A 54,630-nucleotide genomic window follows, 5' to 3' on the forward strand; every position below is an offset into this window, starting at 1 on the left:
ACCCTGGCCGACGGCAGCGACGTCGCCTACCGCTACGATGCCTTCGGCCGACGCATCGCCAAAGACATGGACGGCAAAACCACCCAATTCATCTGGCAGGGCGACCGGCTGATCGCCGAAAACATCTCCCAAAAAGGTGTTAAGGGCTGGCCGCTTTACCGCAGCTACGTCTACGAACCCGGCACCTTCAAACCGATGGCCCTGCTAAAAGGCCACGGCACAACCAACGAGGTCTACTACTACCAGCTCGACCACCTGGGCACCCCGCAAGAACTCACCGACGAAGCAGGCAAAATCGTCTGGTCAGCACATTACCGGGCGTACGGCAACGTCATCAAATTCGACATCAACGAAATCAGCAACCCGTTGCGTTTTCAGGGCCAGTATTACGACGAAGAAAGCGGACTACACTACAACCGCCATCGCTACTACAATCCCAACACCGGCCGCTACCTGACCCCCGACCCGATCAAACTGGCGGGCGGACTCAACAGCTACCAGTACGTGCCCAACCCAACGGGGTGGGTGGATCCGTTGGGATTGATGAGTGTTGAGGGGGATTGTCCGGGCGGAGAAATAACAGCACCTAGGATTGATGCTAGCAATCTTAAATTGACTAAAACCGTTGAAAATCATTTGAGCGACGTCAATAAGACAGGTGATAGGGTAAGGCCGTATGGCGATTCAAGGATATTAATGCAGGAAATAATGGAATCAAAACCCCCAGTGCCAGATCCGCGCGGAGTTCCCGACATTTTACGATGGGATGTAGATGGAACCATGAACGGCAGTTTTGGAACTTATGAACTTGTGATAAATCCAAAAACTAATACGGTACTGCATCTTTTATTCAAGAGCACAAAAAAATGAAATTCCAATGGCGCAAGAATAACAAGCCTTTAGCTGGAAAATTAATTTATAGAAGTGACGAGTACTCGATTGATTTCATATGCGCATCTTCAGAACAGCTAATTTCAAAATCCGGATCAAATGGCTGCATGCCTCTTACTGCAGGTACTTTGCAAATTGAAGTTGGCATTGAAACCAAAACACTACTTTATCCATGGGGTTTTCTACCTTTAATAAACCTTGATACTGAAGCCATGGAAGTCCCCAACCCCACACTTGGCAGCGTTTACGTCCACACACATGAAATATATCTAATGAAAGGTGTTGCTCTAGAAATCCCAGGATCCAATATTTGGAAAACTATAAAAATCAGAAACAGCGATTATATTTATATAGGACCTGACAATTACAACCACAAAGGAAAAACACATATTGAGTTTTCTACCAATACCATAATAGGACTCGAAAACGGCAACATGGCCTGCATATTTCTAAAGCCAGAAAATCAAGAAAAATAGATATACCTACATTCATCGACACACTCCTAAACCAAAAAATATACGATCTTTAACAAAGAAGCCAGCCTGCAAAAAACACCAAAGTAAACGACAAAATCGTCTGGTCGGCGTATTACCGGACGTACGGCAACGTCGTCAAATTCGACATCAACGAATTCAGCAACCCGCTGCGATTTCAGGGCCAGTATTACGACGAAGAAAGCGGACTACACTACAACCGCCATCGCTACTACAATCCCAACACCGGCCGCTACTTGACCCCCGACCCGATCAAATTGGCGGGTGGACTCAACAGCTACCAGTACGTGCCCAACCCCTCGGGGTGGGTGGATCCGTTGGGGTTGAGTTCTTGTCCGGGGGATTTAGGGCGCGAAATCACCGAGCAAAATGGTGAAACGCCGGAACAAAAACTAAATTATATTGGCGAAGACCCAGAAGCGCCTGCGCATAACGTGATCCATTGGACAGCTCACGGATACAATCATAGCCCGTCAAAAAACATGTCTTGGAAAGCAATTATTGAATCCACTAAAACTGGCCCGGCAAAATACAAGCCAGGAACTGACATAGAAAGCTTAGAAAGAGGGGTTTTTAAGGATGGAAAATCAAGCACCAATGGTAAGCCGTGGAAAGTTAAGGATTTTGAAAGCGATATCGGTGCCAGCGGTGGCAAAACTAGTAGGTGGATACGTATTGAACTGAGTGCCAAAACCATTCACGGGCATCCGATAACTGAGCAAGAATTCAGGAAGCTTACAAAATGATTGCATTAGACTTTTTAGATGGAAAAATCACCTGCGACGAACTTTCAAATATTGACAGCGAAAACTTTAAAAGCGATCTCTTTGTATTAAAAGAAGACATGCTGCAAGTTGAATATGGTAATGAGTTGTTAATAGATGCGGGTTGGTATCCTTCTTTCGATATAAATGGACGATTTCAAGTTCGCGTAATCGAAGGCCACCAATGGGAGTCACCATTAATTTTGCTCGCCGCGAATACGATCACAGAGCTTCTAAGCAAGCTTCGCGCAGCACAAAACATAGTTAAGAGCAGATTTAATATTGAAGAATCAAAATAATTTCACAGTTAAAAATTTTCCCATGCGGGAATACTCCAAGCCAAATTAGACCCCTACTAAAACAGTGGCATGTCAACAAATTAATGAATCACAGCAAAGATCAACGCTACCAAGTACCGCCATTATTGATAGCTAAAAATATGTTTGAATAGCACTAAAAACGCCCATGCTTTCTGAAACATATCTTTGATCCTAGCCGCTCCCCCTCGGCTAAATTCATGGGGTGGCTGGATCCGTAGGAGTTGATGAGTGCTTGGGGGGGATTGTCCGGGTATAAAAGCTCCAGGATAAGTTGCCTATATAGGCGGAAAAACCTGTGTTTATAACTGCATTGTTGATGGCATGGCTCGTTATATTGCAATAGCCTACGATATAGCTAAGCGTGGTCAATCTCACCTCAGACAAAAAGGGATAGTGGTTTCAAAAATCAGAGGGCTGGACAATATATCTCGTGCTGACGCTCGGGCAGTTGAGCAGGCACTGACGACTACCATGGCCTTGGTAAAGATGGCGGCACGTTAATCAATAAGATCAACTCTATATCGTCTGTCAGAAACCCGACTAAGTATGAGCTGGGCTTGATACGCGGCGCCGAGCTGCTGAAAAAAGCTGGATATGAAGGATTTTAAATGGCTAAGAAGGTAAAGCTGGGCGACATTTTGCAAGTATTAACCTCGCAGGGTGTCGCATATGCGCAAGTTACTCATAAACATCCGGAGTTCGGTTTTTTAATTCGCGTTTTCCCCGGATTTCACAATAAGCAACCAAAAGATTTTTCAATGCTAGTTGAGGGTGAGCCACAATTTTCTGCGTTCCTAGTTGTTCAAAGTACGGTAAATCAAGGCCTGCTATCCGTCGTGGAAAATATTTCAGTGCCCGATAGGCTAAAAATATTTCCTACATTTCGCTCCAGGAATGGCGGAGCGGGTGGTTCCCTTTGGCTGTGGGATGGTAAAGAGTCTTTTCGACTCGAAAGAGAACTTAGACCTAATGAATTGGAGTATCCGACAGAAGGAATTATCAGTGCGCCATTGCTTGTTGAGCGTATTGAAAATAATTACAGAACCGAGACTCATGAGGTCTGGTGAGTTGTCAACCCGGCGACGGCCCCTAGTAATTTTATAAGTACTTCTACATCTGCTGATGTAGCCATAGATTTCGGAACTGCCTACCGAACAAAACCAAGGCAATTCTATATTCTTAAATTAATACAGGGCCGTAACGTAAATCATGAGCTTGGTACCAAAGTACCGTTTCCAGAAGAAATGGAAATTGCGATCCCCAATCAAATTCTCAAAGAAGATATATTAGGGGTTACACCAGTCAATGCCGATGGTAGTTACGTTGGTTACTCAATCCCTAATCCTGCAGGAAAGTAAAAGTGGACTTTCGAGAAATCATATTAAAAATAGATAATACATTGGTAAAAGCTGATCTCTCGTATACAACAGATCCACCCTGCATTCATTTGAAAATAAAAAACTCAGATTTCATCTCGACTGGAGACGATCTATACACCTGCTTGGCAAAGCTGCGTGAACAGATGCCGGAGATTGACTTCCTTTGTAAAGGATCGAAAATAAATGTTCATCCATCCAGAAGCACAAGACAAATGACTGCCGGGCTCATGGCGTATGAATTAAAAATGGGCGAACAAGCCAGACGTTCAGATTTGGTAAATATTTTTGATTTCGACGACGACAACCTCACAAACAATCCGAGTAAACAAAATATTTTTTTTAAAGAATGGATTGCATCTTTGAGGTAAAAGCACACTCATCACAATAAATTCCAAGACCCAATTTTTCTTTCTAACAATGTGGAAGCCTATAAACTTCACCGGTCACTACCTGACCCCCGACCCGATCAAACTGGCGGGCGAACTCAACAACTACCAGTACCTGCCCAATCCCACGGAGTGGGTGGAGCCTTTGGGGTTGAATCCGACACGCCCGGGCGGCACCTTACTGGAGGGTGGGTTTTGCACTCATTTTTCGCGGCCGCCTAGTGAACAACGTGAGTGCAGCAACTTCGTGTGGTTGATACCACAGAGCCGCTGCCCCACGGCGCGCGCGGGTTACCCCAGCGCGTAATTGAGTACGATGCCGATAAAGATCGCCAATCCCGCCCAATGATTGTGCAAGAAGGCTTTAAAGCACCGTTGGGGATCGCGGTCTCGCGTGTACCAGAATTCCCACACAAAGCAGGCCGCTGCGGCCAATAAGCCCAGATGACACCAGCCGCCCAACTTAAAGTGCGAGCCCGCCAACAACAAGCAAACCAATGCCAAACATTGCAGTGTGAGGATGATGACGCGGTCTGCATCGCCAAACAGGATGGCGGTGGATTTAACCCCGACTTTCAGGTCGTCTTCGCGGTCGGTCATGGCGTAGTACGTGTCATACCCCACCGTCCACAGCAAGTTGGCGATGTAGAGCAGCCACGCTGCCGCCGGCACGCTTCCGGTTTCGGCGGTAAACGCCATCGGCATGCCCCACGAAAATGCCGCGCCTAGTACCACTTGTGGGTAGTAGGTGTAGCGCTTCATGAACGGGTAAGTGGCGGCCAATGCCAGCCCGCCAAATGAGAGCAAGATGGTCGGGGTATTGGTGCACAGCACCAGCAGGAAGCTGGCACCCATGAGCAGGGCAAAAAACACCAGCGCTTCTTTGCTGCTGATTTTTCCACTGACCAAAGGTCGTTGTTCGGTGCGTTTGACGTGACCGTCCACCTTGCGATCAGCAAAGTCGTTGATCACACAGCCACCGGCTCGGGTCAGGATCACACCCAGCACAAAGATCAGCAGGTTGCTCAGCGACGGTACGCCCTTGGCGGCCACCCACAGCGCCCACAGCGTTGGCCACAGCAGCAGGTAGATACCGATGGGTTTATCCATGCGGGTCAGTTGAATAAAGTCCCAGGCCCGAGGGTTCAGGCGGTTGAGCGATTTGAGCAGGCGTACGTACATCAGCTGTTCTCCGGCCGGGCACTCAGGGTGGCCCACAAGGGGGGTAAGAAGATTTCGGCCACCAGTACGCTTAATGTGCCGCGTACAAAGCGTGAGCGGCGTGCCCACAGGTGGTCGGCCCGATCAGCCACCGGCAGCCAGTCGCGTGGGTAGTGGCATACCTGCAACGGGCCGCGTTCAAAGGCGTGGTCGCAAAAAAGCAGCTCCCCCAGTGACCGGGTTCCCAGGTCTTCCAGATTTAGCCCGCCTTGCTTCAGGGCGCTGTGTGCCGCGACGCTGCGGGCAAACACCCACGGTTGCTGGTGCCCGCGCAAATACACTTCGCGCACCCAGCCCCGGCTGCCCTCAGGCAGGTCGAGCGCAGTGCACTCGTCCTGGCGCAGCGTCTGCCAGCCCTCAAGCAGCGGCAGCACGCTAAAGGCGCCGTCTGAAAGCGCGGTAAGCCGGCGAGTCAATGAGCCCTGGTCGAACAACCAATCGAGTGTTTGTTCATCAGGGGTGGTGTGTAGGTGGCTTTGTTCAAGCCAGACAGGGGAGATCAGTGGAGACGTCATGTGCGACACGGTAGGTCATAATTGGCAGCCATTGAGGCCCGCGAGCTTAGCACGCTGCCTATTGAATGAGCGCTTGAGCGGTTAGTGGCAGCAATCGTGCTTGCATATCACAGTGGTCATCAGTACAAAACGCCCTGAAAATGACGAGCAACGCAGCAGGTTTCGACAAGTCTGTGGCCTCGTGCGGCCTGAACCCTAGGAAATAACTTCATGAAAAAGTGGCAATGCATCGTATGTGGACTGATTTACAACGAAGCCGACGGCTGGCCGGATGACGGCATTGCGCCCGGTACGTTGTGGCAGGACGTTCCTGAAGACTGGCTGTGCCCGGACTGTGGTGTCGGCAAAATGGATTTCGAGATGATCGAAATCAACTGATTGATCCCTTAACAACCTGATTCAACCCTGGAGTATGGAATGAACGCACCTGTCGTGATCGTGGGTACTGGGCTGGCTGGCTATAACCTGGCCCGGGAGTTTCGCAAGCTGGACAGCGAGACCCCGTTATTGCTGATCACGGCAGATGATGGGCGCTCCTATTCCAAGCCCATGCTGTCCACCGGCTTTGGCAAAAATAAAGAGGCTGACGGTCTGAGCATGGCGACGCCGGAGGCCATGGCCGCGCAGCTTAACGCCCAAGTGCGCATCCACACCCGTATCAGCGGTATTGATGCGGGCCACAAACAACTGTGGATTGGCGAAGAGGCGGTGCCTTACCGCGATCTGGTTCTGGCGTGGGGTGCGCAAACCGTACAGGTGCCGGTAGAAGGCGATGCGCAGGACGCCATCTTCCCGATCAACGACCTGGAAGACTATGCGCGTTTTCGCACTGCTGCAGCGGGCAAGCGCCGTGTGCTGATCCTGGGCGCTGGACTGATTGGCTGTGAATTTGCCAATGACCTGATTGCCGGTGGCTTCGAAGTCGATATGGTGGCCCCGTGTGAGCAAGTCATGCCAACCCTGTTGCATCCTGCTGCTGCGGCGGCCGTGCAAGCAGGTCTGGAAAGCCTTGGGGCGCGTTTGCATCTGGGTCCGGTATTGACCCGCCTGCAACGCACCGCCGATGGGCTGCAAGCACATTTGTCAGACGCCAGCGTGATTGCCTGTGATGTGGTGGTCTCTGCGATTGGTTTGCGTCCGCGCATTGATATGGCTGCGGCGGCCGGCCTACAGGTCAATCGCGGCATCGAGGTTGATCGTCATCTCAAAACCTCTCATGCCAATATTTACGCGCTGGGTGATTGCGCCGAAGTGGAAGGCTTGAGCCTGCTCTACGTCATGCCCCTGATGAACTGTGCACGGGCGTTGGCGCAAACCCTGGCAGGCAACCCGACAGCGGTGAGCTACGGCGCAATGCCCATTACGGTCAAAACCCCGGTTTGCCCTCTGGTGGTGTCGCCTGTGCCTCGCGGCTACGAAGGGGTGTGGACTGTGGAAGGCCAGGGTGCTGACATTAAAGCCTTGTGCCGCGACGCGGAGGGCAACTTGCTCGGTTATGCGCTGACGGGTGAGGCGGTTCGCGAAAAACTGGCACTCAATAAAGAGCTACCTGCGCTTTTGGCGTAAATACCGCTGTTTATGTCGCTTATGACATTGCCTTGTCTCAACAAAGCCTCGCCAGAGGCTGGCGCAGGATTTGGCCGCGTGCCATTCTCACACCGGTCTGCCGCAGAGTAGAGCCTGCGGCGCCCTGAGCGCGGCTCCATTAGAGAGCAGCACGGACATAACAACAAAAAACCGTCAAAGAGGCTTCATCATGCGTAAACCAGATCTCGCCGCCGCTATCGCTGACAAGGCTGACCTCACTAAAGAGCAAGCCAGCCGCGTACTCAATGCAGTACTCGAAGAAATCACCAATGCCCTGCACCGCAAAGACAGCGTCACGCTGGTCGGCTTCGGTACGTTTATTCAACGTCATCGCGGTGCTCGCACCGGTAAAAACCCGCAAACCGGCGAGCCGGTAAAAATCAAGGCCAGCAACACCGTGGCTTTCAAGCCGGGCAAGTTTCTTAAAGACAGTGTTAACCCATAAGTCTGGCAATTGCCGCGATTGAAGGTGGCTTAAGGAATGGGCGAGCTGGTATGACAGCGCCCATTTTTGACAATGATTGAGCCGATTATGCGGCTATAAGTGGCAAAATCTGCTTATTCTGCGTCTAACACTGCAGAAAAGTGGTGTTCTTTGTTCAAATCGCTACACTGCGCCGGCTAGTTATTACTTCCCGAGGCGCGCACATGAAATTTCGTTTTTTGCTCTGGATGCTGGGCTTGCTGATGGGCAGAGCCAGCCGTAAAAACCCTGCTTTCCAACAGCAACTGGTTGATAAAGACCTGGTTTTCCAGCTGCAAACCCTCGATGGCAAAGTGGCCCGTCACTTCAAAGTCAAAAACCTTCGCATCACCAGCCATTCGGGTATGTACCCGGAGCCTGCTTTCGCCATTGCCTTCAAAGACGCTGATTATGGCTTTGCCACGATGCAAGCCAAGAACAAGCAATTGGCTTTCATGACCGGCATTCAAGACAAGTCGATTCAGATTAAAGGCAACCCGGCGTTGGTCATCTGGTTTCAGGGCTTGACCAAGTACCTTAAGCCGCGCAAAAAGCCCAAGGCGTGATATCGGATGGTGGAGGGTGGTCAGGCTTTGGCGCCCACTCTCACCCTGCACATTCAGGTTTTTGGCTTATCGAGCTTCTTCAAGAACACGGCCATTTCTTTTTCTGCCTGCTTATCGCCGTGGGCCTGCGCTGCCGCTATTCCCTGCAGCCACACCGTGCGTGCGGCGTCCCTGTTTCCCGCCGCCAATTGCGCCTTGCCCAATAACTTCCACGCTGCGGAATATTTGGGGTCAAACGTGACGCAAGCCTGCAAATGCTCAACGGCTTTGAGGTTATCCCCAAGGTCGAGATAGCCCTTGCCCAGGCCAAAGCGCAGTAACGCGTTATCCACACCCTTGGCCAGCATCTTTTCCAGTGATTCCAGCACGCCAAACTCCTTAGAAGAAACTCAACCCAACGTGGAACAGCTTTTCGACGTCGCGAATATGCTTTTTATCCACAAGGAACAAGATCACATGGTCGCCTGCATTGACCACGGTAGCGTCGTGGGCAATCAGCACTTCTTCGTCGCGAATGATCGCGCCAATGATCGTGCCCGGGGGCAAGTGAATCTCGCCAATGCGACGGCCAATCACCTTGCTCGATTTCGAGTCGCCGTGGGCAATGGCTTCGATGGCCTCGGCTGCGCCTCGACGCAAGGAGTGAACGCTGACAATATCACCACGGCGTACGTGGGCCAGCAGTGTGCCGATAGTGGCCAGCTGCGGGCTGATGGCGATATCGATCTCGCCGCCCTGTATCAAGTCCACGTAGGCGGGATTGTTGATGATGGTCATCACCTTTTTCGCGCCCAGACGCTTGGCTAGCAGCGACGACATAATGTTGGCTTCGTCATCGTTGGTCAGGGCCAGAAACAGGTCGGCATCGGCAATGTTTTCTTCGAGCATCAAATCGCGGTCCGAGGCGCTGCCTTGCAACACCACGGTGCTGTCGAGCGTGTCGGACAAGTAGCGACAACGCGCAGGGTTCATCTCGATGATCTTGACCTGATAGCGGCTTTCAATGGCTTCGGCCAGCCGTTCGCCAATCTGCCCGCCGCCCGCAATCACGATCCGCTTGTAGCTTTCATCCAGGCGGCGCATTTCACTCATCACCGCGCGGATATTGGCTTTGGCAGCGATGAAAAACACTTCGTCATCCGCCTCGATCACGGTATCGCCACGGGGTGTAATCGGACGATCACGGCGGAAAATGGCGGCAACCCGCGTGTCGACATTGGGCATGTGTTCGCGCAACTGGCGTAGCTGCTGACCAATCAGCGGCCCGCCGTAGTAGGCCTTGACCGCCACCAATTGGGCTTTGCCGTCGGCAAAGTCGATCACCTGCAAGGCGCCGGGGTGCTCAATCAGGCGTTTGATGTAGTTGGTCACCACTTGTTCGGGGCTGATCAACACGTCCACTGGAATGGCGTCGTTGTCGAACAGCTCTTCACCGCGGGTCAAGTAGGCCGACTCACGTACGCGCGCGATTTTGGTGGGGGTGTGAAACAACGAGTACGCCACTTGGCACGCGACCATGTTGGTCTCGTCGCTGTTGGTCACCGCCACCAGCATGTCAGCGTCATCGGCACCCGCCTGACGCAGCACATTGGGCAGCGAAGCGCGGCCTTGCACCGTACGAATATCGAGCCGGTCGCCGAGGTCGCGCAGGCGTTCGCCATCGGTATCGACCACGGTGATGTCGTTTGCTTCGCTGGCCAAATGTTCGGCCAGTGTGCCGCCGACCTGACCTGCGCCGAGAATGATGATTTTCATGCCGTCAGTCCCTGTTTAGCCGCGAACGGCAGCGATCTTGATCAACTTGGCGTAATAAAACCCGTCGTGTCCGCCTTCTTGAGCCAGCAATTGACGGCCATGCGGCTGCTTGATGCCGAACGAACCGGCAATATCCAGCTCCCGCGCACCGGGGGTTCGGGCCAGAAAGGCTTCGATCACTTCGGTGTTTTCGGTCGGCAACGTCGAACAGGTGGCATACAGCAAGATGCCACCGACCTCCAGCGTAGGCCACATTGCGTCAAGCAACTCGCCTTGCAAGGCGGCGAGGGCGGCAATGTCGTCGGGCTGGCGCGTCAGCTTGATGTCGGGGTGGCGACGGATCACGCCGGTTGCCGAGCAAGGGGCGTCCAGCAAAATGCGCTGGAACGGTTTGCCGTCCCACCATGTGGCGGTGTCGCGGCCATCAGCGGCAATCAACTCGGCACTCAGGCCCAGACGCTCAAGGTTTTCGCGAACCCGCACCAGACGCTTGGCTTCCAGATCCACTGCGACCACGCCGGCCAATTGCGGCTCGACTTCGAGAATGTGGCAGGTCTTGCCTCCGGGTGCACAGCAGGCGTCAAGCACGCGCTGGCCGGGAGCCAGATCCAGCAGGTCAGCCGCCAATTGCGCGGCCTCGTCCTGGACGCTGATCCAGCCTTCGGCAAAGCCCGGCAAGGTGCGCACATCGCACGCTTCGGCCAGCACGATGCCGTCCTGGCTGAAGGTGCAAGGCTGGGCTTCGATACCCGCCTCGATCAGCAGTTGCAGATAGGCATCACGGCTGTGATGACGACGATTGACCCGCAAAATCATCGGTGGATGCGCGTTATTGGCCGCGCAAATGGCTTCCCACTGCTGTGGCCAGAAGGCTTTCAGCGATTTTTGCAGCCAGCGCGGATGCGCGGTACGCACCACTGGGTCATGTTCCAGTTCGGCGAGCAAGGCTTCGCTCTCGCGCTGCGCATTGCGCAAGACGGCATTGAGCAGGCCTTTGGCCCACGGTTTTTTCAGTTTGTCTGCGCAGCCGACGGTTTCGCCGATGGCTGCGTGGGCCGGAATGCGCGTGTAGAGCAGTTGGTACAAGCCCACTAGCAACAGCGCTTCTACGTCTGCATCGGCGGCTTTGAACGGCTTTTGCAGCAGTTTGTTGGCCAGCGCCGACAGACGTGGCTGCCAGCGGGCTGTACCGAAGGCCAGATCCTGAGTCAGGCCGCGATCACGCACCTCGACCTTATCCAGTTGTAACGGCAGCGAACTGTTGAGCGATGCCTTGCCATTCAGGACGGCGGTCAGGGCTTTGGCAGCAGCCAGACGCGGGTTCATTGGGCGGCACCCAGTACTGTACCGACGGCGAATTTCTCACGACGGCTGTTGAAAAAATCGCTGAACGCCAGCGCCTTGCCTCCGGGCAATTGCAGGCGTGTCAGGCACAGCGCGCCTTCGCCACATCCCACAATCAGGCCGTCCTTGCTGGCGGCGAGAATCTGCCCCGGTTCGCCTTGAGCGTCAGCCAGAGTGGCGGCCAACACTTTCAGGGCTTCACCGTTGAGTGTGCTGTGGCAGATGGGCCAAGGATTGAAGGCGCGAATCACTCGCTCCAGCTCCACTGCCGGGCGGGCCCAGTCAATTCGAGCTTCGTCTTTGTTGAGTTTATGGGCGTAGGTCGCCAGGCTGTCGTCCTGCGCTTCACCTTGCAACGTACCGGCTGCCAGACCGGCAATCGCTTCGATCACTGCTGGCGGCCCGAGCTTGGCCAAACGGTCGTGCAAGCTGCCGCCCGTATCGTCGGCGCTGATCGGGGTCACGGACTTGAGCAGCATGGGGCCGGTGTCCAGACCCGCCTCCATGCGCATGACGGTCACACCGCTCTCGCTGTCGCCTGCCTCGATGGCGCGCTGGATCGGCGCCGCACCGCGCCAGCGTGGCAGCAACGAAGCATGGCTGTTGATGCAGCCCAGGCGCGGAATATCGAGCACAACTTGGGGCAGGATCAGGCCGTACGCCACCACCACCAGCAAATCGGGCTTCAAGGCCGCGAGTTCGGCTTGGGCTTCGGGGGCACGCAGCGTGGGCGGTTGCAAGACAGGGATGTGATGCTCAAGGGCCAACTGCTTGACCGGGCTTGGCATCAGCTTTTGCCCGCGCCCTGCCGGACGATCCGGTTGGGTGTAGACCGCGACAATCTCGTAAGGGCTGTCTAGCAGGGCCTTGAGGTGTTCAGCGGCGAATTCTGGGGTGCCAGCAAAGACGATGCGCAATGGCTCAGTCATGAATTACTCACTTGGAATGGGGGGGAGCGCTGGAGTAATCCTTCGAAATACCTGTAGCCGATGACGAGGTACGAAGGCTGCGAACGGCTGCATAGCAGTTGCAAAACCCGGCGATAGAGTACATCAGGCATATCCGTAGAGCGTGGATGAAGGCCGCTTCGCGCCCGATCGCAGCCTTCGTGCCTCGACAGCGGCTACAGGAGCCGCGTCAATAGTTGGGTGTTGGGATCAAGCGTTCTGGCGGTGCAGTTTTTCCAGCTTCTTCTTGATCCGGTCACGCTTGAGGTTAGACAGGTAATCCACAAACAGCTTGCCGTTGAGGTGGTCGCATTCGTGCTGAATGCACACGGCCAACAGGCCTTCGGCAATCATTTCAAAGGGCTTGCCGTCACGGTCCAGCGCGTTGATTTTGACGCGTTGCGGTCGATCGACGTTTTCATAGAAACCCGGAACAGACAGGCAGCCTTCCTGATACTGATCCGTCTCGTCGGTCAGGGCCTCGAACTCAGGGTTGATAAACACCAGAGGTTCGCTGCGGTCTTCGCTCAGGTCCATGACCACGATGCGTTTATGCACGTTGACTTGCGTGGCGGCCAGGCCAATACCCGGCGCCTCGTACATGGTTTCAAACATGTCATCGATCAACTGGCGCACTTCGTCGTCCACAACCGCCACGGGCTTGGCGATGGTGCGCAGTCGCGAGTCTGGGAATTCGAGGATGTTTAAAATAGCCATAAGTTTGATTGATGCACTGTGTGAAAGATTCAAAAACGGTTGTCAGGTGGTCCTGAGGACTTCGGGCAACCTGTGCAAAACGTCCCCTTCAGAAGACAGCCCGCTCGGGCTCTAGCGTTTCACGCGAACGCACATAATAAAGGGATTCCCCGGCGGATGAAACGACTAGCTGCCGGACTGCATCGGGCATGAGCTCAGCGCGGTCTGTCGCAGTTTGAAACCAACGCGCGATGGTTGCCTGAAACCCTCAACTAAAGTTGGGTTTCCATGCGCGATTTCAAATGCAAGCCGGGTGCTCAAGCTGGGGTTTTTCATTGCTTGGCAAACAACTTGTTCACAGACTTATCCACAGCTTGTTCCGGTCTTGATAGCGCTCTGAACGATCAAGGATGATCACATGCCGTTGCCCGATATTTCCCCTTGCGAGCTTGAGGCCCGTTTGCGTTTGCACCTGTTACCCGACATGGGGCCAAAGCGTTATTACACGCTGTTCAGTGCCTTTGGTTGCGCCAGTTCGGCGCTGGGCGCGCCTGCCAGCGCGTGGTCGGCGCTGGGTCTGCCCGCCACGTGTGCTCAGGCCCGGCGCAGCCCGCAGATTCGCGACGGTGCCAGCGCTGCACTGCGCTGGCTTGAGCGCTCAAGCCAGCATCTCTTGTTACATGATCAGGCGAACTACCCAGCGTTATTGAGCGAGTTGTGCGATGCCCCGCCCCTGTTATTCGTGGCCGGCGATCCTTCAATACTGGAGAAACCCCAGCTGGCAATCGTCGGCAGCCGCCGCGCCTCCCGGCCCGGGTTGGATACCGCCGGTGCATTTTCACGCAGCCTGGCCAGCGCCGGATTTGTCATCACCAGTGGGTTGGCATTGGGCGTCGACGGTGCGGCCCACCGGGCAGCCCTTGATGTCGGCGGCCTCACCGTGGGGGTGCTCGGCACAGGGCTCGAAAAACTTTATCCACAGCGCCATCGCGCCTTGGCTGACGCGATGATTAACGGCGCCAGCGCAGTGGTTTCCGAGTTCCCGTTAGAGACTGGGCCGCTGCCCGGCAACTTTCCTCGACGCAATCGAATCATCAGTGGCCTGTCGCTCGGCGTACTGGTGGTCGAAGCCAGCGTGGCGAGTGGTTCGCTGATCACGGCCCGGCTGGCCGCCGAACAAGGGCGTGAGGTCTACGCCATTCCCGGCTCCATCCATCATCCGGGAGCACGCGGGTGCCACCAGTTGATTCGCGACGGCGCAACGCTGGTTGAAACCGTCGAGCATATTCTCGAAGGCCTGCGTGGCTGGCGCTCTTTACCGTTAGCCACAGCGGACCTGTTCACCCCCAGCTATCATCCGCTCGTGCAATTGTTGCAAGCGGCGCCTTACACCAGTGAAGGTCTGGTCAGCGCCAGTGGTTGGGAGCTGCCCCGGTTATTGGCCGCCTTGACCGAACTTGAGTTGGAGGGGCGCGTGGTGCTGGAGGGCGGGCGTTGGTTTGCTTGCGCCAGCTAAGTACACTGCGCACAGCACCTATTTTGGAGACATTTGATGATCAGCACCTGGCGCGTCCAGCAAGCAGCAAGAGCAATTCGTGCGGGCGCGGTGATTGCCTACCCGACCGAGGCTGTGTGGGGACTGGGTTGCGACCCGTGGGATGAAGAGGCGGTGGAGCGTTTGCTGGCGATCAAATCACGACCTGTGGATAAAGGCCTGATTCTGATAGCCGACAACATTCGCCAGTTCGACTTTCTGTTCGAAGACTTTCCTCAAGAGTGGCTCGACCGCATGGCCAGCACTTGGCCCGGGCCCAATACTTGGCTGGTGCCGCATCAAGGATTACTGCCAGAGTGGATCACTGGCGTGCATGACACGGTGGCTTTGCGTGTGAGTGACCACCCGTTGGTGCGTGAGTTGTGTTCGCTGGTGGGACCGATTGTATCGACCTCCGCGAACCCGGCCGGTTTGCCGGCGGCACGGACGCGGCTCAAGGTTGAGCAGTATTTTCGTGGGCAGATCGACCACGTATTGGGCGGCAATCTGGGGGGACGTAAAAACCCGAGTCTGATTCGTGATCTGGCAACGGGCAAGGTTGTACGCCCGGCGTAAAGGTGATCGTAACCCCGTAACCCCCGTAGCAGCTGCCGCAGGCTGCGTCCGGCGGCGAAGCCGTCGTGAAATCAGAAGTCGCGGTCTTTCAGGACGACCGTGGTTTCAGGGTTTACGACGGCTACGCCGCCGATCGCAGCCTTCGGCAGCTGCTACGAAGAGCTGAATCAAGGCAACAAGATGGTCGAACCGGTGGTCCGTCGTGCCGACAGCTCGGTCTGGGCCTGGGCCGCATCCTTGAGTGCAAAGCGCTGATTGATATCGACCGTCACTTTGCCGCTGCGAATCATCTCAAACAGTTCGTCCGCCATGGCTTGCAGGTTCTCGGCGTTATTGGCGTAGCTGGCCAATGTTGGCCGGGTCACGTACAGCGATCCCTTCTGCGACAAAATACCCAGGTTCACCCCGCTCACGGCCCCGGATGCATTGCCGAAACTGACGACCAAACCACGCGGTGCGGTGCAGTCCAGGGAGGTCAGCCACGTGTCTTTGCCGACCCCGTCATAGACCACGGGGCATTTTTTACCGTCGGTCAATTCCAGCACCCGCTTGGCCACGTCTTCATGGCTGTAGTCGATGGTTTCCCATGCCCCCAGCTTTTTCGCCAACGCCGCCTTCTCAGGCGAGCTGACTGTGCCAATCAACTTCACGCCCAGCGCTTTGGCCCATTGGCAGGCAATTGAACCGACACCGCCCGCAGCCGCATGGAACAAGATGGTTTCGCCACCCTTGAGTTCATAGGTCTGACGCAACAAGTACTGCACCGTCAGCCCTTTGAGCATCACCGCGGCGGCTTGCTCAAACGAAATATCGTCGGGAAGCTTCACCACATTCGCGGCTGGCAATACGTGCAACTCGCTGTACGCACCCAGCGGCCCGGTGCCGTAAGCCACACGGTCGCCGACTTTGACGTTGTGCACATCACTGCCCACCGCATCGACGATGCCTGCGGCTTCATTGCCCAGCCCGGACGGCAGCTCTGGCAGTGGGTACAAACCGCCACGGAAATAGGTGTCGATAAAATTCAGACCGATGGCCTTGTTGCTCACGCGGACTTGCTGCGGACCCGGCTCTGCGGGTGTGAAGTCGACATACTCAAGTACTTCGGGCCCGCCGTGGGTCCGAAACTGGATACGCTTAGCCATCTGCACTGTCCTCGTTGATTTGACGAAGCCCCTATCCAACGCTCTGGCGTGATCTTCGTCAACTGCGGCGAAGCTTTATGCGGTGATATGCTAGGGTCTGTTCCCGTTTCTTCGCCGCCGGCCCCGCTCTGAGCGGCGTGCCGCGTCGCTTTGCCCGATTTAAGGTGATGTCATGACTACTCGCACCGAGGCCGTTAAAGCCTACCTGCTCGACCTTCAGGACCGCATTTGCAACGCGATGCAGACTGAAGACGGCGGCGCCCATTTCATAGAAGACGCCTGGGAACGCCCGGCAGGCGGCGGTGGCCGTACCCGCGTGATCGCAGACGGCAACGTGATTGAAAAAGGCGGCGTGAATTTTTCCCACGTGTTTGGCAGCGGCTTGCCGCCCTCTGCCAGCGCCCACCGCCCTGAGCTGGCAGGCCGCGGGTTTGAGGCTTTGGGCGTGTCACTGGTGATTCACCCGCACAATCCGCACGTGCCGACCTCTCACGCCAACGTGCGTTTTTTCATCGCAGAAAAAGAGGGCGAAGAACCGGTCTGGTGGTTTGGCGGCGGCTTTGACCTGACGCCTTACTACGCCGTCGAAGAAGACTGTGTGCACTGGCACCGCGTGGCCGAGCAAGCCTGTGCGCCGTTTGGCGCTGACGTGTACCCGCGCTACAAGGCTTGGTGCGACAGCTACTTCCACATCAAACACCGCAACGAGCCGCGCGGTATTGGCGGCTTGTTCTTTGATGACCTGAACGAATGGGATTTCGACACCTGCTTCGCTTTTATTCGCGCCATTGGTAACGCATACATCGATGCCTACTTGCCGATTGTTCAGCGCCGCAAAGCCACCGAATTTACCGCGCAGCAGCGTGAGTTTCAGGAATACCGCCGTGGCCGCTACGTCGAATTCAACCTGGTGTACGACCGTGGCACCCTGTTTGGTCTGCAATCGGGCGGCCGTACCGAATCGATCCTGATGTCATTGCCGCCGCAAGTGCGTTGGGGTTATGACTGGAAAGCGTTGCCGGGCAGCGAAGAGGCGCGTCTGACCGATTACTTTCTGCAAGACCGCGACTGGTTGGCTGAGGAGCGAGCGTGATGGACCGTTACGTCGTTTTCGGCAACCCGATTGCCCACAGCAAATCTCCCGTGCTCCACCGTTTGTTTGCCGAACAAACGGCACAAGCCATGCAGTACGACACCCAGCTGGCGCCTCTGGACGATTTTGCCGGTTGCGCCAAGGTTTTTTTTGAAACAGGGCGCGGCGCCAACGTCACCGTGCCTTTCAAAGAAGACGCTTACCGTATGGCGGATGAGCTGACCGCACGGGCACTGCGGGCAGGGGCGGTCAATACGTTGAGCAAGTTGGCAGACGGCCGCTTGCTGGGCGATAACACCGACGGTGCTGGCCTGGTGCGTGATTTAACCGTGAACGCCGGTTTCAGCCTCAAGGGCAAACGTATTCTGATTCTGGGGGCGGGTGGTGCTGTGCGCGGGGCGTTGGAGCCGATTCTGGCCGAAAGCCCTGCGGCGGTCACCATTGCCAACCGTACCGTAGAAAAAGCCGAATTGCTGGCCGAACTGTTCAGTGATCTGGGCTCGGTGGCTGCCAGTGGTTTTGACTGGCTGCATGAGCCTGTTGACCTGATCATCAATGCCACCTCCGCCAGCCTGGCCGGTGAAGTGCCACCGATTGCCAGCAGCTTGATCGAGCCGGGTAAAACCCTGTGCTACGACATGATGTATGGCAGCGCACCTACGCCGTTTTGTGTTTGGGCTGGCGAGCAGGGCGCGGGCAAGGTCATGGATGGTTTGGGGATGCTGGCTGAACAAGCCGCCGAAGCGTTCACCCTATGGCGCGGTGTGCGCCCTGATACGGCGCCTGCGCTGGCTGAATTGCGTCGGTTGCTGGCGCTTTAGAGGCCAACCCTCTCCCAGAGGGAGAGGGGGCTATTTGGTGTGATTTTATGACCGCGTGCGGTCAGTGCCCTCTCCCTGCGGGAGAGGGCAAGGCGTTTAGGCGTGGGCCAAATCGCCGTGATCGTCTTCTGCCAATACAGCTTTGTCAGTCTCGTGCATGATCTGGCTGGTCACGGTGCCGGCTACCATTGCACCGCTAACGTTCAGCGCTGTGCGGCCCATGTCGATCAACGGTTCGACCGAAATCAACAGCGCCACCAACGACACCGGCAAGCCCATCGCCGGCAGTACGATCAAGGCTGCGAAGGTTGCACCGCCACCCACGCCCGCCACACCGGCCGAGCTCAAGGTCACAATGGCCACCAAGGTGGCGATCCACACCGGATCCAGCGGGTTGATACCCACGGTCGGAGCAACCATCACCGCCAACATGGCCGGGTACAGACCGGCGCAACCGTTTTGGCCAATGGTGGCGCCAAACGAGGCGGCAAAGCTGGCGATCGAGGACGGGATCCCCAAGCGACGGGTTTGAGCTTCGATACTCAGCGGAATACTTGCCGCACTTGAACGGCTAGTGAAAGCAAACGTCAGCACCGGCCATACTTTGCGGAAGAAGCGCAGCGGGTTCACGCCGGCGAACGACAGAATCACGCCGTGAATCACAAACATCACGGCCAGGCCGATGTAAGACACCACCACAAAACTGCCGAGTTTGATGATGTCTTGCAGGTTGGACATGGCCACCACTTTGGTCATCAATGCCAGCACGCCGTATGGGGTCAGCTTCATGACCAGACGTACAAGGCGCATCACCCAGGCTTGCAGGGTGTCGATGGCATTCAGCACTTTGCTGCCTTTTTCAGGCTCGTCCTTGAACAATTGCAACGCGGCGACGCCCAGGAAAGCGGCGAATATCACCACGCTGATGATCGAGGTCGGCTTGGCGCGAGCCAGGTCTGCAAATGGGTTTTGCGGGATAAATGAGAGCAACAATTGCGGCACATTCAGATCCGCCACTTTACCGGCGTACTCATTCTGGATGATGTGCAGGCGGCTCATTTCCGCAGCCCCGGCCACCAGGCCTTCGGCGGTCAGGCCGAACAGGTTGGTCAGACCGATACCGACCAGCGCTGCAATCATGGTGGTGAACAGCAGGGTGCCAATGGTCAGAAAGCTGATCTTGCCCAGCGAAGAGGCATTGTGCAGGCGGGCGACCGCACTGAGGATCGAGGCAAACACCAAGGGGATTACGATCATTTGCAGCAGTTGCACGTAGCCACTGCCGACCAGATCGAACCAGCCGATGGAGGTTTTCAGGGTCGGGTTATCGCCCCCGTAAATCAGGTGCAGGCCCAGGCCGAACAATACGCCGAGCACCAGCGCCAGCAGGACTTTTTTGGCCAGGCTCCACGCGGTGTGGCGGGTCAGCGACAAGCCGAACAGCAACGCGAGGAACACCAGCAGATTGAGGATCAGCGGGAAATTCATGAAAGCTCCGAGGGGCGACTTGTACCAGTCTTTGGATGCAACAATTGCGAACCAGAAAGCCTAACAGGTTGAAATATCGGCAAATATACCGATGTGGAATGGGGAGCTAGGTTTTGGGAATAAGTGATTAATACGCCCATAAAAAATCCCGGCACGGGGCCGGGATTCTGTTGCTGCGTGAGGTCTTAAGGCACCAGCTTGTCCAGCAAGGCTTTGTCACGTACAGCGCCCTTGTCAGCGCTGGTCGCCAACAAGGCGTAGGCCTTCAGTGCCGTGGTGACTTTGCGCGGACGCACTTCCACCGGCTTCCAGCCTTTCTTGTCTTGCTCTGCACGGCGCGCCGCCATTTCTTCGTCGCTGATCAGCAGGTTGATCGAACGGTTAGGAATGTCGATCAGCACTTTGTCACCGTCCTGCACCAGCCCGATCGCACCGCCCGCAGCGGCTTCCGGTGAAGCATGGCCTATAGACAGGCCTGAGGTGCCGCCGGAGAAACGACCATCGGTGAGCAAGGCACACGCTTTGCCCAGACCTTTGGATTTCAGGTACGAGGTCGGGTAGAGCATTTCTTGCATGCCCGGGCCGCCTTTCGGGCCTTCGTAACGAATGATCACGATGTCACCGGCCTGCACTTCGTCAGCCAGAATGCCGCGAACGGCGCTGTCCTGGCTTTCGAAAATTTTGGCGTTGCCTTCAAACACGTGGATCGACTCGTCGACACCTGCGGTTTTAACGACGCAGCCATCCAGCGCGATGTTGCCGTACAGCACGGCCAGGCCGCCTTCTTGTGAGTAGGCGTGCTCAACACTGCGGATGCAGCCGTTTTCACGGTCGTCGTCCAGGGTTTCCCAGCGGGTCGACTGGCTGAACGCGGTCTGCGTCGGGATGCCGGCCGGGCCTGCCTTGAAGAAGGTGTGCACGGCTTCATCGTCAGTCTGGGTGATGTCCCACTTGGCGATGCCTTCGGCCATGGTCTTGCTGTGAACAGTCGGCAGTTCGGTGTGCAGCAAGCCGCCACGGGCCAGCGAACCCAGAATAGAGAAGATGCCACCTGCACGGTGCACGTCTTCCATGTGGTACTTCTGGATGTTTGGCGCCACTTTGCACAGCTGCGGTACATGACGTGACAGGCGGTCGATGTCTTTGAGGTCGAAGTCGATTTCGGCTTCTTGGGCGGCGGCCAGCAAGTGCAGGATGGTGTTGGTGGAACCGCCCATGGCGATGTCCAGCGTCATGGCGTTTTCAAACGCCTTGAAGTTGGCGATGTTGCGGGGCAATACCGATTCGTCATTCTCGACGTAGTACTGGCGGCACAGGTCGACGATGGTGCGCCCGGCTTGCAGGAACAATTGTTCACGGTCGCTGTGGGTAGCCAGTGCCGAACCGTTGCCGGGCAAGGCCAGGCCAAGGGCTTCGGTCAGGCAGTTCATCGAGTTGGCGGTGAACATGCCGGAACATGAGCCACAGGTCGGGCATGCGCTGCGCTCGTACTCGGCAACCTTCTCGTCAGAAGCGCTGGAGTCGGCGGCGATGACCATGGCGTCTACCAAATCGAGGCCGTGGCTGGCGAGCTTGGTTTTGCCCGCTTCCATCGGCCCGCCCGACACGAAAATCACCGGAATGTTGAGGCGCAACGAGGCCATCAGCATGCCAGGGGTGATTTTGTCGCAGTTGGAGATGCACACAATGGCGTCAGCGCAGTGGGCGTTGACCATGTACTCCACGGAGTCGGCGATGATTTCGCGGCTCGGCAGCGAGTACAACATGCCGTCATGGCCCATTGCGATGCCATCGTCGACGGCAATGGTGTTGAATTCTTTGGCAACGCCGCCGGCGCGTTCGATCTCGCGGGCCACCAGTTGGCCCATGTCTTTGAGGTGGACATGGCCGGGTACGAACTGGGTAAAGGAGTTGGCAATGGCGATGATCGGCTTCTTGAAGTCGGCATCTTTCATCCCCGTGGCGCGCCACAAAGCGCGGGCACCGGCCATGTTGCGGCCGTGGGTGGAGGTTTTCGAACGATAGTCAGGCATGGAACAACTCCGGGCGGCTAATCAGGTAACAAACAGGGAAGTGAGCTTCTAATGACAGGCGGATCACACAGAAAATGACCACGTATCCGCGAGTTGCCGTAAACACTGCGGGATCGCCGCGTGCTTGGGCTTGAGCTCATAAACCCGCCGGGGATGATTGGCGATGAATGCGTCGATTCTACACGGCTGATAGCTGGAGGGAATGGGGGTAGAGTGCGCAGGTGCTGTTCTTCGAAAAGGATTCACCATGCTGACACTCAACCGTTCTGCCAAAACCTCGCTATCGATAGGTCTGGCACAAGGTTTGTTGCTATGGATGGCCAGTGTTATCGCTGAGCCGGGTATGAAGTTCGCCTTGGTCACGGCCGTGCTGGTGGGCGGCATTAACCTGCTGCTGTTGGGCGACCACATTCGGCGGCGTGGCACGGGCTGGCTGGTGCTAGGGCTGACCGTGGTGATGACGGCGATCAGTGCCTGGGTGTTTTGGGAAGGAGACGATACCGGCCGCCCCGGTAATTGGCTGCCCGGTAGCTGGACCTGTTTTGCAGTGGTGATTGCCTACATTTGCACCGCTTTCATATTGAGCTGGCCCACCCGTGAAGGGCTCGCCCCCCGCTACGAAGATCTGTTCCGCCATGCGTGGGACACCGTTTTTATCGTGTTGCTGGGCTTGCTGCTGAACGCGGTGTTTTGGGCGCTGCTGCTGTTATGGGGCAGTTTGTTCAAGATGCTCGGCATTGTTGCGCTCAATAATCTGTTTTCAAGCGACGGCTTCATATACATCGCATCGGCGATGGTGTTTGCGCTGGGCGTGAACATGGGTCGCGACAATGATCGGGTAATTGGCATGCTGCGCGGCATTTTGCTAACGCTGTGTCGCGTATTACTGCCACTGAGTGCGTTGATCGTCATCGTGTTCACCTTCACTTTGCCCTTTACCGGGCTGGCGCCGATTTGGGCCACGGGTTACTCGACGACGATCTTGCTATGCCTGGTGGCCGCCAATCTGTTTCTGTTGAACGGAGTCTTTCAAGACGGCGCACAGAGCAGTGGTTATCCGGTCTGGCTGCTGCGCTTGGTCGACCTGTGCCTGTTGTGCTTGCCAGTGCTCGTCGGGTTGGCCGGGTATTCCACGTGGCTGCGCATCGAACAATATGGCCTCACTCCGAGCCGCTTGCTGGCGATGCTGCTGGTGGGCGTGATGTTCGCTCATGGTCTGGCGGCGGTGTGGGCGGTGGTTGCGCCACGGCGCCCATGGCTGGAACCTTTACGTGCCAGTAACCCGGCGATTGCGTTGATGACGGTGTTGCTGTTGCTGGTGATTCATACGCCTTGGTTCAGCCCATTACAGTTCAGCGCGAAGAATCAGGTGCAGAGGCTGCTTGAGGGCAAAACCCCGGTTGAAAGCTTTGATGCAGATACCTTGCGAAATCGTATGGGAGCGCCCGGAAGGCTGGCGTATGAGACTTTGCTGGCTCAGGCCGAGCAGGGGCAGGTGCTGACACCGGAGGCGCGGCAGGTATTGCTGAAGCGCCTCAAAGAAGCTGAAACCGGCACCCGCCGCTCGGGTGAACGTGTCGTCGAGTGGATCGGCCCGAAGGTTGAAGGCAGCGAACAATTCGACAGCCCGAAGCTCAGCAACCCTGCGTGTCGCGTTGAAGGCTGTGTGTTGTGGGCGGTGGATCTGGATCAGGATGGGCGGGACGAAGTGTTGCAGGTATCCAAACGTACAGGCTATGCCGTGCCTGAGTTTTTCAAGCGTGACGCACAAGGCTCATGGCAGCGAGCCGGGAGCTATGACAGTGTCGAGAACGCGCAGGCGTTGATCGAGAAGATTCGTCAGGGGGACGTGAAGGTGGTCAAACCACGCTATCAATCGTTGCAGGTGGAAGACGAGATACTCGACCCGAGAAAACCGTAGCAGCTGCCGCAGGCTGCGTCCGGCGGCGCAGCCGTCGAAAAGTCGGAGCCTTTGGTTTATCAGGAAAACCGGGAACTCAGACTTTACGATTGCTGCGTAATCGCACGCCCCCTGCGGCAGCTGCTACGGGTTCGAGTTTGCTTTAGCTGTTAGGCAGCAAACGGCAGGTGATGCTCTTGATGTAACGGGTTTCTGCAATGGCCGGGTGCACCGGGTGGTCCGGGCCTTGGCCGCCGCGCTCCAGCAACTGCATGTTGCGATCCAGATGGCGAGCGCTGGTCAGCAGGATGTTTTGCAGGTCATCCTCAGGCAAATGCATCGAGCACGAAGCACTGACCAGAATCCCGTCCTTGTTGAGCAGACGCATGGCTTGCTCGTTCAGGCGGCGATAAGCACCTTCGCCGTTTTTGATGTCTTTCTTGCGCTTAATGAAGGCAGGCGGATCGGCCACGATCACGTCGAAACGCTCTTCGTTGGCTTTCAACTCTTTGAGGGCTTCAAACACGTCACCTTCCATGCAAGTCACTTTCTCGGCAAAGCCGTTCAGTGCAGCATTGCGTTCAACACCGTCCAGTGCAAACGACGAAGCGTCTACACAGAAGACTTCGCTGGCGCCGAAGGCCGCAGCTTGAATACCCCAGCCGCCGATGTAGCTGTACAAGTCCAGAACACGTTTGCCTTTAACGTACGGGGCCAGACGCGCGCGGTTCATGCGGTGGTCGTAGAACCAGCCGGTTTTCTGGCCGGCGATCACCGGTGCTTCGAACTTCACGCCGTTCTCTTCCAGCGCCACCCACTCCGGCACCAGACCGAAGACGGTTTCAACATAACGCTCCAGGCCTTCCGCATCACGGGCGGCTGAGTCGTTCTTGAACAGGATGCCGCTTGGCTTGAGCACTTGAACCAGCGCTGCGATCACGTCAGCTTTGTGCTGCTCCATCGCGGCAGAAGCCAGTTGCACCACCAGAATGTCGCCGAAACGATCAACCACCAGACCCGGCAGCAAATCGGAATCGCCGTACACCAGGCGGTAGAAAGGCTTGTCGAACAGACGCTCGCGCAGGGACAAGGCCACGTTCAGGCGGTGCACCAACAGCGACTTGTCCAAAGGCAGTTTGGCGTCACGCGACAACAAGCGCGCACAGATCAAGTTGTTCGGGCTCATGGCCACGATGCCCAGCGGCTTGCCGCCGGCTGCTTCGAGCACAGCCTGATCACCGGCCTTGAAACCGTGAAGTGGGGTGGCGGCTACATCAATTTCGTTGCTGTAGACCCACAAGTGGCCGGCGCGCAGGCGTCGATCGGCATTGGCTTTAAGGCGCAGGCTTGGCAGGGACATGACGTCGCTCCGGGTATTGAAAAGGGCGCGATTATAGCCTTAGACACGGCCTTCAAGCTCAGTTGATTCGCGGTATTGCGTCGGATTACCTGCCCTCGGGGTCAGAGAATTCCGCTAGAATCGCCCGCTATTCCAGAGTGAGTCCCCATGCCTCCCGAGCTTTCATCCGAACAGATCAGCGTTGCCCTGCAAGGCATCAGCGTACCGCCTCAGCCGCAAATCATGGTGGACTTGCAGATGGAGCAATACATGCCCGACCCTGATCTGGAGGTGATCGCCGGTTTGATCGCTCAAGACCCGGGGTTGTCCGGTGCGCTGATGAAAATCGTCAACTCGCCGTATTACGGCCTGACCAATAAAATTGCCTCCATTCGTCGGGCCGTGACGTTGCTGGGCAGCCGTACCGTGATCAATTTGATCAATGCGCAGTCGATCAAGGGCGAGATGAGTGATGACACCATCGTGACCCTCAACCGTTTTTGGGACTCCGCGCAGGATGTAGCCATGACCAGCATGACGCTGGCCAAGCGCACGGGCACTCAGGCGGTGGATGAAGCCTATGCATTAGGCTTGTTCCACGATTGCGGCATCCCGTTGATGCTCAAGCGCTTCCCCGATTACATGCGTGTGCTGGAACAGGGCTATGCCGATGCCGGGCCCGATAGCCGCGTGGTGGACATTGAAAACAGGCACTTCAACACCAATCATGCCGTGGTGGGTTACTACACGGCCAAGTCCTGGCGCTTGCCTGAACACCTGACGCACGCCATTGCCAATCACCACAATGCGCTGGCAATTTTCAGTGATGATTCGTCACGCCAAAGCCAGCTAAAAAACCTGCTGGCTACGTTGAAGATGGCCGAGCATATTTGTGCCTCGCACCATGTGCTGGGTAATCAGCGTGATGATCATGAGTGGAACAGCATCAGCCACTTGGTACTGGATTACGTGGGGTTGTCCGAGTATGACTTTGACAACCTGAAAGAAAGTATTCGCGACTTGGGGGTGCATTAAATGCCTGAACTGCCAGAAGTCGAAACAACCCGGCGTGGCATTGCTCCGCATCTTGAGGGGCAGCGGGTCAGTCGGGTGGTCGTGCGTGAAAGACGCCTGCGTTGGCCAATTCCGGAAGATCTGGATGTACGTTTGTCGGGGCAGAAGATCATCAAGGTCGAGCGCCGTGCCAAGTACCTGCTGATCAACGCTGAGGTGGGCACGCTGATCAGTCATTTGGGCATGTCTGGCAATTTGCGTCTGGTGGAGGCCGGTTTACCGGCGGCCAAGCACGAGCATGTGGACATTGAACTGGAGTCTGGGCTGGCTTTGCGCTACACCGATCCGCGGCGCTTTGGGGCGATGCTCTGGAGTCTTGACCCGCTCAACCACGCATTGCTGGCGAAGCTGGGGCCGGAACCGCTGACCGATCTGTTTGAGGGTGACCGGCTGTTTCAGATGTCGCGCAAGCGTTCAATGGCAGTCAAACCGTTCATCATGGACAACGCAGTGGTGGTAGGTGTGGGCAATATCTACGCGACTGAAGCGCTGTTTGCGGCAGGCATCGACCCGCGTCGCGAGGCGGGGAGCATTTCCAGGGCGCGCTATGTGAAGTTGGCGATTGAGATTAAGCGAATTCTGGCCGCGGCCATTGAGCGCGGTGGTACCACCTTGCGCGACTTCATTGGCGGTGACGGCCAGCCGGGATACTTCCAGCAAGAGCTGTTTGTGTACGGCCGAGGCTACGAGCCGTGCAAGGTCTGCGGCACTGAGTTGCGCGAAGTCAAACTGGGTCAGCGCGCCAGCGTATTCTGCCCGCGTTGCCAAAAGTAACCGCGTTAGCATTCCACCCCGTAGCAGCTGCCGCAGGCTGCGTCCGATTGCGAAGCGATCGTAAAACCCCAGCTCTCGGTGTGCCTGATAAATCGAAGTCTGCGAATTTACGACGACTTCGTCGCCGGACGCAGCCTTCGGCAGCTGCTACGAAAGCAGGCTGCTTCAGGCTTTACCGGTAATTGCCCGGTATTTGGCCATCAATTGCTCTTCGGTTTCCGGGTGGGCTTCATCCAGTGGGATGCAGTCTACCGGGCACACCTGCTGGCATTGCGGTTCATCGTAATGGCCTACGCATTGAGTACACAGGTTAGGGTCGATCACATAGATCTCTTCTCCTTGTGAAATCGCGGCGTTCGGACACTCGGGTTCGCAGACGTCGCAGTTAATGCAATCGTCGGTAATGATCAGGGACATGGGTACTCCGGCCGGGGCAGTCAGCCCGGGCAACTGAAATCGAATGCGCGCAATTGTGCCGCATTGGCGCCCGTAGTGCACGCGGGCGCCGCTTCAGCGGTTACTTCTTGCGAAAGCGTTCGGTCAGGGCGTCAGCCACAACCGGGTGCACAAATTTGCTGATATCGCCGCCCAATGCCGCAATTTCACGGACCAATGTCGACGAAATAAACGAATAGCGCTCAGAAGGGGTGAGAAACAGACTCTCGACGTCCGGCGCCAATTGACGATTCATGTTCGCCAGCTGGAACTCGTATTCAAAGTCAGAGACCGCCCGCAAGCCACGCAAAAACACGTTGGCGTTCTGTTCTTTGGCGAAGTGGGCAAGCAGTGTCGAAAAGCCGACTACCTCAACATTGGGCAGGTGCTTGGTGACTTCACGTGCCAGCTCAACGCGCTGTTCCAAAGGGAATAGCGGGTTTTTCTTGGTGCTGGCAGCGACAGCAATGATCACGTGATCGAACAGGCGCGAGGCGCGCTCGACCAGATCGCCGTGGCCCTTGGTAATAGGGTCAAATGTACCTGGGTACAACACTCGGTTCATCGCGTCGTCCTGGCGGGAATCCGTTGGGGAGTCGGATGGTATCGCAGCCTTACCGGTGGGCCAAGTCGCCATTCGCAGAAGAAAGCACTATAGACGTGGCAAAAAGCCTCCTTTTTCGCAGATTTTAGGAGGCTTATGGGCCGCCAGAGCCGTTGCCGAGAGATTCTGTGCCTAACGAATAAACAGCTTCTGGACCAGTCGCACCCGTTGTCGGTCGTAAGGTGGGTAGGCCGCCATCGAACTGTTCAATCGTTGTTTAATCAACACACCTTTGGCTTTGCTGAACGTTAAAAAGCCTTCATGGCCGTGGTAATGCCCCATGCCTGAAGGCCCGACGCCACCAAATGGCAGGTCGTCGATGGCCACGTGTTGCAGCGTCTCGTTGATGCACACGCCACCGGAGTGGGTGTGCTGAATGACGTGTTCCTGTTCCGCCTTGTTGTACCCAAAGTAATAAAGCGCTAACGGGCGTGGTCTGGCATTTATGTAGGCCAGCGCTTCGTCCAGACGGTGATACGTGACAATGGGCAGCAGCGGACCAAAGATTTCTTCCTGCATCACTTGCATGTCGTCGCTGACGTCCAGCAATAACGCATGAGGCATGCGCCGTCCCTGGCCGTGGTCATACAACGTAAGCAACCGGGCGCCTTTACGTTCGGCGTCCGTTTGCAGGCTTTCGAGGCGCGCCACCTGCCGCTCGTTGATGATGGCGGTGTAGTCCGGATTATCTGTCAGGGTCGGATAAAAACCATGAACCGCCGTGCGATAGGCCTCGACAAAGCCTTCGACTCTGTTGTGTGGCACCAGCACATAATCAGGCGCAATGCAGGTTTGCCCGGCATTCAGGGTTTTGCCCCAGGCAATGCGTTGCGCGGCCTCTCTGAGCGGTACGTCAGCCGATACGATGGCGGGGGATTTGCCGCCCAGCTCCAGCGTTACCGGGGTCAGGTTTTCTGCGGCCGCGCGCATCACCTGTTTGCCCACATGGGTAGAACCGGTGAACAGCAAATGATCAAACGCAAGCCCTGAGAAAGCGACGGCCACATCGGCTTCGCCCAACACCACAGCCACCCTGTCCTCGGGGAAAATGCGCCCCAGCAACTCTTTGAGCCAGTGCCCGGTGGCCGGGGTGTATTCGCTGAGCTTGAGCATGACTCGGTTACCTGCCGCCAGCGCTCCCACCAGAGGGCCAATAGCCAAGTACAGCGGGTAGTTCCACGGCACGATAATGCCGATGACCCCTAAAGGTTGATACACCACTTTGGCGCTGGCGGGCTGGAACATGACGCCAACGTGCCGGGGTGAAGGCTTCATCCAGCGCTTGAGGTGTTTGAGGGTGTGATCAATACCGTGCAAGCTTGGCATCAACTCGGCGAACAGGGTCTCGTCCGGGCTGCGGTGGCTGAAATCCTGACTGATGGCGTCAATCAACACTTCCCGCTCATCACTTAATATTTGGCGTAGGCTTTTTAACCATTGCTGGCGATGCTCAAGGGGCGGGTACGGATCAGCGCCATACGCCAGGCGTTGTCGGTCGAGCAGAGTCTGGAGTTCACTTATAGGGGTAGCAGGCGCTTGATAGAGGGCGCTGACGACAGGCATGGCGTGCTCCAGACTTAAGTAGGCTCGATTGCTTTTAGGTCGTGCTGGCACACTTGTCAAACGGGACGGAGCCTTTGGTTTATCGTGCCCCTCGTTAAGCCGTAAGATGCCTTTCGTAATTCATTGAGATCCGGCTCATGACCTCCCGAATCAAAACCAGCCAGCGTATTGTCGAGACCAGTCTGGAGCTGTTTAACCAGTTGGGTGAGCGCAGTGTGAGCACCAATCACATTGCGGCCCATATGGAGATCTCTCCGGGCAACCTGTATTACCACTTCCCCAATAAACAGGCGATTATCTCGGTGCTGTTCGCTGAATTTGAAGCGTTGGTACTGGGCTTTCTACATCCGCCGAAAGGGCGCAGAGTCGTCGTTTCCGACAAGCGCGATTATTTGCAGCAACTGCTGGATGCCATGTGGCGCTATCGCTTCATTTACCGGGACATTGAGCATTTGCTGCGCAGTGACATTGAGTTGGCGGCCAGTTACCGCCGCTTTTCATTGGCGTGCCTGGCTCAAGCGCAGGCTATTTACAATAATTTTGTTGAGGCCGGCATCCTGCGAATGAGCTCGCAGCAAGTCGAGTCCTTGACCCTCAATGCCTGGATCATTCTCACCTCCTGGATCGGTTTCCTGTGTGCGACCCGCGAAAACAGCGACTCGCTCAGTGAGCAGGCGCTCAAGCGCGGGGTGTATCAAGTGCTCGAGCTGACTTCAGGATTTACCACCGAACACGCCCGTGCTGAAGTCGATGAGCTCATCAAGGAATTTTACGTCCCGCTTAATCACACGCTGGACGATCATTAACAGCCTTTCACCCACCACAGGAGTTCACCATGCCCATTGCGCAATTGATCAGCCCCCAAGCCCTGAAGGATCGTCAGGAGCAGCCCGGCCTGATTATCCTTGATTGCCGTTTTGCGCTTGAAGACCCGGACTATGGGCGTTGCAGCTATGCCGAAGGGCATATTGAAGGTGCTCAGTACGCGGACCTGGAACGTGATTTCAGTGGTCCTGTGAGCAAAGGTGTCACAGGCCGTCACCCGCTGCCTGACGCTCAGACCTTGCTTGAGCAATTGCGCTCGTGGGGCATCAACGAAGACAGCGATGTGGTGCTCTATGATGACGGCCCCGGCGCTTTTGCTGCTCGGGCGTGGTGGTTATTGATGTGGCTGGGCAAGCGCGACGGTGTATTTATTCTGGATGGCGGGCTCAAGGCTTGGCATGCCGCTGGTTTTCCCTTGAGTATTGACGCCGTGTCACGGCCACGTGGCTCCTTCAATGGCAAACCGGATGACCGTTTGTTGATCAGCGCCGAGCAATTACTGGAGCGCCTGGGCAGTGCTGGGCTGACCTTGATTGATGCGCGGGCTGAGGCGCGTTTTCGTGGTGACGTTGAGCCTATCGATCCGGTTGCCGGGCATATTCCGGGCGCGCAATGCGCAGCCTTCAGCGAAAATCTCGACAGCAACGGGTGCTTCTTGCCTGCCGAGCAACTTAAACAGCGTTTTGCCGAGCAACTGGGTGAGCGTTCGCCAGAGGAGTTGGTGGCCTACTGTGGCTCGGGCGTCACCGCGTGCCATAACCTGTTTGCATTGGCGTTGGCGGGGTATCCGGTAGGTAAGCTCTATGCCGGCTCGTGGAGCGAGTGGATCAACGACCCGCAGCGAGAGATTGCTACCGGAGCTTAAGAACGCTTATGGGGTGATTGTGGTGTGGCGGCGCTATGCCTGTAGCGCGGCCAGCCATTGCGGAATACGTCTTTCAAGGTAGTAAACCGGTTTACGTGGGCTGCCTTCAACAAAGCCCACATGCCCACCCTGGGCGTGCAGCTCCAGGCAGCTGGAGGCTGACAGCTCATCAGCGTCAGGGATGCTGTGTTTGAACACAAACGGATCGTCTTCGGCATGGATGATCAGGGTCGGTGTTTCAATCGACTTCAGGTAATAACGACTCGAAGCTCGCCGATAGTAGTCAGCCACATTGATGTAGCCGTTAAGTGGGGCTGTCACACGGTCATCGAACTCCCAGAAAGTGCGCATCTTGCCGAGTGATTGCGGCGTTCCCAGGCGGCTCAAGGTCGCCAGATCTTCATGTTTGGCGTCGTGATGGAACTGGCGTTGTTTTTTTCTCAGGTAGTCCAGCATCTCGCGCATGAAATGCGCCTGGTAGACCTTGGAAAACCCCAGTCCGATGCGGTCGGCACACTGATCAAGCCGAAACGGTACGGAAACCGCGACAGCGCCGTGCAGGCCGCTGTCACTGCCACTTTCACCGAGGTATTTGAGCAATACATTACCGCCCAATGAATAGCCGACGGCATACAGCGGTGCCAGCGGATACCGGGCCCGTAATTGCCCCACGACTTCAGCCAGATCTTCGCTGGCGCCCGAGTGATAGCTTCGGGTCAGCAAGTTAGGTTCGCCGGAGCAGCCGCGCCAGTTCAGGGCCGCGCTGGTCCAGCCACGCTTGGCAAGAGCTGTTTGCAGGCCCACTACATAGTGCGACCCCGAAGAGCCGGTGAGTCCATGCAGCACCAGTACCACTGGCGCATGGGCTGTGGGCGTGCCTAACCAGTCCAGGTCGAGAAAGTCGCCATCTTCGAGCCACAGCCGTTCACGTTGGTGCTCAACGGTCGGTTTGGTACGCCACAGGGGGCCCCAAAGTGTTTGTACATGGGGATTTCCGAGGCCAAAGGCTGGCGCAAAGGGTTCAAGCGGCGATGTAGGGGTTGCTGATAGGGGCACTTAGGGTCTCATCGGGACGGCGAATTCGGTGTTGTGTAATAAGTTGCCACAAGAGTGGTCGACGCCCAAATTTAGTGTGTTGGCCAAGCGTTGCCCAGTGGTATGTACGTTTTAGCTTGCATTGGAGAGCCCTGCCTGGCCGGGGTTTATCGCAGGCACCAACTTTGTACCACCGCTGCGAGTTCACCACGGCCGCACAGGATCAAGCCTTACGCGCAAATATGTGCGCCACACTCATGCGTTCAGGTGTAAACCAGGCATTGGCGACACGTTGAATATCCTTGGAGGTCACGCTGTGTAACGCCTGGGCTTGGGTGTCAATCAGTTGCCAAGGTTGGCCGATGACCTCGAGGTTGCCAATGATTGAGCCTTGCATTTCGAGAGTGTCCAGGCTTTCGAGATGAGCTAGCGCTTGGGCGCGACCATATTCCAGCGTCTGATCATCGAGCGGAGTTGTTTTCAGCGTTTCAAGCAGGGCCTGTATGTTTTCCTGAATTTGCGGCAGGGGCACCGCGTTGTGCTCGCTGGTGGTCAGGGCAATCAACAGGAGGTCGTCTTCAAGGCGATAGGCTGGCAAGCGTGAAACCACGCTGCTCAGTGCTTCACTGTCTTCCATAAGCAGGCGAGGAATCCAGGCCTCTGGGCCCGAGGTCAGCAATGCGCTGATGATTTGCAGGGCAGGAATATCGAGTGGCTCAGAGGCGGTTGCCAGGCTCGGTGTGTTGATCGCCATTTGCAAGCGTGGAAACGGAGTATCGAGATACTGAGTGATTTTGCGCTCACCTTCGTAAACCGGGGCAGGTATCGGATTCGTTGGTGTGAGAGGGGCGATGCGTGGGGCTGTGGCAAAGATTCGCTGGACCAGCGGTTGGACTTCTTCAAGCGAGGTATCGCCCACAATCACCAATACAGAGTTGTTGGGAGCGTAGTGCTGTTCATGCCAGAGCAACACATCGCTCACCGTGAGCTGCTCAAGATCGTCGACATCGCCGAATTTAAACGCTGGGCCTGCGTGGGGGAAAATGAGGGATTCAAATTCGGGCGTGATCCATAGGTCAGAGCTGAAATAAGGTTCAGCCAGCTCCATTTCTTTTGTTTTCTGAATACCGACCTTCAGGCGATCTTCTGACAGAACAGGCGGTTGCATTCTGGCCGCCAGCAGTTCCAGCACATGCTGAATGGCGACGCGAGGCGCTTCGAGGCTGTAGGTGCTGACATCGTAGTCGAGCCAGCCATTGGCTAGCGCCCCGATGTTTTGCAGGCGTTGTTTATCCTTGAAAGCGGCGCCCCCGGTGATATACGCCACACCGCGCTGATTCGGTTGTTCGTTACGGGTGCCCGCTTTATGCAAGAGCGTTGCGCAGATCGCAGGCGTGCGGTGGTCTTCACGCACAATGACTTTCAAGCCGTTATCGAGGGTGAACTCACAGGTCACACTTGGAGTAGATAGCGTCATTTTTCACATTCCGTTGTTCGAGGAAGTGTTTAAACACGTCCGTTTATAGTGAACAGGCAGGATGCGTCAGCGCTTGAGGCGGGGGGCGGTAGATATATAGGGGATATGGACAAGGGCGTGGGAGCTGCTCAGGTCAGCTCCCACGTTGTTTCGGTGTTACTCGGCGATCGGCGACTGCGGCGCTTCGCGCAGCCACAGGGCGTAGTTTACGCCGCCGGCTTTTTGCTCACGGTGCAGGCGCCAGTTGGCAGGCAGGCCCAGCTCAGACGGACGGCGTTCGCTTTCAGTGTAAATCCAGGCGTTGTCCGTCAACCATCCGCGTTGTTCCAGCAAGTCGCACGCCGGCTTCAGCAGTTCCTTGTTGAATGGAGGGTCAAGGAATACAACATCAAAAGTGTCGCTCGGAGTTGCGTCCAGAAAGCGCAGCGCATCAGTTTGCTGAACCTCACCTACGGTGCAACGCAGCAGGCCCATGTTTTCGCGAATGTTGGAAATCGCATCGCGGCTGCTGTCGAGCGCAACGCCTTTGGCAGCACCGCGTGACAGTGCTTCGAAAAACAGTGCGCCGCTGCCCGCAAACACGTCCAGAACCTTGGCGCCAATGATAGTTGGGGCCAGCCAGTTGAACAGGGTTTCACGTACACGGTCCGGCGTTGGGCGCAGGCCTTCTACATGGGGGAAGTCGAGCTTGCGGCTGCGCCATTCCCCGCCGATGATGCGTAACTGACCTGCACCTGAGTGCGATGTGTTTTTTGGCTTTGCCATTAATGCTCCGGAACCCCAAGAGGTTGCTCTGAAGGTTTATCGGTAGGAGGTGGCAGTGGTTTTTGCGGCACGGTCGGGCCGGCGGTCACTACGACCATTTTGTCGGCGCTCAGGTGCTTGTTCATGGCGTCCTTGACCTGCTCTTTCGTCAGGTCCTGAGACTGCTTCATGAAGGTTTCGAGATAGTCCAAAGGCAAATCGTAGAAGCCCATTGCGCCCAGTTGGCCGACGATGGCTGCGTTGCTGGCGGTGGACAGCGGGAAGCTGCCAGCCAGTTCACGCTTGGCATCGTCGAGTTCTTTTTGCGTCGGACCTTCTTTCAGGTAGTCAGACAGAATGTCTTGCACCAGCTTGAGCGTGCCTTCACTCAATTCGGCACGTGTTTGCAGATTGATCATGAACGGGCCGCGCGCTTGCATGGGGTTGAAGCTGGAATACACGCCATAGGTCAGGCCGCGTTTTTCACGCACTTCAGTCATCAAGCGGGTGCCGAAACCACCGCCACCCAGGATGCTGTTACCCAATGACAGGGCCGCATAGTCGGGGTCATCACGGTCGATGCCCAATTGCGAGAGCAGCAAGTGGGTTTGCTTGGACGGGAATTCAATATGGGTCTGGCCCGCTTTAGGCTCTGTCGGTTCTGCTGTTTTGGCAACAGCAGGGCCTTTGGGCAGTGCGGCAGATACTTGAGCTGCGATGGCCTCGGCCTCTTCGCGAGACAAATCACCCACGATGGCAATCACGGCATTACTGGCGGTGTAGGCCTTGTTATGAAAAGCCTTGAGCTGGTCGATGGTGATTGAGGTGATGCTTTCGGCATTGCCATCACTGGAGTGCGCATACGGGTGGTTGCCGTATAAACGCTTGAACAACTCGTTGCTGGCCAGTTTTCCGGGGTTCTGCTTTTGGTACTCAAAGCTGGCGAGCAACTGGTTTTTAATCCGTGCCAGAGAATCGGCCGGGAAGGTGGGTTTGCCAACCACTTCAGCAAACAGGTTCAGTGCGGGGGTGCGTTTATCCACATCGCTCAGGCTGCGCAGTGAAGCAACGGCCATGTCGCGGTAGGCACCATTACTGAAGTCGGCGCCCAAGCCTTCAAAACCTTGAGCGATAGCGCCGACGTCTTTACCTGCTACGCCTTCATTGAGCATGGCGTTGGTCAGCAAAGCCAGACCGGGCGTGTTGTCGTCCTGGCTGCTGCCGGCTGCAAACGTCAGGCGCACGTCGAACATCGGTAGTTGCCGCGCTTCAACGAACAGCACTTTAGAGCCTTCGGCGGTTTTCCAGGTTTGAACATTCAGGGCGCGATGGCTAGGAGCCTTGCCGTCCAGTTCAGCCAGAGATTCGAGCTTGTGCTCGGTTTTGGCTTGATCGAGGGCTTGGCTGGCAACCGACTCACCGGGGTTGGCGAAGTAATAGCCAAGCACCCCGACCAGAATGGCGGCGCTCAGGCCGAGCAGGGCGTAGCGTGGACCTTTACGCTCACTCATGGGTTTTCTCCTCAGGCAGTACATGCGCAACGCTGAGGCGCTCGCGAGTGAAGTAAGTGCGGGCCGCTTGCTGGATATCGGCTGGCGTCACCTTTTGCAGGTCTTGCAGTTCGGTGTCCATGAGCTTCCATGACAGACCGACGCTTTCGAGTTGGCCAATCGAAGTGGCCTGGCTGTTAATCGAGTCGCGCTCGTAGACCAGCCCGGCAATGACCTGGGCACGTACACGCTCCAGCTCTTCGGCCGTAGGCGGGGTTTTCTTGAGGTCATCGATCAAGCGCCACAAGCCGGCTTCAGCTTGGGCCAGGGTGACTTTTTTCTGGCTGTTGGGCATTGCCGAAAGCATAAACAGGCTGTCGCCACGGGTGAATGCGTTGTAATTGGACGATGCACCGGACACCAGTTCTTCGCCGCGCTCCAATTGGGTCGGCATGCGAGCACTGTAGCCGCCGTCCAGTAGCGCCGAAATCAGGCGCAAGGCATTGGCGCTCACCGGGTCTTTGGCGGTGGCAATGCTCGGTACGTTGAAGCCCAGCATCAGGCTTGGCAGCTGAGTCTGTACGTGGATCTTGAGCAGGCGCTCGCCGGGGGTGGCCAGCTCCAGGGGGATTTTAGCAATAGGGATGTCACGCTTGGGGACAGTGCCGAAGTAGCGCTGAGCCAAGGATTTGACTTCATCCGGCGTCACGTCACCTACCACCACCAGTGTGGCGTTGTTCGGTGCGTACCATTCTTCATACCAGGCGCGCAGTTCGCCGACGCTCATGCGCTCCAGGTCAACCATCCAGCCGATGGTCGGGGTGTGATAACCGCTGGACGGAAAGGCCATGGCGGTAAACAGCTCAAAGGCTTTGCTCATCGGTTGATCGTCGGTGCGCAGGCGGCGCTCCTCTTTGATCACTTCGATCTCGCGTTTGAACTCTTCTGGCGGCAAGCGAAGGCTGGCCATGCGGTCGGCTTCGAGTTCAAAGGCGACGCCCAGTCGGTCGCGGGCCAGTACTTGGTAGTAAGCGGTGTAGTCATCACTGGTGAAGGCGTTTTCCTGAGCGCCGAGATCGCGCAGGATCAGCGAGGCTTCACCGGGGCCGACCTTGTTGCTGCCTTTGAACATCATGTGCTCAAGTGCGTGTGACAGGCCGGTCTTGCCCGGGGTCTCATAACTGGAGCCCACTTTGTACCAGACCTGAGAGACCACCACAGGGGCGCGGTGGTCTTCGCGCACGATGACTTTAAGGCCGTTGTCCAGACGAAACTCATGGGTCGGCTGTGGTTCGGCCGCGATGGCCGAAAGCGATACTAAAACTGTGCTGAACAACAGGCCAGCAGCGCGGCGGGCTAGAGCATTCATTCGTTTTTAAACCTGTTGGGCTGTCCGCTTGGCCTTAGCGTCGGCGGGTGAGGAGGTGCTAGGATACTGATCCGTTTTACTGGCGGCCACGCCTATCAAGCTTTTGACGATCAGGCGATGTTTGATCGGGCAGTATAGGAGCTTGTCCAGAACTGTGGGGGGTATGCAGGGAAGTTGCGGTTTTTTGCCGATTTTCCCCCTGAATATCCGCGTTAGAACGAAATTTCAGAGGTGTTTTTTCCCCTCTGAACTTGTTTTGTGCGAACAAGCTGACAAATAAATAGTCTTTGTCACACCCATTATTATTTGCCGGGGCGCCACAGTGGCGCGTCGCTACGATGAGATAGCCGTCCTCCATGTTTGGTTCCAATGACGACAAGAAGAACCCAGCTGCGGCTGGTGAGAAAAAAGGCCTGTTCGGATGGCTGCGCAGAAAGCCGCAGGAAACCGTCGTCGAACAGCCTGTACCTGCCCCCGAGATCACGCCTGAGCCGTTGATCGAAACCACCGAGGTGGTTGTCGAGACGACGCCTGAAGTGGTTGAAGTGACAACGCCTGCCATCGAGCAACAGCCGTGGCCGCCGTTGCCGGTGCCTGAAGAGCCTGTTGCACTGGTTGAGGACGTGCAGGCGCCGCATATCGTGCCGCCAATCCCTGAACCTGTGGTTGAGGAAGCGCCGATATTCGTTGAGCCTGTCACCCCAGAGCCAGAGCCAGAGCCAGAGCCAGAGCCAGAGCCAGAGCCAGAGCCAGAGCCTGTTCCAGTTGCTGTAGTCGAGCCTGTGGTGGTGCCAGAGCCCGTTGTGGTTGCGCCTGTTGTCGAGTCGCCAGCCCCCGTGCCTCAGGTGGCTGCTGAAACCAAAGTCGGATTCTTTGCCCGCCTCAAACAAGGCCTGTCGAAAACCAGCGCCAGCATTGGCGAGGGTATGGCCAGCCTGTTTCTGGGCAAAAAGACCATTGATGACGACTTGCTGGACGAGATTGAAACCCGCCTGCTGACGGCAGACGTAGGCGTTGAGGCCACATCGGTCATCATCAAGAATCTGACGCAAAAGGTTGCCCGCAAGCAATTGACCGACGCGGATGCGTTGTACAAGTCCTTGCAGGACGAACTGGCCGCCATGCTCAAGCCGGTCGAGCAGCCACTGAAAATCGAATCGCAGAACAAACCGTTCGTCATTTTGGTGGTGGGCGTCAATGGTGCAGGTAAAACCACCACCATCGGCAAACTGGCGAAGAAACTTCAGCTCGAAGGCAAGAAAGTCATGCTGGCAGCGGGTGATACCTTCCGTGCTGCGGCCGTTGAGCAATTGCAGGTATGGGGTGAGCGCAACAACATCCCGGTCATTGCCCAGCACACAGGTGCTGATTCGGCCTCCGTTATTTTTGACGCAGTGCAGGCCGCCAAAGCACGCGGCATTGATGTGTTGATCGCCGACACCGCCGGGCGTCTGCATACCAAAGACAACTTGATGGAAGAACTGAAAAAAGTTCGCCGGGTCATGGGTAAGCTGGATGAAGACGCGCCGCACGAGGTGTTGCTGGTGCTTGACGCCGGTACGGGCCAGAACGCGATCAGCCAGACCAAGCAATTCAACCAGACCGTGGCGCTGACGGGGCTGGCGCTGACCAAGCTCGATGGTACGGCCAAAGGCGGGGTGATCTTCGCGCTGGCCAAGCAGTTCAATATTCCAATTCGTTACATCGGTGTCGGCGAAGGCATTGATGATCTACGCGACTTTGAGTCCGAGCCCTTTGTCCAGGCTCTGTTTGCGGAGCGGGAGCGCCCATGATTCGTTTCGAGCAGGTCGGTAAACGCTATCCAAATGGACATGTGGGCCTGCACGAACTGAGTTTCCGGGTTCGTCGCGGTGAATTTCTGTTTGTGACCGGTCACTCCGGCGCAGGTAAAAGTACGTTGCTGCGACTGTTGTTGGCGATGGAACGCCCGACCAGCGGTAAGTTGCTGTTGGCGGGGCAGGATCTTGGCCAGATCAGCAACGCACAGATTCCTTTTCTGCGTCGTCAGATAGGCGTGGTGTTTCAGAACCACCAACTGCTGTTTGATCGCACGGTATTCAATAACGTCGCCTTGCCGCTACAGATTCTCGGCTTGTCCAAGCCCGAAATCGCCAAACGCGTTGATTCCGCGTTAGAGCGCGTAGCGCTGTCGGATAAAACCGATCTGTACCCTGGCGACTTGTCCACAGGCCAACAACAACGTGTCGGGATTGCCCGGGCCATCGTTCATCGTCCAGCATTGTTGCTGGCCGATGAACCCACCGGCAACCTGGACCCACGTTTGGCGGCAGAAATTATGGGCGTTTTTGAAGACATTAACCGTTTGGGCACCAGCGTGCTGATTGCCAGTCACGATTTGGCCCTGATCGCCCGCATGCGTCATCGCATGCTGACGTTACAGCGCGGGCGTTTGATCGGCGACGGGGAGGCTGCGCAATGAGTGCGACTCGCAGCCCCAAGGTTTCCGAGCGCGTGGCGCCAAAGGCCGCAGATCCGCAGCCACCCAAGAAAAAGCATGACGAGGATGATGGTCCCGGTTTCAGCATGCTGTTCAGTGCCTGGATTGAATCCCATCGTGCCAGTTTGCTGGACAGTCTGCGCCGCTTGGGCAAGCAGCCGATTGGCAGCTTTTTTACCTGTTTGGTGATGGCTGTTGCACTGAGCTTGCCCATGGGGTTGTCGCTATTGCTCAACAACGTGGAACGCTTGGGAGGTTCCTGGCAGCGTGCGGCGCAGATTTCGTTGTATTTGCAGATGGATGCGAGCAACGACCAAGGCGAGCAACTGAGTAATCAGATAAAAGGTATGGCTGGGGTAGCTGACGCTGAATTTATCAGCCGGGACAAAGCCCTCGAAGAGTTCCAGGCCCAGTCCGGCCTGGGCGAAGCGCTGAAAGAGCTCCCCGACAACCCGTTGCCGGGTGTGGTTCTGGTAACCCCGGATGAGGTCGATAAAGCCGCCCTTGAAGCCTTGCGTACACGACTTTCTGAGTTGCCGAAGGTGCAACAGGCGCAACTTGATCTAGTCTGGGTCGAGCGCCTTGCGGCCATTCTGAAATTGGGTGATCGCTTTGTGTTTGGTTTGACGGTGCTGCTGGTCTCGGCGTTGCTGCTGGTGATCGGTAATACGATTCGTCTGCATATCGAGAATCGTCGTATTGAAATTGAAGTGATCAAGCTGGTCGGTGGCACTGATAGCTATGTTCGTAGGCCGTTTCTTTATATGGGTGCGCTGTACGGCCTTGGCGCTGGGGTGCTTTCCTGGGGCGTTTTAGCATTTGGCTTGAACTGGCTTAACGACGCGGTTGTCGGTTTGGCTGGGCTGTATGGCAGTAATTTTGCTTTGGCAGGAGTGCCGGTGGCCGATGGTCTATCTCTCTTGCTTGGCGCGGTGCTGTTAGGGTATATCGGTGCATGGATTGCAGTCGCGCGTCACTTACGTGAGCTTTCGCCCAAGTAGTTTCTTTTACACCTGTTGACTTTTTCAGCTTTTTTTGGGAACTTTTTTTCAGGTTTCCGGTCAACTTTCGCAGTGCTGAACTGCACGAGTTATGTGAGACGGAGGTTTATTCGTATGACCACTTCTTTGCAACCTGCGTATGCGTTGGTCCCCGGTGCGAACCTCGAGGCCTATGTCAATACGGTGAACAGCATTCCATTGCTGACACCTGAGCAGGAGCGTGAACTGGCCGAGAGTCTCTACTATGAGCAGGATCTTGGGGCGGCTCGGCAGATGGTGCTCGCCCACCTGCGTTTTGTTGTACATATTGCCCGTAGTTATTCGGGCTATGGCTTGGCTCAGGCTGACCTGATCCAGGAAGGCAACGTCGGCCTCATGAAGGCGGTCAAACGCTTTAACCCTGAAATGGGCGTGCGTCTGGTTTCGTTTGCTGTTCACTGGATCAAGGCTGAGATTCACGAATTCATCCTGCGCAACTGGCGCATCGTGAAAGTCGCGACCACCAAAGCCCAGCGCAAACTGTTTTTCAATCTGCGCAGCCAGAAAAAACGTCTGGCTTGGCTGAACAACGATGAAGTGCATCGTGTGGCTGAAAGCCTGGGTGTAGAACCTCGCGAAGTGCGAGAGATGGAAAGCCGCCTGACCGGTCATGACATGGCGTTCGACCCGGCTGCTGAAGCTGACGACGACAGTGCTTTCCAGTCGCCGGCGAACTATCTGGAAGATCACCGGTATGACCCGGCGCGTCAGCTCGAAGATGCTGACTGGACTGACAACTCCACCAGCAATCTGCATGAAGCGCTGGAAGTGCTCGATGATCGCAGTCGCGACATTTTGTATCAGCGTTGGCTGGCTGAAGACAAAGCCACGCTGCATGACTTGGCGCAGAAGTACAACGTATCCGCAGAACGGATTCGTCAGCTGGAAAAAAGCGCTATGAACAAGCTTAAACTGTCGATTGCCGCCTAAACCGGCCCGACAAAAAAACGCCCCGATCGGGGCGTTTTTTTTTGGTGTGAATTAAGTGCCCCTCACCCTAGCCCTCTCCCAGAGGGAGAGGGGACTGATTGGGGATACTGGAAATAATGGGGGTTCCAGGCAGTGCGCTAAAGCCACAGACACCTCGGTCTGCCCCCTTTCCAGGAGGGAGGGGAAGCTGATTGGGACTACTGGAAATAATGGGGGGTTCCAGGTAGTGCGCTAAAGCCACAGACACCTCGGTCTGCCTCCTTTCCAAGAGGGAGGGGAAGCTGATTGGGGCTACTGGAAATAATGGGGGGTTCCAGGCAGTGCACTAAAGCCACAGACACCTCGGTCTGCCCCCTCTCCCCCTGGGAGAGGGTTGGGGTGAGGGGCTTTTGACCTGCCCAGTCACTGCGCCCAAGGCGCCTTGCGTGAGTCATTGATCGTATCGAGGTAACTGTCCCCGCCCAACTGGCGAATTTGCTGGCGGATCCAGCTGGCACGTCGGCTGACATACGGGCTTGGATGGCTGGCGCTCCAGTTACGCGGATTAGGCAATACAGCCGCCAGCTGACTGGCCTGCTGGCGCGACAGGTTTTTCGCACTCACGCCGAAATGATGCTGCGCCGCCGCTTCTGCACCAAACACCCCGTTATCCCATTCAGCACTGTTGAGGTACACCTCAAGAATCCGCTGCTTGGGCCACAGTATTTCAATCAGTGCCGTAAACCAGGCTTCCAGCCCTTTGCGCAACCAACTGCGCCCCGACCATAAAAACAGGTTCTTCGACACTTGTTGGCTCAAGGTGCTGGCCCCGCGCAGCGTGCCACCTTTTTCGTTATGCACAAAGGCCGCCCGTATCGCACTGAAATCAAACCCCCAGTGCTCGGCAAAATGCTGGTCTTCCCCGGCAATGACCGCAACTTTCAATTCGTTGGATATTTCATCCCATGGCCGCCAGCTGCGCTGCAGGTCAATCGGCTGCCCATCAAGCCATGACTCAATCTTGCGTTCGACCATCAGCGCGGTGCCAGGCGGCGGCACCCAACGCAGAATCAGCACCCACACAACGCTGCCCACTGCGAACCAGAGCAGGGCTTTAAGAAAGCGGTGAACGATAATACGCAGCATAGATGGCTTGGCCGAACCCGTTGAGCGGGCCATTATACAGACCCTGCGTCATTCGATGATCTAGACAGGAGGTACCCATGTTGCGTGTTTTTTTGATGCTGGCTGCGTTCTTCGGCTTTACCGGTGTAGCGCTTGGCGCATTCGCGGCTCATGGTCTGAAAAACCGCCTGACTGAGCAGTATTTGGCTATTTTTCATACAGGTGTTACTTACCAACTGGTTCACACCTTGGCTTTGTTTGGTGTTGCCCTGTTACTGACTCATTTGCCGGGTCGCCTGGTGGTATGGGCAGGAGCCTTTTTCGCATTGGGTATCGTGCTGTTTTCCGGCAGCCTGTACGTGCTGACCCTGACCGGCATTAGCAAGCTGGGGATTATTACGCCCATCGGTGGAGCCGCCTTTTTGGCCGGCTGGCTGTGCCTGGGGCTTGCCGCCTGGCGCTTGGGTTAAGCCCGCAAGATGAATGGCTTGGGTCGGCCTGACCGACTGGGCTAGAATGCTGGCCCCTTAAAACGAAGGCAGCGTCGCGCATGCTCATTCAGTTGAACGGTGAACCCTTTGAACTGCCGGACGGTGAAACCGTCGCGGGTCTGCTGACGTGTCTCGACCTGACCGGGCGCCGCGTGGCAGTCGAACTTGATCTTGATATTGTCCCGCGCAGTCAGCATGCCGAGACCGTACTCAAAGAAGGCAGCAAGGTTGAAGTGGTGCATGCCATCGGTGGCGGTTAGTCGTCGGGCTTGTGCTTCATACCTGTTCCACAACGCACATATTTGAAGAGGATTCCCGATGAACACTGTTCGCAGCGACAAGCCATTTGTATTGGCTGGCCGTACTTACCAGTCACGTCTGCTGGTGGGTACCGGCAAGTACCGTGACATGGAAGAAACCCGCTTGGCTATCGAAGCCTCGGGCGCTGAAATTGTCACTGTCGCTGTGCGTCGTACCAACATCGGTCAGAACCCTGGCGAACCGAACCTGCTGGATATTTTGCCACCCGATCGCTACACCATCCTCCCGAACACCGCGGGTTGCTACGACGCGGTTGAAGCGGTGCGTACCTGCCGTCTGGCCCGTGAACTGCTTGATGGTCACAACCTGGTCAAACTGGAAGTGCTGGCCGACCAGAAAACCCTGTTCCCGAATGTGATCGAGACCCTCAAGGCGGCCGAAGTGCTGGTCAAGGAAGGCTTCGACGTCATGGTCTACACCAGTGATGACCCGATCATCGCTCGCGAACTGGAGGCGATGGGCTGCATCGCCGTGATGCCATTGGCCGGCTTGATTGGTACAGGGCTGGGGATCTGCAACCCCTACAACCTGCGCATCATTCTTGAAGAAGCAAAAATTCCGGTGCTGGTGGATGCGGGTGTAGGCACAGCCTCCGACGCCACTATCGCCATGGAAATGGGTTGCGAAGCGGTGCTGATGAACTCGGCCATCGCCAATGCCCAGCATCCAATCATCATGGCCCAAGCCATGAAATACGCCATTGAGGCGGGCCGTCTGGCCTATCTGGCCGGGCGCATGCCGAAAAAACTCTATGCCAGCGCCTCTTCGCCGCTGGATGGTCTGATCAAGTAAGAGCCACTGATGACTGAATCACTCGACACCCCAATCACGGAAGAAGGCGACGATCGCCAACACCGTCGCATCAAAAGTTTCGTGATGCGTGCCGGTCGCATGACGGAAGGCCAGCAACGCGGTCTCGATCAAGGTGCGCCGCTGTACGTACTGCCACTGGCCGATGCGCCGGTCGATTTCGATCAGGTGTTTGGTCGTTCTGCACCGCGTACGCTGGAAATCGGCTTTGGCATGGGTCACTCCCTGCTGGAAATGGCCGCAGCTTCACCTGAGCAGGATTTTATCGGCGTAGAGGTTCACCGTCCGGGTGTGGGGGCGCTGCTCAATGGCGTGCTGACTCAAGGCCTGACCAACCTGCGGGTTTACGATTGCGATGCGATTGAAGTCCTGACGCGTTGTGTCGCGGATAACAGCCTTGATCGCCTGCTGCTGTTCTTCCCGGACCCGTGGCACAAAAGCCGTCACCACAAGCGTCGCATCGTTCAAGCGTCCTTTGCCGAGCTGGTGCGTTCCAAGCTTAAAGTGGGAGGCGTGCTGCACATGGCCACCGACTGGGAACCCTACGCGGAATACATGCTGGAAGTCATGAACGTCGCGCCGGGTTATCGCAACCTGGCAGAAGACGGTCGTTGCGTCCCGCGTCCACCTGAGCGCCCAGTGACCAAGTTCGAGCGCCGTGGCGAACGTCTTGGGCATGGCGTGTGGGATTTGAAGTTCGAAAAACTGGCGTAAACGGTTTTTCAGTGACCGGCCTCCCCCTGCCTGGAGGTCGGTTGTTACAACATGCAGTCGCGACTACCCTCGACGATCCGCCACTACCCCGATCAGTACCAGCACCACCAACAACACCGGCGCCAGGCTGTAGTTGTTGAACTGGCTCAGGCCGCGCTCCACCCACGGTGTGGCATAGATGAGCGCTGCGCCACTGCCGATCAAGCACAATGCCGCCATGACCGGGATGCGCAACGCGCCTGCGAAACTGCCCAAACGCTGCTCGACCCACCCTTTGAAGTCCGCACCAAACAACACCAACAAGCAACCAATCAGGGCCAGAGAGATCTCCGAGAGGTGGCTGCGGCTCCAGCGCGATACGGTGGCAAGCAGGTCGAGTACCAAGTCCATTCGAGTTCCTTAGATCAAAAAATGCTGCAACAGGTCGTTGAGAAACAGCTGGCCTCTAGCGGTTGCCGCCAGGCGTGTCGGTTCGACCTGCAATAGGCCACTTTGTTCTGCCGCTGTGCGCCCAGCACTTAAACTCTCAAGCGATAAACCGGTGCGCTCTGGGTACAGTGATGAGTCGACGCCGTCAGTCAGGCGCAAGGCGTTCATTAGAAACTCAAATGGCAGCTCTTCGGCAGTCAGAGTTTTCTCACCTGCTTGAAAGTTTTTGGCTGGATTCAAGTAGTCCTTAGGCAGTCGGGTTTTCCAAGTGCGCACGATACGGCCATCAGGATGGCTCAATTTCCCGTGGGCGCCAGCGCCGATGCCGATAAAGTCGCCAAAGCTCCAGTAGTTAAGGTTGTGCTGCGCTGCTCGGCCGGGTTGCGCATAGGCAGACACTTCGTATTGGCGGTAACCATGCTCGGCGAGCAGCGCTTGCCCAGCTTCTTGAATGTCCCACAGGGTGTCGTCTTCAGGCAGTTCAGGCGGCTTGTTCCAGAACACCGTGTTGGGTTCGAGTGTCAGCTGATACCACGACAGGTGGGTCGGCTTGAGCGCGATGGCTTGGCGCAGATCGCTCAGGGCGTCGTCCAGCGACTGATCGGGCAACCCGTGCATCAAGTCCAGGTTGAAGTTGTCAAAGCCCGCCTGACGCGCCATGCCGGCGGCACGTACGGCCTCGTCACCGTTATGGATGCGACCCAGCGCCTTGAGCTTCTCTTGCTGAAAGCTCTGGATGCCAATTGACAGACGATTGATGCCCAGCTTCCGGTAGGCCACGAACTTCTCTTGCTCGAAGGTACCGGGGTTGGCTTCGAGGGTGATTTCAATATCGGTGGCAAACGGGATGCGTGCTTCGACGCCTTCCAGCAGTCGGCCCAGCGCTTTTGCGCTGAACAGGCTTGGCGTGCCGCCGCCAAAGAAAATCGAACTCAACTCGCGGCCATAGACGGCATGCAGGTCTTGATCGAGGTCCGCCAGCAGCGCGTCGACATACTCCTCTTCAGGCAGTACGGGGCTTGCGGTGTGGGAGTTGAAGTCGCAGTACGGGCATTTGCGCACGCACCACGGAATATGGATGTACAGCGACAGCGGCGGCAGTTGCGTCAGTGGCGCGCGCGGCGCCTGCTGAGTAAAGCCGGCCTCACTCAGATAGAGCGGTTGTGGCGAGGTATCGTGGGTCATTTCAAGCCCAGACGCTGACGCAGCAAGGCCATGGCGCGGGCGCGGTGGCTGAGTTGGTTTTTTTCCGTCGGGCTGAGTTCGGCGCTGGAGCAGTTGCGCTCAGGCACCCAAAACAACGGATCGTAACCAAAGCCGTGCTCGCCACTGGCCGCAGGCAGAATGCGCCCGTGCCACAAGCCTTCGCAAATGATCGGCAAAGGATCATCAGCATGGCGCACCAGCGCCAGTACGCACACAAACTGGGCGCCGCGCTCCGCTTCCGGCACGTCTTTGAGAGCCTCAAGCAGCTTGGCATTGTTTGCCGCATCGCCTTGCCCCTCAGCGTAACGCGCGGAGTAAATACCTGGCGCGCCACCGAGAAAGTCCACCGCCAGCCCGGAGTCGTCGGCCAGCGCTGGCAAGCCCGAAATACGCGCCGCGTTACGGGCTTTGAGAATGGCATTTTCAACAAACGACAAACCGGTTTCTTCCGGTTCGACCTGGCTGAATTCGCCTATCGAGCGCAACTGCACCGACTCGCCGAGCATGGCCTGAAGTTCTTTGAGTTTGCCGGCGTTGTGGCTTGCCAGTACCAGTTGCGTGAAGTTGATCATTGGATTGGAGCGATCTCTTGGGAAAATTCGATGTCTTTCGTCTCGCCATTGATTTTGAGCTGAATGTCAAAAACATAGACCTGGGACGGTTTGACTGGAAATTGAGCAAAGTAATCAATAGCGCCGTTGTCATTGATTACTTGTTTGAACGTGAGCGGTTTGGCTTTTTTATCGCCAACCTCACGGTAAGTACCGCTGACCGTGCTGGCTATTTTTTGCTCAGCCCTGGACAGGTTGATATTCAGCGCACCCAGGTGTGGGCTGCGCTGCAATCCGTATTTTTCGGTGATCGCAGGGCTCAAGAAGTTCGACATGAAGGCGTTGTAATTAACCGCCGTACCGCTGACGTCGACAGCGCCAGCAGCGAGTGCTTGTACGGTGAAGCACATCGACAGCAGCAGTAATCCGATACGACCCATGTCTTTCTCCTTGAACCAAACGTTTAAACCGCGATGTTGTGATCCTGAAGGCCCGGACTGCTGACTCGGTAAATGCCAATCTCGCCCAACAGGTTAGGCCATAACTTACTCGCCCACCCGTGTCGGTGTTGTTGATCTACGGCAAGGCGGTTGATGACTTGGGCATCACGCTCGCGACACAGCTCTTCGAAGTCTTCGAACGTACAGAAGTGGATGTTCGGCGTGTTGTACCAGGTGTACGGCAGAAACTCGGACACCGGCATGCGGCCCTTGCTCGCCAGATACCAGCGGCAACGCCAGTGGCCGAAGTTCGGAAAGGTGATGATGCACTGGCGGCCCACGCGCAGCATTTCGTCGAGAATCCGGTCGGGGTAGTGCACGGCTTGCAGCGCCTGGGTCATGACCACGATGTCGAAACTGTTGCTGGCGAAGTTGCCCAGCCCTTTGTCGAGATCTTGCTCGATGACGTTGATGCCTTTGGCGACGCACTCGGCGATGTTGTCCGGGTCGTTTTCCAGGCCATAGCCGGTGACTTGCTTGTTATCGCGCAGCCAGCTCAGCAGTTCGCCATCACCACAACCGAGGTCGAGCACGCGGCTGCCGGCGGGGATCCAGTCTTGGATGATTTCCAGGTCGGCTCTCATGGCGTTCTCACAGTTCTATGCGGTTCATGTAGTTGCTGAAGGCTTGCAGGTAACGCGGGATTGGAATCAGGAAGGCGTCATGGCCTTGCGGAGCATCGATCTCCAGGTAGCAGACGTCTTTCTTGGCGGCCATCAAGGCATCCACGAGCTCCCGCGAGCGAGCGGGCGAGAAACGCCAGTCGGTGGTGAACGACATCACGCAAAAGCGTGCCTTGGCATTGGCGAAGGTTTTGGCCAGGTCGTCGTCAAAGTTTGCTGCCGGGTCGAAGTAGTCCAGTGCTTTGGTCATCAGCAAGTAGGTATTGGCATCGAAACGCCCGGAGAACTCTTCACCCTGATAACGCAGGTAGCTTTCGACCTGAAACTCGACGCTGTGGAAGTCGTAGTTGAGGTTTTCGTTTTTCAGACCACGGCCGAATTTCTCACCCATCGAGTCATCGGACAGGTAAGTGATGTGGCCGACCATGCGCGCGAGCATCAGACCGCGCTTGGGGATCACGCCTTTTTCCTGGAACGAACCGCCGTGGAATTCGGGGTCGGTGAGGATGGCTTGGCGAGCGACTTCGTTGAATGCGATGTTTTGCGCAGACAACTTGGGTGCTGAGGCAATGGCCAGGCAATGGCGAAGGCGCTCCGGGTAGCTGATGCTCCACTGCAAGGCCTGCATCCCGCCCAGACTGCCGCCGATGATGGCGGCCCATTGGTGGATGCCCAGACGATCGGCCAGACGGGCCTGGCTGTGCACCCAGTCTTCTACGGTCAACACTGGGAAGTCGGCGCCAAATGGGCGACCCGTTTCAGGGTTGATGCTGCTCGGGCCGGTTGAGCCATTGCAGCCGCCCAGGTTATTCAGGCTGACGACGAAGAACTTGTCGGTGTCGATAGGCTTGCCGGGGCCGATGCAGCTGTCCCACCAGCCGGGCTTGCGATCATCGACGCTGTGAAAACCAGCGGCATGATGATGGCCCGAAAGCGCGTGGCAAATCAGTACGGCATTGGTGGCGTCAGCATTGAGCTGGCCATAGGTTTCGTAAATCAGGTCATAGGCCGGCAGTGAACGACCGCAGGCTAGCGCCAGGGGTTCGCTGAAGTGCGCCATTTGCGGCACAACCAGACCAACGGAATCGGGGGGAAAGGCAGCTGGCATCGACCCTGCTCTCATTTAAATGAGGCGTAAGTCTAATGAGCGGGGGGCAGAGCAGCAAGCAATGGTCTGGGATGATTTCGCATACGACGGCTTTGCCGCCGGACGCAGCCTGCGGCAGCTCCTACGAATGCAGGGGTTTTACCAAATCCGGTAAATCAGGCAGCTTTTTCGGGGCTTGAAGGCGCACGCGCTTCTGGCGATTGAGTTCGCCGCTGATCAGGCTTACCTGACTTTTGGAGATGCCAAACGCCTTGGCCAGAAAGGCCATCAGGTGGGCGTTGGCTTTGCCTTCTACCGGCGGGGCGGTGAGGCGAATCTTCAAACGGTCACCGTGCAGGCCAGCAAACTCGTCGCTGCTGGCTTTGGGTTGCAGGTGGCAGTCGAGAATCAGGTCCTCACCGTCCCAACGGAAATAGCTCATCAGATCAGGCCGAACAGCTCAAGCGGCATGTTGACGCTCATGGCCAATGGCGGGATGACAAAGCTCTGGAACAGTTGGATCACCATGAACGCCAGGATCGGCGAGATGTCCAGGCCGCCCATGCTCGGCAGAAAACGACGAAACGGTGCCAGTGCAGGTTCGGTGATCTGGTTGACCAGTTCTGCGCCCGGGCTGGTGCTGCCGGGTGCAACCCAGGAGAGGATCACGCTGATGATCATGGCGTAGAAGAACACGTTCAAAAACAGCTTCAACACGCCAATAATGGCCCACAGAAACAGGCCCAGCACGGTGAATGGGATGTAGCTGAGCATCAGTACGACGGCGAAAATCACCATTTGTACGATGATGGCCAATACCAGCGACGACATGTCCAGACCGAACATGCTCGGGATCACGCGGCGCAGCGGCTTAAGCAGCGGCTGTGTGGCTTTGACGGTGAACTGGCAGATCGGGTTGTAAAAGTTCGCCCGCACCAGTTGCAGGATGAACCGCAGCAAAACGATCAGCAGGTAGAGACTACCCAGGGTTTGAATTACAAAAATGGCAGCGCCATTAAGTCCAGACATCATGTGCTCCTTATTGACCCAGTTGTTCGGCCATTTCGGCCGAGCGGTGCGCAGCGGCACTCAATGCTTTTTCGACCGTGGCGGCAAAGCCGTCGGCCTGGAATGATTTGATCGCCGCTTCAGTCGTGCCGCCCGGTGAGGCGACCTGGCGGCGCAATTCTGCGGCATCGACATCGCTGTCAATGGCGATCTGTGCAGCGCCCAAGGCGGTGTGTTCGGCCAGTGTCTCAGCCATTTCGCGGGTCAGGCCAAGCTTCACGCCGGCTGCGGTCATGGCTTCAATCAGCAGGAAGAAGTACGCCGGGCCACTGCCGGAGACGGCGGTTACAGCATCCAGTTGGACCTCTTCGTCGACCCAGAGCGCAATGCCGACGGCGCTCAGTAGTTGTTCAGCCTGCTGGCGTTGTTCAGCGGTGACATCGGCAGTGGCATATAGACCGCTAGCGCCTTTTCCCACTAGGGAAGGTGTGTTTGGCATGCAACGAACTACCGGTTGTTCACCGACCCAATTACGCAGGCTTGAGCACGTAATGCCTGCCGCCACGGAGATGATCAATTGGCCGGGCTTGAGGTTTGAACGCAAGGTTTGGCAAACGTCTTTCATGAGCTTGGGTTTAACCGAAAGCACAATGACGTCAGCGTCCTTGATCGCTTGCGCGTTATCGGCAAAGGCTTCAATACCGTGCTCAGCCGCTACTTTGGCGCGCGTCTCAGGGCTGGGTGCGCTGGCGCAGATCTGTGAGGTGCCAAACCCTTTGGCCAGCAGGCCGCCGATCAGGCTGGAAGCCATGTTACCGGCCCCGATAAAGGCAATACGCGTTTTGCTCATTACAGATCCTTATAAAAATTGAGGTCGGTCTGCTCAGGCCTGACCGTAATCCCGGGCACCAAATAATGCAGTACCAATGCGCACCCATGTGGCCCCTTGGGCAATGGCTGACTCCAGGTCGTGGCTCATGCCCATGGAAAGTGTATCGAGCCCCATGTTCAGGCTTTCTTGCAGTTGGCGAACGGTCGCGAAGGCAGCGTCCTGTGCCGCCCGGTCTTCGGTGGGCTCAGGAATCGCCATCAACCCGCGCAACTTCAAGCGGGGCAGTGCACTGATCGCGGCTGCCAGCGCAGGCAAGTCGTGTGGGGTGCAGCCGGATTTGCTGGCTTCACCGCTCACATTGACCTGAATGCAAATGTTCAGCGGTGGCAGTTCTGCCGGGCGCTGTTCACTCAGGCGCTGGGCAATTTTCAAGCGGTCTACGGAATGCACCCACGCAAAATGCTCGGCGATCTCACGTGTCTTGTTCGATTGAATGGGGCCGATGAAGTGCCAACACAAGTGCAGATCGGCTAATTCGACCTGTTTGGCCCGGGCTTCTTGCAGGTAGTTCTCGCCAAAGTCGCGAAGACCGGCGGCATAGGCTTCACGTAGCGCAGCCGCGGGTTTGGTCTTGCTGACTGCGAGCAAGTGAATGCTGGTTACATCACGTTGCACAGCCAGTGCCGCGGCACGGATGCGAGCCTCAACTTCGGCAATGTTGTCAGCTATCGTGGACATTCGTTTGAGCCCGCCGTTGTGAAAGTCTGCGGCATTCTACTGGAATTGGGAGGGCGGATGGATATCGCCGAGTTGTTGCTGTCAGGTATCAAACTGGGGGCTTCGGATATACACCTGTCGGCGGGTGTGGTGCCGATGTTTCGGATTGATGGCGATATGCATCGCAGTGAATGGCCGGTGTTGCAGCCGGATCAGGTGCGTGCATTGATTCACAGCGTTATGAGTCAGGCTCAACGCACAGCCTTTGACTCCACGAATGAGGCAGATTTTGCCTACGAGCTAGTCGGGTTGGGGCGGTTTCGAGTCAATGCATTTGAACAGTTGCGAGGTGCGGCGGCCGTATTTCGCGCTATCGCTGCTGCGGTACCAAGCCTTGAATCGTTGGGCCTGAACGCATTTTTCGAGCGGTTGTGTCAGCAGCCGTCCGGCCTGGTACTGGTCACGGGCGCGACGGGGTCGGGCAAATCCACCACTTTGGCGGCGATGGTCGATTGCCTTAACCGAACGCGTCAGCAGCACATCCTGACCATTGAAGACCCGATCGAGTTTATTCACGAGTCGTGTCAGTCCCTGATTAACCAGCGCGAGGTGTATCGCGATACCCACAGTTTTAGCGCCGCCCTGCGTTCGGCGTTGCGCGAAGACTCCGATGTGATTGTGCTGGGTGAAATGCGTGATCTGGAGACCGTCCGGCTGGCCTTGAGCGCCGCAGAAACCGGGCATTGGGTGTTCGCCACCTTGCACACGACGTCAGCGGCGAAGACCGTTGATCGAGTGGTCGAGGTGTTTCCAGCTGGCGAAAAGGCGCTGATTCGCACGATGTTGTCCGAGTCCTTGCAGGCCGTGATTTCACAGGCGCTGATCAAGAAAGTCGGCGGTGGACGGGTGGCGGTTCACGAAACCATGCTGGCGACGCCGGCGATTCGGAATCTGATTCGGGAAAACAAGACAGGGCAGATGGTGTCAGCCATCCAGACCGGTGCAGCGTTTGGCATGCAGACGCTGGAGATGAGCCTGAACAGGCTGGTAGAGAAGGGGTGGGTAGAACGTATGTAGTCGCTGCTGCAGGCTGCGATGGGCCGCGTAGCGGCCCTCTACAGGCTGAAGGGCTTCAGGCCCTTGTCGCAGCGTTCAGCAGCGACTGCAGGTTTAGCGTTGAACGACCTGCAAGTTGGCTTTTTCTTTCGGCAGGACGCGCTTTGCAACTACGTAGTGGCTCTGCCAATACGGTTTTTTGAGGGTGTCGATGGTCACCGATTTGCCACGGCGGGGTGCGTGAATAAAGCGGTCGTTGCCCAGGTAGATGGCGACGTGGTTGACCCTGCGGCTTTTGATGTTGAAGAACAGCAAGTCACCAGGTTTCAGATCCTTGCGCTCGACCTTTTGCCCGTGGCCGCTGGCCATTTCGCTGGAGGTGCGAGGCAGATCAACCGCAGCTACATCATTAAAGGCGTATTTGACCAGCCCGCTGCAGTCGAACCCTTTACTTGGGCTGCTGCCGCCCCAACGATACGGGGTGCCCAACACATTTACAGCGCGGCTCAGGACCGTGCTGCTTTGCTTGTTGGCAGCCGCCAGTGAAGCCGTCGCTATTTTGCCGGGGGCTTTGCGATGGGCTTTACTGGACGCAGGACGTGCTACGGTTTTAACCGTTGTCTTGCTGTTGGTGGCAACAAAAGCAGCACTCGCAGATGATTTTGCGGTGTAGCCAGTGAAGCCAGAAGGAAGATGTTGCTCACGATTGGTGGCGTGGGCGGCCAGTGGCATTAATAGGCAAATAGTTAGCCATGTCTTGAATATAGGACGCATTCGGCAGGGCTCGATGGTGGTTAGCGCGAAACTTTATAACAGCTTTTTTGTCCTTTCTCAGTCCGTTTGTCGATTGGACTTGGGGGTCAAAAAACGCGACAGAGGTGACAAACTGTCACCCAACTGCTGTGCAGGTCAGGTGTGACAAGGCTTTGCGCCAAATCTTGTAAGACACTTTTACCTGTTGCGCGACAGTAAAAAAGTCACAAAAAACTTCAGTATTTTTTTCTATCGACGGCAAAGAGGGTATTTATGAGCGGCTATCGAGAAGATACGCACAGCAAAGTAATGGGTTATTTGCTGTGGATATTTGGTTTTCTGGGGGCACATCGTTTCTATTACGGCAAGCCGGTGACCGGGACGATCTGGTTTTTTACATTGGGCTTGCTGGGAATCGGCTGGGTGATCGACTTTTTCTTGATCCCGAGCATGGACCGTGAAGCTGA

Annotated in this window: 60 protein-coding genes and 2 pseudogenes (1 of these 62 only partly in view); 30 read left to right on the plus strand and 32 right to left on the minus strand. The window is 56.6% G+C overall.

Translation table 11 applies throughout. The features are described from left to right. From FJD38_RS13885 to FJD38_RS25150, 7 genes and pseudogenes are all read left to right on the plus strand, one after another. The coding region (locus tag FJD38_RS13885) for an RHS repeat domain-containing protein (protein WP_146385805.1) at nt 1–870 on the plus strand (870 nt) is incomplete at its 5' end. Continuing rightward, nucleotides 867–1,367 carry a hypothetical protein gene (locus FJD38_RS13890; protein WP_146385807.1) on the plus strand — a complete coding sequence of 167 codons (501 nt, stop codon included), beginning with the start codon at nt 867–869 and terminating at the stop codon, nt 1,365–1,367. The genes FJD38_RS13885 and FJD38_RS13890, both read left to right, overlap by 4 nt. 92 nt (nt 1,368–1,459) lie before the next feature. Continuing rightward, nucleotides 1,460–2,131: pseudogene (locus FJD38_RS24760) on the plus strand (RHS repeat-associated core domain-containing protein); the annotation flags it as partial. Further along, on the plus strand, nt 2,128–2,448 hold the full coding sequence (locus FJD38_RS13900) for a hypothetical protein (RefSeq protein WP_146385809.1): 321 nt from the start codon (nt 2,128–2,130) through the stop codon (nt 2,446–2,448). The pseudogene FJD38_RS24760 and the gene FJD38_RS13900, both read left to right, overlap by 4 nt. Before the next feature lie 629 nt (nt 2,449–3,077). Further along, entirely contained in the window at nt 3,078–3,536 is a 459-nt protein-coding gene (locus tag FJD38_RS13905) for a hypothetical protein (protein WP_146385811.1), read from the plus strand. A gap of 293 nt (nt 3,537–3,829) precedes the next feature. Next, complete coding sequence (locus tag FJD38_RS13910) at nt 3,830–4,216, plus strand: hypothetical protein (RefSeq protein WP_146385813.1); 387 nt, start codon at nt 3,830–3,832, stop codon at nt 4,214–4,216. Nucleotides 4,217–4,286: 70 nt separating this feature from the next. Next, a pseudogene (locus FJD38_RS25150) lies at nt 4,287–4,406 on the plus strand (RHS repeat-associated core domain-containing protein); the annotation flags it as partial. 119 nt (nt 4,407–4,525) lie between these two features. On the opposite strand, the gene ubiA reads toward FJD38_RS25150, so the two are convergent. Next, nucleotides 4,526–5,416 (minus strand): 4-hydroxybenzoate octaprenyltransferase, encoded by an 891-nt coding sequence (gene ubiA, locus FJD38_RS13920; RefSeq protein WP_146385817.1) that lies wholly within the window; start codon nt 5,414–5,416, stop codon nt 4,526–4,528. Continuing rightward, nucleotides 5,416–5,970: a chorismate--pyruvate lyase family protein gene (locus tag FJD38_RS13925; RefSeq protein ID WP_167654270.1), complete on the minus strand. Its 555-nt coding sequence runs from the start codon at nt 5,968–5,970 to the stop codon at nt 5,416–5,418. Before FJD38_RS13925 ends, ubiA begins: the two co-directional genes overlap by 1 nt. Nucleotides 5,971–6,180: 210 nt before the next feature. Between FJD38_RS13925 and FJD38_RS13930 the strand changes: the two genes are divergently transcribed. From FJD38_RS13930 to FJD38_RS13945, 4 genes are all read left to right on the plus strand, one after another. Then, nucleotides 6,181–6,348, plus strand: a complete 168-nt coding sequence (locus FJD38_RS13930) for a rubredoxin (protein ID WP_003437744.1) — start codon at nt 6,181–6,183, stop codon at nt 6,346–6,348. A 39-nt stretch (nt 6,349–6,387) separates the two neighbouring features. Then, nucleotides 6,388–7,536, plus strand: a complete 1,149-nt coding sequence (locus FJD38_RS13935; protein ID WP_146385821.1) for an FAD-dependent oxidoreductase — start codon at nt 6,388–6,390, stop codon at nt 7,534–7,536. Nucleotides 7,537–7,726: 190 nt separating this feature from the next. Continuing rightward, a complete protein-coding gene (locus FJD38_RS13940) occupies nt 7,727–8,002 on the plus strand; it encodes an HU family DNA-binding protein (RefSeq protein WP_122785536.1) in 276 nt (91 codons plus the stop codon). A gap of 203 nt (nt 8,003–8,205) precedes the next feature. Continuing rightward, nucleotides 8,206–8,586, plus strand: coding sequence for a helicase (locus FJD38_RS13945; protein ID WP_146385823.1), 381 nt, complete (start codon nt 8,206–8,208; stop codon nt 8,584–8,586). A 53-nt stretch (nt 8,587–8,639) separates the two neighbouring features. Here FJD38_RS13945 and FJD38_RS13950 read toward each other — a convergent pair whose 3' ends face one another. The 5 genes from FJD38_RS13950 to def all read right to left on the minus strand — a co-directional run bounded on the left by FJD38_RS13950 (nt 8,640) and on the right by def (nt 13,349). Next, on the minus strand, nt 8,640–8,954 hold the full coding sequence (locus tag FJD38_RS13950) for a tetratricopeptide repeat protein (protein WP_146385826.1): 315 nt from the start codon (nt 8,952–8,954) through the stop codon (nt 8,640–8,642). A 10-nt stretch (nt 8,955–8,964) separates the two neighbouring features. Beyond that, a complete protein-coding gene (gene trkA, locus FJD38_RS13955) occupies nt 8,965–10,341 on the minus strand; it encodes a Trk system potassium transporter TrkA (protein WP_122785533.1) in 1,377 nt (458 codons plus the stop codon). Nucleotides 10,342–10,356: 15 nt separating this feature from the next. Continuing rightward, nucleotides 10,357–11,667: a 16S rRNA (cytosine(967)-C(5))-methyltransferase RsmB gene (gene rsmB, locus FJD38_RS13960; RefSeq protein ID WP_122785532.1), complete on the minus strand. Its 1,311-nt coding sequence runs from the start codon at nt 11,665–11,667 to the stop codon at nt 10,357–10,359. Continuing rightward, nucleotides 11,664–12,614: a methionyl-tRNA formyltransferase gene (fmt, locus tag FJD38_RS13965; protein ID WP_146385827.1), complete on the minus strand. Its 951-nt coding sequence runs from the start codon at nt 12,612–12,614 to the stop codon at nt 11,664–11,666. The genes rsmB and fmt overlap by 4 nt, the downstream gene beginning before the upstream one ends. 228 nt (nt 12,615–12,842) lie before the next feature. Further along, nucleotides 12,843–13,349, minus strand: a complete 507-nt coding sequence (gene def / locus FJD38_RS13970) for a peptide deformylase (RefSeq protein WP_122785530.1) — start codon at nt 13,347–13,349, stop codon at nt 12,843–12,845. Nucleotides 13,350–13,746: 397 nt separating this feature from the next. Between def and dprA the strand changes: the two genes are divergently transcribed. Further along, nucleotides 13,747–14,844, plus strand: a complete 1,098-nt coding sequence (gene dprA / locus FJD38_RS13975; protein ID WP_122785529.1) for a DNA-processing protein DprA — start codon at nt 13,747–13,749, stop codon at nt 14,842–14,844. A gap of 36 nt (nt 14,845–14,880) precedes the next feature. Continuing rightward, the gene (gene tsaC / locus FJD38_RS13980) at nt 14,881–15,438 is read left to right on the plus strand and encodes an L-threonylcarbamoyladenylate synthase type 1 TsaC (protein WP_122785528.1); all 558 of its coding nucleotides are present in this window, start codon (nt 14,881–14,883) and stop codon (nt 15,436–15,438) included. A 167-nt stretch (nt 15,439–15,605) separates the two neighbouring features. On the opposite strand, the gene FJD38_RS13985 is transcribed toward tsaC, so the two are convergent. Further along, nucleotides 15,606–16,583 carry an NADPH:quinone reductase gene (locus FJD38_RS13985; protein ID WP_122785527.1) on the minus strand — a complete coding sequence of 326 codons (978 nt, stop codon included), beginning with the start codon at nt 16,581–16,583 and terminating at the stop codon, nt 15,606–15,608. A gap of 172 nt (nt 16,584–16,755) precedes the next feature. Between FJD38_RS13985 and hemF the strand changes: the two genes are divergently transcribed. Continuing rightward, nucleotides 16,756–17,676 carry an oxygen-dependent coproporphyrinogen oxidase gene (gene hemF / locus FJD38_RS13990; RefSeq protein ID WP_146385829.1) on the plus strand — a complete coding sequence of 307 codons (921 nt, stop codon included), beginning with the start codon at nt 16,756–16,758 and terminating at the stop codon, nt 17,674–17,676. Then, the gene (gene aroE / locus FJD38_RS13995) at nt 17,676–18,497 is read left to right on the plus strand and encodes a shikimate dehydrogenase (protein WP_122785525.1); all 822 of its coding nucleotides are present in this window, start codon (nt 17,676–17,678) and stop codon (nt 18,495–18,497) included. The genes hemF and aroE overlap by 1 nt, the downstream gene beginning before the upstream one ends. Nucleotides 18,498–18,593: 96 nt before the next feature. Here aroE and FJD38_RS14000 read toward each other — a convergent pair whose 3' ends face one another. Then, complete coding sequence (locus tag FJD38_RS14000; RefSeq protein ID WP_122785524.1) at nt 18,594–19,985, minus strand: L-cystine transporter; 1,392 nt, start codon at nt 19,983–19,985, stop codon at nt 18,594–18,596. A 185-nt stretch (nt 19,986–20,170) separates the two neighbouring features. Then, nucleotides 20,171–22,018, minus strand: coding sequence for a dihydroxy-acid dehydratase (gene ilvD / locus FJD38_RS14005; protein WP_122785523.1), 1,848 nt, complete (start codon nt 22,016–22,018; stop codon nt 20,171–20,173). Nucleotides 22,019–22,265: 247 nt separating this feature from the next. Between ilvD and FJD38_RS14010 the strand changes: the two genes are divergently transcribed. Beyond that, nucleotides 22,266–23,939: a DUF4153 domain-containing protein gene (locus FJD38_RS14010; RefSeq protein WP_146385831.1), complete on the plus strand. Its 1,674-nt coding sequence runs from the start codon at nt 22,266–22,268 to the stop codon at nt 23,937–23,939. Nucleotides 23,940–24,081: 142 nt separating this feature from the next. Here the strand turns inward: FJD38_RS14010 and FJD38_RS14015 are convergent, their stop codons facing one another. Beyond that, the gene (locus tag FJD38_RS14015; RefSeq protein ID WP_122785521.1) at nt 24,082–25,278 is read right to left on the minus strand and encodes a class I SAM-dependent rRNA methyltransferase; all 1,197 of its coding nucleotides are present in this window, start codon (nt 25,276–25,278) and stop codon (nt 24,082–24,084) included. A 147-nt stretch (nt 25,279–25,425) separates the two neighbouring features. Between FJD38_RS14015 and FJD38_RS14020 the strand changes: the two genes are divergently transcribed. After that, nucleotides 25,426–26,292, plus strand: coding sequence for an HDOD domain-containing protein (locus FJD38_RS14020; protein WP_146385833.1), 867 nt, complete (start codon nt 25,426–25,428; stop codon nt 26,290–26,292). Continuing rightward, nucleotides 26,293–27,105: a bifunctional DNA-formamidopyrimidine glycosylase/DNA-(apurinic or apyrimidinic site) lyase gene (gene mutM, locus FJD38_RS14025; protein WP_122785519.1), complete on the plus strand. Its 813-nt coding sequence runs from the start codon at nt 26,293–26,295 to the stop codon at nt 27,103–27,105. 165 nt (nt 27,106–27,270) lie between these two features. Here mutM and FJD38_RS14030 read toward each other — a convergent pair whose 3' ends face one another. The 3 genes from FJD38_RS14030 to FJD38_RS14040 all read right to left on the minus strand — a co-directional run bounded on the left by FJD38_RS14030 (nt 27,271) and on the right by FJD38_RS14040 (nt 29,707). Continuing rightward, nucleotides 27,271–27,522, minus strand: coding sequence for a YfhL family 4Fe-4S dicluster ferredoxin (locus tag FJD38_RS14030; protein WP_122785518.1), 252 nt, complete (start codon nt 27,520–27,522; stop codon nt 27,271–27,273). A gap of 100 nt (nt 27,523–27,622) precedes the next feature. Beyond that, a complete protein-coding gene (gene coaD, locus FJD38_RS14035; protein ID WP_019409197.1) occupies nt 27,623–28,105 on the minus strand; it encodes a pantetheine-phosphate adenylyltransferase in 483 nt (160 codons plus the stop codon). A gap of 171 nt (nt 28,106–28,276) precedes the next feature. Next, nucleotides 28,277–29,707: a coniferyl aldehyde dehydrogenase gene (locus tag FJD38_RS14040; RefSeq protein WP_122785517.1), complete on the minus strand. Its 1,431-nt coding sequence runs from the start codon at nt 29,705–29,707 to the stop codon at nt 28,277–28,279. Between the two features lie 137 nt (nt 29,708–29,844). Between FJD38_RS14040 and FJD38_RS14045 the strand changes: the two genes are divergently transcribed. Beyond that, nucleotides 29,845–30,513 (plus strand): TetR/AcrR family transcriptional regulator, encoded by a 669-nt coding sequence (locus FJD38_RS14045; RefSeq protein WP_122785516.1) that lies wholly within the window; start codon nt 29,845–29,847, stop codon nt 30,511–30,513. 29 nt (nt 30,514–30,542) lie between these two features. Further along, the gene (locus FJD38_RS14050) at nt 30,543–31,397 is read left to right on the plus strand and encodes a sulfurtransferase (protein WP_122785515.1); all 855 of its coding nucleotides are present in this window, start codon (nt 30,543–30,545) and stop codon (nt 31,395–31,397) included. A gap of 33 nt (nt 31,398–31,430) precedes the next feature. Here FJD38_RS14050 and FJD38_RS14055 read toward each other — a convergent pair whose 3' ends face one another. From FJD38_RS14055 to FJD38_RS14080, 6 genes are all read right to left on the minus strand, one after another. Beyond that, nucleotides 31,431–32,453 carry a hydrolase gene (locus tag FJD38_RS14055; RefSeq protein WP_146385835.1) on the minus strand — a complete coding sequence of 341 codons (1,023 nt, stop codon included), beginning with the start codon at nt 32,451–32,453 and terminating at the stop codon, nt 31,431–31,433. A 202-nt stretch (nt 32,454–32,655) separates the two neighbouring features. Next, complete coding sequence (locus FJD38_RS14060; RefSeq protein ID WP_146385837.1) at nt 32,656–33,909, minus strand: M16 family metallopeptidase; 1,254 nt, start codon at nt 33,907–33,909, stop codon at nt 32,656–32,658. Nucleotides 33,910–34,065: 156 nt separating this feature from the next. Then, a complete protein-coding gene (gene rsmD, locus FJD38_RS14065; RefSeq protein ID WP_122785512.1) occupies nt 34,066–34,674 on the minus strand; it encodes a 16S rRNA (guanine(966)-N(2))-methyltransferase RsmD in 609 nt (202 codons plus the stop codon). Then, nucleotides 34,674–36,164: a M16 family metallopeptidase gene (locus FJD38_RS14070; protein ID WP_146385839.1), complete on the minus strand. Its 1,491-nt coding sequence runs from the start codon at nt 36,162–36,164 to the stop codon at nt 34,674–34,676. Before FJD38_RS14070 ends, rsmD begins: the two co-directional genes overlap by 1 nt. Then, nucleotides 36,157–37,512: a M16 family metallopeptidase gene (locus FJD38_RS14075; protein ID WP_122785510.1), complete on the minus strand. Its 1,356-nt coding sequence runs from the start codon at nt 37,510–37,512 to the stop codon at nt 36,157–36,159. Before FJD38_RS14075 ends, FJD38_RS14070 begins: the two co-directional genes overlap by 8 nt. A 76-nt stretch (nt 37,513–37,588) precedes the next feature. Next, nucleotides 37,589–37,870, minus strand: a complete 282-nt coding sequence (locus FJD38_RS14080) for a hypothetical protein (protein ID WP_146385841.1) — start codon at nt 37,868–37,870, stop codon at nt 37,589–37,591. Between FJD38_RS14080 and ftsY the strand changes: the two genes are divergently transcribed. The 4 genes from ftsY to rpoH all read left to right on the plus strand — a co-directional run bounded on the left by ftsY (nt 37,869) and on the right by rpoH (nt 41,961). Beyond that, the gene (gene ftsY / locus FJD38_RS14085) at nt 37,869–39,305 is read left to right on the plus strand and encodes a signal recognition particle-docking protein FtsY (protein ID WP_146385842.1); all 1,437 of its coding nucleotides are present in this window, start codon (nt 37,869–37,871) and stop codon (nt 39,303–39,305) included. The genes FJD38_RS14080 and ftsY overlap by 2 nt on opposite strands. Further along, complete coding sequence (gene ftsE, locus FJD38_RS14090; protein ID WP_122785508.1) at nt 39,302–39,973, plus strand: cell division ATP-binding protein FtsE; 672 nt, start codon at nt 39,302–39,304, stop codon at nt 39,971–39,973. The genes ftsY and ftsE overlap by 4 nt, the downstream gene beginning before the upstream one ends. Beyond that, nucleotides 39,970–40,992 (plus strand): permease-like cell division protein FtsX, encoded by a 1,023-nt coding sequence (gene ftsX, locus FJD38_RS14095; RefSeq protein ID WP_122785507.1) that lies wholly within the window; start codon nt 39,970–39,972, stop codon nt 40,990–40,992. The genes ftsE and ftsX overlap by 4 nt, the downstream gene beginning before the upstream one ends. Before the next feature lie 114 nt (nt 40,993–41,106). Then, a complete protein-coding gene (gene rpoH / locus FJD38_RS14100; protein WP_016782598.1) occupies nt 41,107–41,961 on the plus strand; it encodes an RNA polymerase sigma factor RpoH in 855 nt (284 codons plus the stop codon). A 402-nt stretch (nt 41,962–42,363) separates the two neighbouring features. Here the strand turns inward: rpoH and mtgA are convergent, their stop codons facing one another. Then, entirely contained in the window at nt 42,364–43,086 is a 723-nt protein-coding gene (gene mtgA / locus FJD38_RS14105; RefSeq protein WP_208727519.1) for a monofunctional biosynthetic peptidoglycan transglycosylase, read from the minus strand. Nucleotides 43,087–43,163: 77 nt separating this feature from the next. Here mtgA and FJD38_RS14110 point away from each other — a divergent pair, with 77 nt between their 5' ends. From FJD38_RS14110 to trmB, 4 genes are all read left to right on the plus strand, one after another. Then, the gene (locus FJD38_RS14110; protein ID WP_122785505.1) at nt 43,164–43,535 is read left to right on the plus strand and encodes a DUF423 domain-containing protein; all 372 of its coding nucleotides are present in this window, start codon (nt 43,164–43,166) and stop codon (nt 43,533–43,535) included. A gap of 80 nt (nt 43,536–43,615) precedes the next feature. Then, nucleotides 43,616–43,816: a sulfur carrier protein ThiS gene (thiS, locus tag FJD38_RS14115; RefSeq protein ID WP_122785504.1), complete on the plus strand. Its 201-nt coding sequence runs from the start codon at nt 43,616–43,618 to the stop codon at nt 43,814–43,816. Nucleotides 43,817–43,874: 58 nt separating this feature from the next. Then, nucleotides 43,875–44,669, plus strand: a complete 795-nt coding sequence (locus FJD38_RS14120) for a thiazole synthase (protein ID WP_122785503.1) — start codon at nt 43,875–43,877, stop codon at nt 44,667–44,669. A 9-nt stretch (nt 44,670–44,678) separates the two neighbouring features. After that, complete coding sequence (gene trmB, locus FJD38_RS14125) at nt 44,679–45,401, plus strand: tRNA (guanosine(46)-N7)-methyltransferase TrmB (RefSeq protein ID WP_146385846.1); 723 nt, start codon at nt 44,679–44,681, stop codon at nt 45,399–45,401. 63 nt (nt 45,402–45,464) lie between these two features. Here trmB and FJD38_RS14130 read toward each other — a convergent pair whose 3' ends face one another. The 10 genes from FJD38_RS14130 to FJD38_RS14175 all read right to left on the minus strand — a co-directional run bounded on the left by FJD38_RS14130 (nt 45,465) and on the right by FJD38_RS14175 (nt 52,375). Continuing rightward, on the minus strand, nt 45,465–45,791 hold the full coding sequence (locus tag FJD38_RS14130; protein ID WP_122785501.1) for a DUF3392 domain-containing protein: 327 nt from the start codon (nt 45,789–45,791) through the stop codon (nt 45,465–45,467). 9 nt (nt 45,792–45,800) lie between these two features. Further along, nucleotides 45,801–47,015, minus strand: coding sequence for a radical SAM family heme chaperone HemW (gene hemW, locus FJD38_RS14135; RefSeq protein WP_146385848.1), 1,215 nt, complete (start codon nt 47,013–47,015; stop codon nt 45,801–45,803). Further along, the gene (gene rdgB / locus FJD38_RS14140) at nt 47,012–47,608 is read right to left on the minus strand and encodes an RdgB/HAM1 family non-canonical purine NTP pyrophosphatase (RefSeq protein WP_146385850.1); all 597 of its coding nucleotides are present in this window, start codon (nt 47,606–47,608) and stop codon (nt 47,012–47,014) included. Before rdgB ends, hemW begins: the two co-directional genes overlap by 4 nt. Then, a complete protein-coding gene (locus FJD38_RS14145) occupies nt 47,605–48,027 on the minus strand; it encodes a DUF4426 domain-containing protein (RefSeq protein ID WP_146385852.1) in 423 nt (140 codons plus the stop codon). Before FJD38_RS14145 ends, rdgB begins: the two co-directional genes overlap by 4 nt. A gap of 23 nt (nt 48,028–48,050) precedes the next feature. Beyond that, complete coding sequence (metW, locus tag FJD38_RS14150; RefSeq protein WP_122785497.1) at nt 48,051–48,671, minus strand: methionine biosynthesis protein MetW; 621 nt, start codon at nt 48,669–48,671, stop codon at nt 48,051–48,053. Nucleotides 48,672–48,678: 7 nt separating this feature from the next. Beyond that, the gene (metX, locus tag FJD38_RS14155) at nt 48,679–49,818 is read right to left on the minus strand and encodes a homoserine O-succinyltransferase MetX (protein ID WP_122785496.1); all 1,140 of its coding nucleotides are present in this window, start codon (nt 49,816–49,818) and stop codon (nt 48,679–48,681) included. A gap of 121 nt (nt 49,819–49,939) precedes the next feature. Then, a complete protein-coding gene (locus FJD38_RS14160) occupies nt 49,940–50,239 on the minus strand; it encodes a DUF167 domain-containing protein (RefSeq protein ID WP_122785495.1) in 300 nt (99 codons plus the stop codon). Then, nucleotides 50,239–50,826 carry a YggT family protein gene (locus FJD38_RS14165; RefSeq protein WP_122785494.1) on the minus strand — a complete coding sequence of 196 codons (588 nt, stop codon included), beginning with the start codon at nt 50,824–50,826 and terminating at the stop codon, nt 50,239–50,241. Before FJD38_RS14165 ends, FJD38_RS14160 begins: the two co-directional genes overlap by 1 nt. Before the next feature lie 10 nt (nt 50,827–50,836). Next, nucleotides 50,837–51,655, minus strand: coding sequence for a pyrroline-5-carboxylate reductase (gene proC, locus FJD38_RS14170; RefSeq protein WP_122785493.1), 819 nt, complete (start codon nt 51,653–51,655; stop codon nt 50,837–50,839). A 33-nt stretch (nt 51,656–51,688) separates the two neighbouring features. Continuing rightward, nucleotides 51,689–52,375, minus strand: coding sequence for a YggS family pyridoxal phosphate-dependent enzyme (locus tag FJD38_RS14175; RefSeq protein WP_146385854.1), 687 nt, complete (start codon nt 52,373–52,375; stop codon nt 51,689–51,691). Between the two features lie 57 nt (nt 52,376–52,432). Here FJD38_RS14175 and FJD38_RS14180 point away from each other — a divergent pair, with 57 nt between their 5' ends. Next, complete coding sequence (locus FJD38_RS14180) at nt 52,433–53,431, plus strand: type IV pilus twitching motility protein PilT (RefSeq protein WP_146385856.1); 999 nt, start codon at nt 52,433–52,435, stop codon at nt 53,429–53,431. 93 nt (nt 53,432–53,524) lie between these two features. On the opposite strand, the gene FJD38_RS14185 is transcribed toward FJD38_RS14180, so the two are convergent. Then, nucleotides 53,525–54,184 carry a C40 family peptidase gene (locus tag FJD38_RS14185; RefSeq protein WP_122785490.1) on the minus strand — a complete coding sequence of 220 codons (660 nt, stop codon included), beginning with the start codon at nt 54,182–54,184 and terminating at the stop codon, nt 53,525–53,527. A 252-nt stretch (nt 54,185–54,436) separates the two neighbouring features. On the opposite strand from FJD38_RS14185, the gene FJD38_RS14195 reads away from it, so the two are divergent. Further along, on the plus strand, nt 54,437–54,630 hold the 5' end (the start) of the coding sequence (locus tag FJD38_RS14195; protein ID WP_122785489.1) for an NINE protein. It continues 211 nt past the right edge of the window; the window shows 194 of its 405 coding nt (coding positions 1–194); its start codon is at nt 54,437–54,439; its stop codon lies off the right edge, out of view.

Origin of the sequence: Pseudomonas saxonica, from assembly GCF_007858365.1 — a bacterium.
In the GTDB taxonomy this organism is placed as follows: Bacteria; Pseudomonadota; Gammaproteobacteria; order Pseudomonadales; family Pseudomonadaceae; genus Aquipseudomonas; species Aquipseudomonas saxonica.

Excerpts from the sequence above, each read along its gene's own strand:
- FJD38_RS13890 (WP_146385807.1), top strand. The coding sequence starts at position 867 with ATGAAATTCCAATGGCGCAAGAATAACAAGCCTTTAGCTGGAAAATTA.
- FJD38_RS13900 (WP_146385809.1), top strand. The coding sequence starts at position 2,128 with ATGATTGCATTAGACTTTTTAGATGGAAAAATCACCTGCGACGAACTT.
- FJD38_RS13905 (WP_146385811.1), top strand. The coding sequence starts at position 3,078 with ATGGCTAAGAAGGTAAAGCTGGGCGACATTTTGCAAGTATTAACCTCG.
- ubiA (WP_146385817.1), bottom strand. The coding sequence starts at position 5,416 with ATGTACGTACGCCTGCTCAAATCGCTCAACCGCCTGAACCCTCGGGCC.
- FJD38_RS13925 (WP_167654270.1), bottom strand. The coding sequence starts at position 5,970 with ATGACGTCTCCACTGATCTCCCCTGTCTGGCTTGAACAAAGCCACCTA.
- FJD38_RS13930 (WP_003437744.1), top strand. The coding sequence starts at position 6,181 with ATGAAAAAGTGGCAATGCATCGTATGTGGACTGATTTACAACGAAGCC.
- FJD38_RS13935 (WP_146385821.1), top strand. The coding sequence starts at position 6,388 with ATGAACGCACCTGTCGTGATCGTGGGTACTGGGCTGGCTGGCTATAAC.
- FJD38_RS13940 (WP_122785536.1), top strand. The coding sequence starts at position 7,727 with ATGCGTAAACCAGATCTCGCCGCCGCTATCGCTGACAAGGCTGACCTC.
- FJD38_RS13945 (WP_146385823.1), top strand. The coding sequence starts at position 8,206 with ATGAAATTTCGTTTTTTGCTCTGGATGCTGGGCTTGCTGATGGGCAGA.
- trkA (WP_122785533.1), bottom strand. The coding sequence starts at position 10,341 with ATGAAAATCATCATTCTCGGCGCAGGTCAGGTCGGCGGCACACTGGCC.
- rsmB (WP_122785532.1), bottom strand. The coding sequence starts at position 11,667 with ATGAACCCGCGTCTGGCTGCTGCCAAAGCCCTGACCGCCGTCCTGAAT.
- fmt (WP_146385827.1), bottom strand. The coding sequence starts at position 12,614 with ATGACTGAGCCATTGCGCATCGTCTTTGCTGGCACCCCAGAATTCGCC.
- def (WP_122785530.1), bottom strand. The coding sequence starts at position 13,349 with ATGGCTATTTTAAACATCCTCGAATTCCCAGACTCGCGACTGCGCACC.
- dprA (WP_122785529.1), top strand. The coding sequence starts at position 13,747 with ATGCCGTTGCCCGATATTTCCCCTTGCGAGCTTGAGGCCCGTTTGCGT.
- tsaC (WP_122785528.1), top strand. The coding sequence starts at position 14,881 with ATGATCAGCACCTGGCGCGTCCAGCAAGCAGCAAGAGCAATTCGTGCG.
- FJD38_RS13985 (WP_122785527.1), bottom strand. The coding sequence starts at position 16,583 with ATGGCTAAGCGTATCCAGTTTCGGACCCACGGCGGGCCCGAAGTACTT.
- hemF (WP_146385829.1), top strand. The coding sequence starts at position 16,756 with ATGACTACTCGCACCGAGGCCGTTAAAGCCTACCTGCTCGACCTTCAG.
- aroE (WP_122785525.1), top strand. The coding sequence starts at position 17,676 with ATGGACCGTTACGTCGTTTTCGGCAACCCGATTGCCCACAGCAAATCT.
- FJD38_RS14000 (WP_122785524.1), bottom strand. The coding sequence starts at position 19,985 with ATGAATTTCCCGCTGATCCTCAATCTGCTGGTGTTCCTCGCGTTGCTG.
- ilvD (WP_122785523.1), bottom strand. The coding sequence starts at position 22,018 with ATGCCTGACTATCGTTCGAAAACCTCCACCCACGGCCGCAACATGGCC.
- FJD38_RS14010 (WP_146385831.1), top strand. The coding sequence starts at position 22,266 with ATGCTGACACTCAACCGTTCTGCCAAAACCTCGCTATCGATAGGTCTG.
- FJD38_RS14015 (WP_122785521.1), bottom strand. The coding sequence starts at position 25,278 with ATGTCCCTGCCAAGCCTGCGCCTTAAAGCCAATGCCGATCGACGCCTG.
- FJD38_RS14020 (WP_146385833.1), top strand. The coding sequence starts at position 25,426 with ATGCCTCCCGAGCTTTCATCCGAACAGATCAGCGTTGCCCTGCAAGGC.
- mutM (WP_122785519.1), top strand. The coding sequence starts at position 26,293 with ATGCCTGAACTGCCAGAAGTCGAAACAACCCGGCGTGGCATTGCTCCG.
- FJD38_RS14030 (WP_122785518.1), bottom strand. The coding sequence starts at position 27,522 with ATGTCCCTGATCATTACCGACGATTGCATTAACTGCGACGTCTGCGAA.
- coaD (WP_019409197.1), bottom strand. The coding sequence starts at position 28,105 with ATGAACCGAGTGTTGTACCCAGGTACATTTGACCCTATTACCAAGGGC.
- FJD38_RS14040 (WP_122785517.1), bottom strand. The coding sequence starts at position 29,707 with ATGCCTGTCGTCAGCGCCCTCTATCAAGCGCCTGCTACCCCTATAAGT.
- FJD38_RS14045 (WP_122785516.1), top strand. The coding sequence starts at position 29,845 with ATGACCTCCCGAATCAAAACCAGCCAGCGTATTGTCGAGACCAGTCTG.
- FJD38_RS14050 (WP_122785515.1), top strand. The coding sequence starts at position 30,543 with ATGCCCATTGCGCAATTGATCAGCCCCCAAGCCCTGAAGGATCGTCAG.
- FJD38_RS14060 (WP_146385837.1), bottom strand. The coding sequence starts at position 33,909 with ATGACGCTATCTACTCCAAGTGTGACCTGTGAGTTCACCCTCGATAAC.
- rsmD (WP_122785512.1), bottom strand. The coding sequence starts at position 34,674 with ATGGCAAAGCCAAAAAACACATCGCACTCAGGTGCAGGTCAGTTACGC.
- FJD38_RS14070 (WP_146385839.1), bottom strand. The coding sequence starts at position 36,164 with ATGAGTGAGCGTAAAGGTCCACGCTACGCCCTGCTCGGCCTGAGCGCC.
- FJD38_RS14075 (WP_122785510.1), bottom strand. The coding sequence starts at position 37,512 with ATGAATGCTCTAGCCCGCCGCGCTGCTGGCCTGTTGTTCAGCACAGTT.
- ftsY (WP_146385842.1), top strand. The coding sequence starts at position 37,869 with ATGTTTGGTTCCAATGACGACAAGAAGAACCCAGCTGCGGCTGGTGAG.
- FJD38_RS14080 (WP_146385841.1), bottom strand. The coding sequence starts at position 37,870 with ATGGAGGACGGCTATCTCATCGTAGCGACGCGCCACTGTGGCGCCCCG.
- ftsE (WP_122785508.1), top strand. The coding sequence starts at position 39,302 with ATGATTCGTTTCGAGCAGGTCGGTAAACGCTATCCAAATGGACATGTG.
- ftsX (WP_122785507.1), top strand. The coding sequence starts at position 39,970 with ATGAGTGCGACTCGCAGCCCCAAGGTTTCCGAGCGCGTGGCGCCAAAG.
- rpoH (WP_016782598.1), top strand. The coding sequence starts at position 41,107 with ATGACCACTTCTTTGCAACCTGCGTATGCGTTGGTCCCCGGTGCGAAC.
- mtgA (WP_208727519.1), bottom strand. The coding sequence starts at position 43,086 with ATGCTGCGTATTATCGTTCACCGCTTTCTTAAAGCCCTGCTCTGGTTC.
- FJD38_RS14110 (WP_122785505.1), top strand. The coding sequence starts at position 43,164 with ATGTTGCGTGTTTTTTTGATGCTGGCTGCGTTCTTCGGCTTTACCGGT.
- thiS (WP_122785504.1), top strand. The coding sequence starts at position 43,616 with ATGCTCATTCAGTTGAACGGTGAACCCTTTGAACTGCCGGACGGTGAA.
- FJD38_RS14120 (WP_122785503.1), top strand. The coding sequence starts at position 43,875 with ATGAACACTGTTCGCAGCGACAAGCCATTTGTATTGGCTGGCCGTACT.
- trmB (WP_146385846.1), top strand. The coding sequence starts at position 44,679 with ATGACTGAATCACTCGACACCCCAATCACGGAAGAAGGCGACGATCGC.
- FJD38_RS14130 (WP_122785501.1), bottom strand. The coding sequence starts at position 45,791 with ATGGACTTGGTACTCGACCTGCTTGCCACCGTATCGCGCTGGAGCCGC.
- hemW (WP_146385848.1), bottom strand. The coding sequence starts at position 47,015 with ATGACCCACGATACCTCGCCACAACCGCTCTATCTGAGTGAGGCCGGC.
- rdgB (WP_146385850.1), bottom strand. The coding sequence starts at position 47,608 with ATGATCAACTTCACGCAACTGGTACTGGCAAGCCACAACGCCGGCAAA.
- FJD38_RS14145 (WP_146385852.1), bottom strand. The coding sequence starts at position 48,027 with ATGGGTCGTATCGGATTACTGCTGCTGTCGATGTGCTTCACCGTACAA.
- metW (WP_122785497.1), bottom strand. The coding sequence starts at position 48,671 with ATGAGAGCCGACCTGGAAATCATCCAAGACTGGATCCCCGCCGGCAGC.
- metX (WP_122785496.1), bottom strand. The coding sequence starts at position 49,818 with ATGCCAGCTGCCTTTCCCCCCGATTCCGTTGGTCTGGTTGTGCCGCAA.
- FJD38_RS14160 (WP_122785495.1), bottom strand. The coding sequence starts at position 50,239 with ATGAGCTATTTCCGTTGGGACGGTGAGGACCTGATTCTCGACTGCCAC.
- FJD38_RS14165 (WP_122785494.1), bottom strand. The coding sequence starts at position 50,826 with ATGTCTGGACTTAATGGCGCTGCCATTTTTGTAATTCAAACCCTGGGT.
- proC (WP_122785493.1), bottom strand. The coding sequence starts at position 51,655 with ATGAGCAAAACGCGTATTGCCTTTATCGGGGCCGGTAACATGGCTTCC.
- FJD38_RS14175 (WP_146385854.1), bottom strand. The coding sequence starts at position 52,375 with ATGTCCACGATAGCTGACAACATTGCCGAAGTTGAGGCTCGCATCCGT.
- FJD38_RS14180 (WP_146385856.1), top strand. The coding sequence starts at position 52,433 with ATGGATATCGCCGAGTTGTTGCTGTCAGGTATCAAACTGGGGGCTTCG.
- FJD38_RS14185 (WP_122785490.1), bottom strand. The coding sequence starts at position 54,184 with ATGCGTCCTATATTCAAGACATGGCTAACTATTTGCCTATTAATGCCA.